Source organism: Flavobacterium sp. (genome assembly GCF_036759525.1).
Lineage (GTDB): Bacteria > Bacteroidota > Bacteroidia > Flavobacteriales > Flavobacteriaceae > Flavobacterium.
On record NZ_DAIOUN010000007.1, the window covers coordinates 4274 to 61944 of the forward strand.

52 protein-coding genes and 2 other RNA genes (1 of these 54 cut by a window edge) are annotated in these 57671 nt (G+C 34.9%); 29 read left to right on the forward strand and 25 right to left on the reverse strand.

What is annotated here, in order from left to right; all coding sequences use genetic code 11:
- Positions 1-860 (reverse strand): glycoside hydrolase family 97 N-terminal domain-containing protein (locus tag V7M80_RS06810; RefSeq protein ID WP_333695123.1); only part of this gene is annotated, 860 nt, incomplete at its 3' end.
- Between the two features lie 119 nt (positions 861-979).
- Between V7M80_RS06810 and V7M80_RS06815 the strand changes: the two genes are divergently transcribed.
- A complete protein-coding gene (locus V7M80_RS06815; RefSeq protein WP_333694970.1) occupies positions 980-1978 on the forward strand; it encodes a hypothetical protein in 999 nt (332 codons plus the stop codon).
- On the opposite strand, the gene V7M80_RS06820 is transcribed toward V7M80_RS06815, so the two are convergent.
- Together V7M80_RS06820 and V7M80_RS06825 are read right to left on the reverse strand one after the other, a co-directional pair.
- Positions 1973-2530 (reverse strand): Smr/MutS family protein, encoded by a 558-nt coding sequence (locus V7M80_RS06820; protein WP_333694972.1) that lies wholly within the window; start codon positions 2528-2530, stop codon positions 1973-1975. The two genes, V7M80_RS06815 and V7M80_RS06820, sit on opposite strands and share 6 nt — an antisense overlap.
- Positions 2517-2699: a hypothetical protein gene (locus tag V7M80_RS06825; protein ID WP_333694973.1), complete on the reverse strand. Its 183-nt coding sequence runs from the start codon at positions 2697-2699 to the stop codon at positions 2517-2519. The genes V7M80_RS06820 and V7M80_RS06825 overlap by 14 nt, the downstream gene beginning before the upstream one ends.
- A gap of 64 nt (positions 2700-2763) precedes the next feature.
- On the opposite strand from V7M80_RS06825, the gene V7M80_RS06830 reads away from it, so the two are divergent.
- The 3 genes from V7M80_RS06830 to V7M80_RS06840 are packed head-to-tail and all read left to right on the forward strand — an operon-like array spanning position 2764 to position 3786.
- The gene (locus V7M80_RS06830) at positions 2764-3084 is read left to right on the forward strand and encodes a DUF2752 domain-containing protein (protein WP_333694975.1); all 321 of its coding nucleotides are present in this window, start codon (positions 2764-2766) and stop codon (positions 3082-3084) included.
- 29 nt (positions 3085-3113) lie between these two features.
- On the forward strand, positions 3114-3380 hold the full coding sequence (locus V7M80_RS06835) for a CD225/dispanin family protein (protein ID WP_333694976.1): 267 nt from the start codon (positions 3114-3116) through the stop codon (positions 3378-3380).
- Positions 3381-3390: 10 nt separating this feature from the next.
- Complete coding sequence (locus V7M80_RS06840; RefSeq protein WP_333694978.1) at positions 3391-3786, forward strand: DUF2752 domain-containing protein; 396 nt, start codon at positions 3391-3393, stop codon at positions 3784-3786.
- On the opposite strand, the gene V7M80_RS06845 is transcribed toward V7M80_RS06840, so the two are convergent.
- On the reverse strand, positions 3769-4992 hold the full coding sequence (locus V7M80_RS06845; RefSeq protein WP_333694979.1) for an NAD(P)-dependent oxidoreductase: 1224 nt from the start codon (positions 4990-4992) through the stop codon (positions 3769-3771). The two genes, V7M80_RS06840 and V7M80_RS06845, sit on opposite strands and share 18 nt — an antisense overlap.
- Before the next feature lie 169 nt (positions 4993-5161).
- Between V7M80_RS06845 and ssrA the strand changes: the two genes are divergently transcribed.
- Positions 5162-5560: a transfer-messenger RNA gene (ssrA, locus tag V7M80_RS06850) on the forward strand.
- A gap of 504 nt (positions 5561-6064) precedes the next feature.
- Entirely contained in the window at positions 6065-6928 is an 864-nt protein-coding gene (locus tag V7M80_RS06855; protein WP_333694980.1) for a hydroxymethylglutaryl-CoA lyase, read from the forward strand.
- 329 nt (positions 6929-7257) lie between these two features.
- Here V7M80_RS06855 and V7M80_RS06860 read toward each other — a convergent pair whose 3' ends face one another.
- Positions 7258-8334: a glutaminyl-peptide cyclotransferase gene (locus tag V7M80_RS06860; protein WP_333694982.1), complete on the reverse strand. Its 1077-nt coding sequence runs from the start codon at positions 8332-8334 to the stop codon at positions 7258-7260.
- 87 nt (positions 8335-8421) lie between these two features.
- On the opposite strand from V7M80_RS06860, the gene ffs reads away from it, so the two are divergent.
- From ffs to fsa, 3 genes are all read left to right on the forward strand, one after another.
- Positions 8422-8520: signal recognition particle sRNA small type (gene ffs, locus V7M80_RS06865), an RNA gene on the forward strand.
- Positions 8521-8657: 137 nt separating this feature from the next.
- Positions 8658-9461 (forward strand): SDR family oxidoreductase, encoded by an 804-nt coding sequence (locus V7M80_RS06870; protein ID WP_333694983.1) that lies wholly within the window; start codon positions 8658-8660, stop codon positions 9459-9461.
- Between the two features lie 200 nt (positions 9462-9661).
- Positions 9662-10318 (forward strand): fructose-6-phosphate aldolase, encoded by a 657-nt coding sequence (gene fsa, locus V7M80_RS06875; RefSeq protein ID WP_333694984.1) that lies wholly within the window; start codon positions 9662-9664, stop codon positions 10316-10318.
- 35 nt (positions 10319-10353) lie between these two features.
- Here the strand turns inward: fsa and V7M80_RS06880 are convergent, their stop codons facing one another.
- Entirely contained in the window at positions 10354-11772 is a 1419-nt protein-coding gene (locus tag V7M80_RS06880) for a TlpA family protein disulfide reductase (RefSeq protein WP_333694985.1), read from the reverse strand.
- A gap of 138 nt (positions 11773-11910) precedes the next feature.
- On the opposite strand from V7M80_RS06880, the gene V7M80_RS06885 reads away from it, so the two are divergent.
- From V7M80_RS06885 to V7M80_RS06930, 10 genes are all read left to right on the forward strand, one after another.
- Positions 11911-13527, forward strand: coding sequence for an ABC-F family ATP-binding cassette domain-containing protein (locus V7M80_RS06885; RefSeq protein WP_333694987.1), 1617 nt, complete (start codon positions 11911-11913; stop codon positions 13525-13527).
- Positions 13528-13615: 88 nt separating this feature from the next.
- Positions 13616-14149: a bifunctional pyr operon transcriptional regulator/uracil phosphoribosyltransferase PyrR gene (gene pyrR / locus V7M80_RS06890; RefSeq protein WP_333694988.1), complete on the forward strand. Its 534-nt coding sequence runs from the start codon at positions 13616-13618 to the stop codon at positions 14147-14149.
- 102 nt (positions 14150-14251) lie between these two features.
- Positions 14252-15178, forward strand: a complete 927-nt coding sequence (locus V7M80_RS06895; protein ID WP_333694990.1) for an aspartate carbamoyltransferase catalytic subunit — start codon at positions 14252-14254, stop codon at positions 15176-15178.
- 51 nt (positions 15179-15229) lie between these two features.
- Positions 15230-15562, forward strand: a complete 333-nt coding sequence (locus V7M80_RS06900) for a ribonuclease Z (RefSeq protein WP_333694991.1) — start codon at positions 15230-15232, stop codon at positions 15560-15562.
- 92 nt (positions 15563-15654) lie between these two features.
- Entirely contained in the window at positions 15655-16560 is a 906-nt protein-coding gene (locus tag V7M80_RS06905; RefSeq protein ID WP_333694993.1) for a ribonuclease Z, read from the forward strand.
- Between the two features lie 231 nt (positions 16561-16791).
- A complete protein-coding gene (gene pdxH / locus V7M80_RS06910) occupies positions 16792-17436 on the forward strand; it encodes a pyridoxamine 5'-phosphate oxidase (protein ID WP_333694995.1) in 645 nt (214 codons plus the stop codon).
- Positions 17437-17605: 169 nt separating this feature from the next.
- Positions 17606-18094, forward strand: a complete 489-nt coding sequence (locus V7M80_RS06915) for a CAP domain-containing protein (protein WP_333694996.1) — start codon at positions 17606-17608, stop codon at positions 18092-18094.
- A 160-nt stretch (positions 18095-18254) separates the two neighbouring features.
- The gene (locus tag V7M80_RS06920; RefSeq protein ID WP_333694997.1) at positions 18255-19136 is read left to right on the forward strand and encodes a PPK2 family polyphosphate kinase; all 882 of its coding nucleotides are present in this window, start codon (positions 18255-18257) and stop codon (positions 19134-19136) included.
- 71 nt (positions 19137-19207) lie between these two features.
- A complete protein-coding gene (locus V7M80_RS06925; RefSeq protein WP_333694999.1) occupies positions 19208-20326 on the forward strand; it encodes a PQQ-dependent sugar dehydrogenase in 1119 nt (372 codons plus the stop codon).
- Positions 20326-20751: a c-type cytochrome gene (locus V7M80_RS06930; RefSeq protein WP_333695000.1), complete on the forward strand. Its 426-nt coding sequence runs from the start codon at positions 20326-20328 to the stop codon at positions 20749-20751. The genes V7M80_RS06925 and V7M80_RS06930 overlap by 1 nt, the downstream gene beginning before the upstream one ends.
- Before the next feature lie 3 nt (positions 20752-20754).
- On the opposite strand, the gene V7M80_RS06935 is transcribed toward V7M80_RS06930, so the two are convergent.
- The gene (locus V7M80_RS06935; RefSeq protein ID WP_333695001.1) at positions 20755-22839 is read right to left on the reverse strand and encodes a TonB-dependent receptor family protein; all 2085 of its coding nucleotides are present in this window, start codon (positions 22837-22839) and stop codon (positions 20755-20757) included.
- Between the two features lie 121 nt (positions 22840-22960).
- Here V7M80_RS06935 and V7M80_RS06940 point away from each other — a divergent pair, with 121 nt between their 5' ends.
- Both V7M80_RS06940 and V7M80_RS06945 read left to right on the forward strand, forming a co-directional pair.
- On the forward strand, positions 22961-24349 hold the full coding sequence (locus tag V7M80_RS06940) for an MATE family efflux transporter (RefSeq protein WP_333695003.1): 1389 nt from the start codon (positions 22961-22963) through the stop codon (positions 24347-24349).
- Positions 24339-24773, forward strand: coding sequence for a hypothetical protein (locus V7M80_RS06945; RefSeq protein WP_333695005.1), 435 nt, complete (start codon positions 24339-24341; stop codon positions 24771-24773). The genes V7M80_RS06940 and V7M80_RS06945 overlap by 11 nt, the downstream gene beginning before the upstream one ends.
- A gap of 43 nt (positions 24774-24816) precedes the next feature.
- On the opposite strand, the gene V7M80_RS06950 is transcribed toward V7M80_RS06945, so the two are convergent.
- From V7M80_RS06950 to pckA, 7 genes are all read right to left on the reverse strand, one after another.
- Entirely contained in the window at positions 24817-25827 is a 1011-nt protein-coding gene (locus V7M80_RS06950) for a peptidylprolyl isomerase (RefSeq protein WP_333695007.1), read from the reverse strand.
- A 5-nt stretch (positions 25828-25832) separates the two neighbouring features.
- A complete protein-coding gene (locus tag V7M80_RS06955; RefSeq protein WP_333695009.1) occupies positions 25833-26960 on the reverse strand; it encodes a peptidylprolyl isomerase in 1128 nt (375 codons plus the stop codon).
- A gap of 1 nt (position 26961) precedes the next feature.
- A complete protein-coding gene (gene gldI / locus V7M80_RS06960) occupies positions 26962-27531 on the reverse strand; it encodes a gliding motility-associated peptidyl-prolyl isomerase GldI (RefSeq protein WP_333695011.1) in 570 nt (189 codons plus the stop codon).
- A gap of 2 nt (positions 27532-27533) precedes the next feature.
- The gene (locus V7M80_RS06965; protein ID WP_333695013.1) at positions 27534-28544 is read right to left on the reverse strand and encodes a DHH family phosphoesterase; all 1011 of its coding nucleotides are present in this window, start codon (positions 28542-28544) and stop codon (positions 27534-27536) included.
- Between the two features lie 127 nt (positions 28545-28671).
- Positions 28672-29724, reverse strand: a complete 1053-nt coding sequence (locus V7M80_RS06970) for an endonuclease (protein WP_333695015.1) — start codon at positions 29722-29724, stop codon at positions 28672-28674.
- 5 nt (positions 29725-29729) lie between these two features.
- On the reverse strand, positions 29730-30944 hold the full coding sequence (locus V7M80_RS06975) for an RsmB/NOP family class I SAM-dependent RNA methyltransferase (protein ID WP_333695017.1): 1215 nt from the start codon (positions 30942-30944) through the stop codon (positions 29730-29732).
- A gap of 123 nt (positions 30945-31067) precedes the next feature.
- A complete protein-coding gene (pckA, locus tag V7M80_RS06980; RefSeq protein WP_333695019.1) occupies positions 31068-32687 on the reverse strand; it encodes a phosphoenolpyruvate carboxykinase (ATP) in 1620 nt (539 codons plus the stop codon).
- A 266-nt stretch (positions 32688-32953) separates the two neighbouring features.
- Between pckA and lpdA the strand changes: the two genes are divergently transcribed.
- The gene (gene lpdA / locus V7M80_RS06985) at positions 32954-34357 is read left to right on the forward strand and encodes a dihydrolipoyl dehydrogenase (protein WP_333695020.1); all 1404 of its coding nucleotides are present in this window, start codon (positions 32954-32956) and stop codon (positions 34355-34357) included.
- 72 nt (positions 34358-34429) lie between these two features.
- On the opposite strand, the gene V7M80_RS06990 is transcribed toward lpdA, so the two are convergent.
- The gene (locus V7M80_RS06990; RefSeq protein WP_333695021.1) at positions 34430-35302 is read right to left on the reverse strand and encodes a tetratricopeptide repeat protein; all 873 of its coding nucleotides are present in this window, start codon (positions 35300-35302) and stop codon (positions 34430-34432) included.
- Positions 35303-35374: 72 nt separating this feature from the next.
- On the opposite strand from V7M80_RS06990, the gene V7M80_RS06995 reads away from it, so the two are divergent.
- The 4 genes from V7M80_RS06995 to V7M80_RS07010 are packed head-to-tail and all read left to right on the forward strand — an operon-like array spanning position 35375 to position 40554.
- On the forward strand, positions 35375-35914 hold the full coding sequence (locus V7M80_RS06995; protein WP_333695023.1) for an NADPH-dependent FMN reductase: 540 nt from the start codon (positions 35375-35377) through the stop codon (positions 35912-35914).
- An 11-nt stretch (positions 35915-35925) separates the two neighbouring features.
- Positions 35926-37218: an anthranilate synthase component I family protein gene (locus tag V7M80_RS07000; RefSeq protein WP_333695025.1), complete on the forward strand. Its 1293-nt coding sequence runs from the start codon at positions 35926-35928 to the stop codon at positions 37216-37218.
- Positions 37219-37255: 37 nt separating this feature from the next.
- Entirely contained in the window at positions 37256-38560 is a 1305-nt protein-coding gene (tilS, locus tag V7M80_RS07005; protein WP_333695027.1) for a tRNA lysidine(34) synthetase TilS, read from the forward strand.
- The gene (locus V7M80_RS07010; RefSeq protein ID WP_333695029.1) at positions 38560-40554 is read left to right on the forward strand and encodes a protein-disulfide reductase DsbD family protein; all 1995 of its coding nucleotides are present in this window, start codon (positions 38560-38562) and stop codon (positions 40552-40554) included. The genes tilS and V7M80_RS07010 overlap by 1 nt, the downstream gene beginning before the upstream one ends.
- Before the next feature lie 54 nt (positions 40555-40608).
- Here the strand turns inward: V7M80_RS07010 and V7M80_RS07015 are convergent, their stop codons facing one another.
- Complete coding sequence (locus V7M80_RS07015; RefSeq protein WP_333695030.1) at positions 40609-41814, reverse strand: GAF domain-containing sensor histidine kinase; 1206 nt, start codon at positions 41812-41814, stop codon at positions 40609-40611.
- 72 nt (positions 41815-41886) lie between these two features.
- Positions 41887-42606, reverse strand: coding sequence for a DUF2490 domain-containing protein (locus V7M80_RS07020; RefSeq protein ID WP_333695032.1), 720 nt, complete (start codon positions 42604-42606; stop codon positions 41887-41889).
- A gap of 78 nt (positions 42607-42684) precedes the next feature.
- Between V7M80_RS07020 and V7M80_RS07025 the strand changes: the two genes are divergently transcribed.
- A complete protein-coding gene (locus V7M80_RS07025) occupies positions 42685-44220 on the forward strand; it encodes a YifB family Mg chelatase-like AAA ATPase (RefSeq protein WP_333695033.1) in 1536 nt (511 codons plus the stop codon).
- A 117-nt stretch (positions 44221-44337) separates the two neighbouring features.
- Positions 44338-44781 carry an IS200/IS605 family transposase gene (gene tnpA / locus V7M80_RS07030; RefSeq protein WP_333695035.1) on the forward strand — a complete coding sequence of 148 codons (444 nt, stop codon included), beginning with the start codon at positions 44338-44340 and terminating at the stop codon, positions 44779-44781.
- Positions 44782-44904: 123 nt separating this feature from the next.
- Here the strand turns inward: tnpA and V7M80_RS07035 are convergent, their stop codons facing one another.
- The 8 genes from V7M80_RS07035 to panB form a co-directional block, all read right to left on the reverse strand.
- Entirely contained in the window at positions 44905-46260 is a 1356-nt protein-coding gene (locus tag V7M80_RS07035; RefSeq protein WP_333695037.1) for a hydroxymethylglutaryl-CoA synthase family protein, read from the reverse strand.
- A gap of 154 nt (positions 46261-46414) precedes the next feature.
- Positions 46415-47263 carry a KPN_02809 family neutral zinc metallopeptidase gene (gene ypfJ / locus V7M80_RS07040; protein WP_333695038.1) on the reverse strand — a complete coding sequence of 283 codons (849 nt, stop codon included), beginning with the start codon at positions 47261-47263 and terminating at the stop codon, positions 46415-46417.
- Between the two features lie 51 nt (positions 47264-47314).
- Positions 47315-51283, reverse strand: coding sequence for a PAS domain S-box protein (locus V7M80_RS07045; protein WP_333695039.1), 3969 nt, complete (start codon positions 51281-51283; stop codon positions 47315-47317).
- A 199-nt stretch (positions 51284-51482) separates the two neighbouring features.
- On the reverse strand, positions 51483-52268 hold the full coding sequence (locus V7M80_RS07050; RefSeq protein ID WP_333695040.1) for a hypothetical protein: 786 nt from the start codon (positions 52266-52268) through the stop codon (positions 51483-51485).
- A gap of 12 nt (positions 52269-52280) precedes the next feature.
- Positions 52281-53609 (reverse strand): aldehyde dehydrogenase, encoded by a 1329-nt coding sequence (locus V7M80_RS07055; protein ID WP_333695042.1) that lies wholly within the window; start codon positions 53607-53609, stop codon positions 52281-52283.
- 38 nt (positions 53610-53647) lie between these two features.
- A complete protein-coding gene (locus V7M80_RS07060; protein WP_333695044.1) occupies positions 53648-55000 on the reverse strand; it encodes a hypothetical protein in 1353 nt (450 codons plus the stop codon).
- Between the two features lie 74 nt (positions 55001-55074).
- Positions 55075-55770, reverse strand: a complete 696-nt coding sequence (locus V7M80_RS07065) for an RluA family pseudouridine synthase (protein ID WP_333695045.1) — start codon at positions 55768-55770, stop codon at positions 55075-55077.
- Between the two features lie 56 nt (positions 55771-55826).
- Complete coding sequence (gene panB, locus V7M80_RS07070) at positions 55827-56645, reverse strand: 3-methyl-2-oxobutanoate hydroxymethyltransferase (protein WP_333695046.1); 819 nt, start codon at positions 56643-56645, stop codon at positions 55827-55829.
- Between the two features lie 131 nt (positions 56646-56776).
- On the opposite strand from panB, the gene nhaD reads away from it, so the two are divergent.
- Positions 56777-57671 carry the 5' portion of a sodium:proton antiporter NhaD gene (gene nhaD, locus V7M80_RS07075; RefSeq protein ID WP_333695047.1) on the forward strand. Its footprint extends 392 nt past the window's final position, so the window shows 895 of its 1287 coding nt (coding positions 1-895); it begins with the start codon at positions 56777-56779; the stop codon falls past the right edge of the window.

Genomic DNA, 57671 nt, shown 5'->3' on the forward strand with positions numbered 1-57671 from the left:
GGTTCATTCAAATTCAAAGTCATTTTTGAAGACAGAATTTTACGGGCATCATCGCTAACCATAATGGTTCTCCAAGGCGTATTAGACGGAGCTTGTAAGTAAGCTTTATCGCCAATAGCATTGGGTACCAAATGCGATTGCATTAAAAAAGTTGACGTATCTACATCCAAATGCATAATCGGGTAATTGACCACGGCAGCTTCAAAAATATTCACATAGATTCCGCTAGGTGATTTTAGCATAACCGGCGATTGGATTCTGGATTTTGCCATTGGGCCTTTCATACCAATTCCGTTATTCATATCGAGTTTGGTTACATCAATCTCAGATAATTGGGTTTCGTTGTAGGCATATTCCTGACTGTCATAATCGCCCGGAATCCAGAAGGCTTTGTAATTTTCCGTTAAGGCAAATTGGGAAACTTCGTCAGAGATTACAAAATAATTTAGCTTTTCTTGTGCCGGAATTTCATAGCGAAATGCCAACCCTTCATCAAACAAGCGAAAAACAATATTCATTTTGCGTTGCGTAGAGGGTTGTATTAAAAAAAGTTTCAATTCATTGTAATGATTTCGTATTTCGCGTACTTCTCCCAAAACCGGCTTCCAAGTTTCGTCTACAGCAAAAGTTTGAACATTGGCAACAGAAAAACCTTCTTTAAGATTTGAAGTTTCTTTCAAAACCAATCCTAAAAAACTTTTTGTAATTACTTTTTTGTTTTGAATATCGAGTTCGTAAAATGGTTCTCCTTTTTCGGAAACTCCGGTTTTTAGAGTGAGTAATTTATTGGGAGATTGTAAAGTTTGGGCTGTTGAACCCAACACGATACAACAAAACAACAGTGCGATACGTTCTTTCATAATTGATTCGAAATTTAGATTTTCAAAGATACTAAATCGATCGAAATGCATCTCATTAAATTTATTTGATGTAAAAGAATTTAAAATCCTATTTTTGTACACACTTTAGCTATTTACAAATGAAATTAATTTTTCGATTATTGGTTGTGCTTGTTTGGTTTTCTTCATGTGATGATGGAGATTTTACCATAGATTCTTTTGATTTTAGTGGAGCAACGGCAAATTCCTGCAATTCGGGTGCTTCCGGTTTTTTTGTATATAAAATCAATGGGAGTGAAGTATTATTGGTTCAATTACCGGAAAACTTATTTGTAAATGAAATTACTCCGCCCAATACTCCCAGAACTCAAACCATTTCATCAAGCAACCGAGTGATTTATCGATTGTATAGTGGGGCTGTGAATACCGGCGTTTTATGCACTAATATTCCGCCTGCCAATCCCAGTGTGGTTAACGAATGGTTAGCCACTGCGGGTACCATAGAAGTAACTACTACAGCAAATCGATCTGTAAATGAGCAAGATAATTCATCAATTATTACCGGATATTCTCATTTAATTGTTTTCAAGAATATAAATTTTGACAAAGGGAATGGAAGTCAACAACTTTTTACCGAATTAAATTTCGGATCTTATGTAACCAATGTAGCTCCTCCGGCAAGTTTTGTAGATTTGAATGTCAATCGTTGTGGCTCGAGTACCGACTTTTTATTTAAAATTTCCGGAACACAAGCTCTAACGTTGCGAACAGCACCCGGATTATTTGAAAATCAAATCACTCAACCGGGAAGTCCTCGAACTGCATTAATAGACACCAACAACTCATTAGCTTTGAGCTATTATAGTGATAACATTAATGCGATTTTTATGTGTTCGCAACCCACACCTTCTATTCCAACTTTAAGTCAATTGTGGCAAGCCGATTTTGGTGTTTCCGGTCAAAGTGGACTAATTGAAGTGGTTACCACCGAAGAGTTTCAAATTCCCACAGATAACCAAAGTCCGTTAATTGGCTACCGCCATACAGTGGTTTTAAAGAATATGACACTTACCCGAAATGGAGTTTCGTTCCAATTAGGAAATGCCTATCCCTTTGGGTCATTTGTTACATCTTTATAATTTTTTTTGGATAAAGTAAATTTCGGTAGCTCCTTGCCCGTATTTTTGATAGTCGGCTTCCTGAATTTGAAGTCCTTCATAACGTTTAAACAAATAATGCAATTCCGATTTTAAAACACCTTCACCTACACCGTGAATAAAAACAACTTTGGGTATTCTTTTTGAAAGTGCAAAATCCAATTGTCTTTGTGCCGTATCCAATTGAATATTTAAAATTTCGTAATTATCCAATCTTTTCCAGTGAGGGATGAGTTTTTCTATATGTAAATCTACCTCCAAAACGACTTCGTTTTTTTTCGTTTTTAAAAGGCCATCCCATTTGGGTTTCTCTTGAGGCTCTTTCTCCAAGTGAGCTTTTTGAATTTGTGCTTTACTTAAAAACGAATGGATTGGGTTTTGTTGTTGATCCAAAACGAGTTCGTCTGCTTCGTAAGTAATTTCAAATCCATCTTCGGTTTCAATAGTTATACCTTGAAGAGAAATGTTTTTTATGGTACCGTTTAAATTGTCATCCAGTACCATAACCCGATCACCAATGTTAAACTTCGTCATCTTCTTTTTGATTTTTAGAGGGGATTTTTTGCATCAATTGCATTATAAAATAAACGATTATGGCCAATGCACCCACTTTACCCAACAACGCTCCTACAGAATTCTTGGGTAAATAGTAGGCCACAAAAGCCAAAATGAGGCAAAGTAAAACTAAAATTATTTGTTTCATATTGATTTGGGTATAAAGGTAGGTTTTCTCTAAAAATGAAAAAACAATTTACATAGTAATGCAAATGAAAGATTTTTTTTGTAAAATTGCGATAGTAAAAAAGCTTTTTGTGGAAAACTACATGATTCCTTGTTTATCCAAGACGTTTTTTGGAATAGAATGTATGGGATGCGGCTTTCAAAGAGCATTGGTTTTGATGTTCGAAGGGAAATTTGCAGCTGCATTTTTGATGTATCCGGCTTTGTACAATTTGCTCTTTTTTGCCGGCGTTTTGCTATTACACAAATGGGACAAAAAACGGAATTATCAAATGCTGTTAATCATCTCAGGAATTATGGCATTTGCCATGATGATAGGTTCATACCTTTATAAAGTATTACATTAACTAATCATAAACCAAACCAATTTTTAATTATGGAAAACAAACCAAACAAACCGGAAAGCTACTTAGTGTGGGGTATTTTAGCAACTATTTTATGTTGTTTGCCTTTTGGAATCGTAAGTATTGTTTATGCGGCCAAAGTAGACGGACTTTACAATTCAGGTGATTTTGAGGGAGCAGAAGCGGCTTCTAAAAAAGCCAAAACTTGGGCTATTGCTGCTGCAGTAACCGGTGTAGTTGTTGGTTTACTTTACTTCCTTTTTGTAGGAGGAATGGTAGCTAGTGGTTTAATGGGTTAATTTGACCAACTTGTTAAAACGCAGAGCAAGCATTGCTATAGGAGTTAGCGGGATTGGAATAGGAGTACTTTACTTTCTATTCAATCCCGCTACTTCTTTTTTCCCAAAATGCCCGGTGTATCAATATACGGGCTTATTGTGTACCGGATGTGGTAGCCAACGCTCGTTTCATCAATTACTCCATTTGGATATATTTGGAGCCCTACGTCAAAATATTTTGGCAACAATAGTTTTTATAGCTATCGCTTTGGATTTGATTTTTTGGGTAATGAAAAAGAACCAATGGCGACCCTACCAACTTTTACACATGCGTTATGCCGAATTGTGGGTGTTAGGGGTAGTGATTGTTTTTACAGTTCTGAGAAATATTCCGCTTTATCCTTTTACTTTATTGGCACCCCATTAAAGATTCTTGTTCGGAAACATAGTCTTCAAGGTAGGCAAAACGCGGAGTTAATTTTCCGTTTTCTGTAATTTTTGCACGTAATAAAATGCCGTCTTGGTCTCCATTAAAAAATGCCGGAATGACCCATTTTGAAAACATTTCACCAAAACCTTCGCTGGCATCTTTGGGCAATTCACAGGGTAGATTGTCTACACTCATAACCAGAATAGACCCCGGATGCATGTAGGGAACTTCTTGGTGTGTAGAGGCTAGGTATCCAAAAAAAGGGTCGGCTATGGTAGAGGCTTTCAATGTACAAGCAATAGGACCGTTAACATCGCAAGAGATATCGGCAACTACTTTAAGTTTGCAATCGGGAGCTTTAAGCATTTCTTGAGTTAAGATATAAGGAGCACCATTTCCATAGAAATGACCCGCCATAAATATATCGGCTACTTTGGTAAACCTCTCAAAATCAGAAATGTATTCGGATGGGTTTTGATAAAAGTCGGAATTATTCAAAACCAAACCGTCTTTTCGTTTATTGTAGTCTAAAACATCTATTTGAACATATACAGGCTCAGAATACGATTTGTTTAAAAAATCGGAAACGCCAACTTGTTTCATTTTTAGGGCATCCAAAATTTCTTTGGCCCCATTTCCAACTTTTCCGTTTCCGGTTAAAACAATTTTAATAGGGGGTAAAAATTGTTTTTTCAATTGGTTTACAAGAGCATCTTTTCCACTCAAATTCTCTGCTTTGGGAAGTTGAAAGAGTTCATACTTAATTCCAAAGCCTCTAAAAGCATTATAAGCTCCCACAATTCCGGCATATCTTCCAAAACCAATTAAGCGTTTGTTTTGTGCATCTACAATGGTTTCATGGTCATATAAATCAATGTTTTTGGCCAAAATAGCTTGCAATAACTTTCGGTTATAAGGTTGTTTTTTTATGGTATGCGAAAAGAAAAAATAGGACTTGTTGGGGATTAATGATGCTACCGGCACTTCTTTAACCCCTATCAAAACATCACAATCTGTCAGATCGGTTGTTACTTCAATTCCTGCTTTGGCATAGGCTTCATCCGGAAACACACGAATATCTGAAGCTTCTACTTTGAATTTAGCGTTTGGATAGTTTTGTTGCAATCGAACCAATTCATCAGGAGTGAAAACAACTCTTCTGTCTGGTGGATTTTTACGTTCTTTGATAATACCAAAAGTCATTTTGTTATAATAATAGGGTTGAAGTGTAATATTTGTTTCAAATGTAACAGTATTGACTTACATGGGCAAGTTTTATTTATAAGAATTTTAATTGTATATTTGTGGACTGGTTTTTGCTGTGAATAACTTAGTTTCCAACAAGGGCAACTGATGACTGAACACAAAAAAAGGGGTCGACCGGTTTTGACAGCAGGTGGAACTGAATAGTAAGCACGTCGAGCATTGAACATTTGGCTCGTAAATATCAAGGTTCACACTTTATAAACGGCGAAAATAATTACGCTTTAGCTGCTTAATCTGAATTACAGTAAGATTGGCCTAGTCTCGTCAAGGACGAGAAGCTAGATTCTCCTCAAAAGCCTTGGTTTGTGGCGTTTGATTCAGGGGAACCGGAAATATAAACCTAGGTTGGGTAAAGCTTTAAATCCCAACCGACACTCATAAAGCTAAGCAAAAGGTGGCTGTCTTTGGCCTTGCTTTTTGTCGAAAACTCAAACAAAGAATAAACGTGTAGAAAGCTCTTGGGTTGCTTGTTTGGACGAGAGTTCGATTCTCTCCGACTCCACAAAAACCTCTGTAAAGTATTGATTTTACAGGGGTTTTTATTTTTAGGGGACGTTTTTGTGGTTCAAAATTTAATTTCAACAGATTTCAATTCCAATTTGTATCAAAAATGGAGTGTTGCTTTATTATTAAATAGGTTGCTACTTTTTTTTACCGATTTACCCCTTAATAGTAATCCAGGAACTTTAGGAATAACTTTATCTATAGTAGTTTTATGATTTTGATTTAAAATTGCCATTACTATACAGTTCTCCCATATAAAATACTCAAAACATTACAATTTAATTAAGTTTAGAAGATAAAGGGAGGATAATGGGAGGATAAAGGGAAGATAAAGGGAAGATAAAGGGATTGTTGAGCGAGGGTAAAACCCATAGAGTAGTTTAAATTGAATTACAGATTACAGATTTGTACCAAAGGGTCTTAAAATCAATTTCTTACAGATTTACCCATAAAATCCGACTGGACTTTAATTTAAATTCAAATTTCTTCCTTATTTTTGAAAACTATGCAACCCATCAAAATAATTGAATGTCCACGTGATGCCATGCAAGGCATCAAAACCTTTATACCCACAGAACGTAAAGTAGCTTATTTGCAATCGCTCTTACGGGTTGGTTTTGATACGTTGGACTTTGGGAGTTTTGTTTCACCCAAAGCTATTCCACAAATGGCGGATACCGCAGAAGTATTGGCTCGATTGGATTTATCGCAAACCCGAAGCAAATTGTTAGCCATTATCGCCAATACCAAAGGGGCAGAACTGGCAGCGGTGCACAAAGAAATTCAGTATTTGGGTTTTCCTTTTTCGATTTCGGAGAATTTTCAAATGCGTAATACGCACAAAACCATTGCCGAGTCTATCATCACCTTACAAGAAATTTTAGAAATTGCAGACCAATCCAATAAAGAAGTGGTGGCCTATTTATCAATGGGTTTCGGTAACCCGTATGGCGACCCATGGAACGTAGAAATCGTAGGGGAGTGGACGGAGAAACTGGCCGGTATGGGAGTGAAAATTTTATCATTATCCGACACTGTGGGAAGTTCAACCCCCGAAGTCATTGATTATTTATTTTCGAACCTGATTACCAAATATCCCGAAATTGAGTTTGGAGCCCATCTGCACACCACACCCAATAAATGGTTTGAAAAAGTAGATGCGGCCTACAAAGCCGGTTGCCGCCGTTTTGACGGAGCCATTCAAGGATTTGGCGGTTGCCCCATGGCAAAAGACGACCTTACCGGAAACATGCCTACCGAAAAATTGCTATCTTACTTTACCACTCAAAAAGAAAATACCAACACCAGCCCCATGAGTTTTGAAAGTGCATACAACGAAGCAACGAAGGTGTTTGGGGAGTTTCATTAAACGGTTGTATGTTGACGGTTGTTTGTTTTGAAGACAGATTAAAAAAGCGGTAATTTAAACAAATGCTCAAATGTTGTATTGCCAAATTGACACATTGCCGAATTACCCCCATTAAAAAAAGAATGAATTGTCTCCTACCATCGAAGGGACATAACTAGGGAAATAAGCAGTTGATATAAGAGAAAATGATAGCACTTATCATCCGTTTACATCCGCTTTCGCAAAGCGAATCCAAAAAAAAATCCGTGTCAATTTTTTAAATCTGCGTCATCCGTGTTCCCATTTACCCATTTCCAATTTTCCCATTTCCGAATTGCCGTATTGACACATTACTCCTCCACCCGAATCTCAAATAGCTTATCCCAATTCTTCCCCGTCACAAAAAGGGTTTTGGTTTTCGGGTTATAAGCAATTCCGTTTAAAACATCAATATCCGGATGTTGGGTGACTAACTTCTTTAAATCCCCTAAATAAATCACTGCTTCTACCGCACCGTTTTTTGGATTGATAATGGCAATGGCATCTTTTTGGTAAATGTTGCCGTAGATTTTACCGTCTATCCATTCCAATTCATTCACCGCTTTAATTTTATAGGATCCGGAATACACATTAATGTTGCCTTCAATTTGTAGGGTTTCCGGATGTAGCATATAAATTTTCTCGGTTCCATCCGATTGATAGAGTTTTTCGCCATCGTTACATAATCCCCAACCCTCAATTCTCTTGGAATAATCAAAACGTCTAATCTCTTTGAAGGTATCTGCATCATAGATAAAACCAATTAAGTTTTGCCAAGATAATTGGTATACTTTGTTGTTCAATACCGTAATACCTTCTCCAAAAATGGCTTCAGGGTATTCCACTTTTTTATAAATTTCTCCGGTTTTATAATTTGTTTTTCGCAAACTCGATACTCCTTTGGTAAGTGTGCCTGCTCCTGTACCGTTTCCGGTTCCTTCATACAACGTATCCCGATGAAATTCTAAACCTTGGGTATAAGCCTTACTATCATGCGGATAAGTGTTTAATAAGGTGTATTTTAAAAGTTTAGGCTCAATATCCGATACCAATTCAATACGATGAGTTGCTGCAGCAGAGTCTTTTTCAAAGTAAACAAGGGCTTTCAAATTTTGATAGCCAAGTTTCACATTAGCCAGAGAAAAAGTAAAGTTTGAACTTCCTGAAACAGAACCTAGTTTTATATCATTACTGTAGTAAACAACGCTATCTATCGTTTTATTTTTGGGATTTGAAATCGTCAATACGGCCGTTTCTTGGGGGGTAAATTGGGCTTTGTTTTGAGAGGTTTGCAATAAAAACCAGTCCGATTTGTCTTTTTCCTTGTCTTCGCAACTTCCAATTAAAATAGCTAATAAAATGAATGAGAATAAGTTATAGTTTTTCATGGTTTCAAACAGTATGTTATGGACAAATATAACAATTTGAACCCAGTATTTTCCTTGTAAAATCATAAAAAGATTGTATATTTGCACCGGCAAGTCCTACACGACCAGCTCCTGCAAACTCCTCCAGGGTGGGAACACAGCAAAGGTATGCGGTTGTAGCGGTGCGATGTAGGTCGCTTGCCATTTTTTTTTGGAAAGTAACGATTTTTTTTCCTCTTCTTTTCGTCCTTTTTTTTAAACTTCGCATTCCATCTTTTTTATTTACGCATTCATTTCTCAAAGAACTAAGGACTAATTAGTATATTTGCTTTTTATACCCAATCATGTCAAAAGTTATTCTCATCACCGGAGGTTCCTCCGGAATTGGTAAATCTATTGGTACCTTTTTGCATCACAAAGGCTATACCGTATATGGAACCAGTAGAAACCCAAGTCAAGTTAAAGAATCCGTTTTTACGTTAGTGCAACTGGATGTTCGTGATGTGAATAGTATAGCCCATGCTGTTTCCGAATTGATTCAAAAGGAAGGCCGTTTGGATGTAGTAATCAATAATGCCGGAGTGGGAATTACGGGACCGCTTGAAGAAATTCCGACGCAAGAAATCAAAAACAATTTTGAAACCAATTTTTTTGGCCCAATTGAAGTAATCAAAGCCGTTTTGCCGCAAATGCGAAACCAAAAATCGGGTTTAATAATCAATATTACTTCTATTGCCGGTTATATGGGGTTGCCTTACAGAAGCGTATATTCGGCTTCAAAAGGAGCTTTAGAACTCATTACAGAAGCCCTACGTATGGAAGTAAAACCGTTTGGAATTCAACTGACAAATGTAGCTCCCGGCGATTTTGCTACAAACATTGCCTCAGGTCGCTATCATGCTCCGTTAAAAGAAGATTCGGCTTATAAAATCCCTTACGGGAATACATTGAAAATGATGGATGAGCATGTAGATTCCGGAAGTAATCCCAATGAAATGGCCTTTGCCATTCACAAAATTATTGAAACCCATCAACCGAATGTACATTACAAAGTAGGTAGTTTTCTTCAACGTTTTTCAATTGTTTTAAAACGAATTTTACCGGATAAGGTTTATGAAAAAATGTTGATGAAGCATTACAAGCTTTAATTTGTGTTTGTCACTTCATAGAACTATTTTTTGTAATGACATTAATCTATCAAAGACATAGAGACGTTAGGTGTGCTTCAAAATTTATGGATTTCTAGTAGATAAATTGAACGTTTTTGTTAAGAAAAACTTGAAACTTGAAACTTGAAACCTGAAACAAAAATAATACCTTTGCAATCGAATTTAAACACAACTTACATATGAAATTTTTTATTGACACGGCCAACTTGGAACAAATTAAAGAAGCACAAGCCCTTGGAGTTTTGGATGGTGTTACTACCAATCCGTCTTTAATGGCCAAAGAAGGCATCAGCGGAAAAAATAATGTTTTAAAACATTATGTTGACATCTGCAATATAGTTGACGGAGATGTTAGTGCCGAAGTAATTGCAACCGATTACGAAGGTATGATTAAAGAAGGAGAAGAGTTATCCGAATTGCATGAACAAATTGTGGTAAAATTACCCATGACCAAAGAAGGTGTGAAAGCCTGTAAATATTTTTCTGATAGAGGAATCAAAACCAATGTAACGCTAGTATTCTCTGCGGGTCAAGCTTTATTAGCTGCCAAAGCCGGAGCCAATTATGTTTCTCCATTTATCGGAAGATTGGATGATGTGTCTACTGATGGATTGGCTTTAATAGAGGAAATCAGAGAAATTTATGATAATTACGGCTATCAAACCGAGATTCTTGCCGCCTCTGTTCGACATACAATGCACATTGTGAATTGTGCCAAAATTGGGGCCGATGTGATGACAGGTCCGTTATCTGCAATATTGGGATTGTTAAAGCACCCGTTAACCGATATCGGATTGGCTCAATTTCTTGCCGATCATGCAAAAGCGAATCAATAATAAATAAAAATCCCGTCCTTGTAGACGGGATTTTTTTATTTTAAATTTTCGGCAAAAGTTGCATCAAAAAGATTTACAAAAGCGTTTTTAATAACTCCGTTTGGTTCTATTATTAAAGTGCGGTGTAGCTTAGTGATTACCCATTTTTCTTTTAAATCTTCAAAGTTTTCAGCTCTAAATTCATTTATTGTTCCAAATGAGTAGTTCTCCAAAGCTTTCCTCCATTTGCCCTGGTCTTCATCAATATTGATGGCTACAAACTGGTAATTGGGATGCAATTTTTGAAAATCTATTGCTTTTTTGTGTACTGCAGAAATGTGAGAAGTAGCATTTTCGGTCCAGAAAAAAACCACGGTTTTACGGTTGAATAAGGATTCGCTTTTAATTTGACTTCCGTTCAAGTCCAATAAAGTGACACTTGGTAAAACATTGCCGGGTTTCAAAGATTGAATCGATTGCCCTATTTTATTAATTTCACTTTCCAATTCTGAGTCATTTGAAAGCTGATTGTATCGGGTTAAGAAAATTTTGTTATTTTCTATGCTTTGATCTTCTAACAAGTAACTAAAGGCAATGTTCTTTAGAATTTTATTTTTTACAGATTCTTGTTTAAACAAAGTGTCTGCTATGTTTAATTTGGTTACACTCATTTGTAAGATCTCATTTTCAGGAGTAGATGGATTTACTTTTTGAAAAGAAATATTACTCATCATGTGTGTTAGATAACGAACAAAAGGCGAGTAGTGAGTGAGTAAATTATTATTGAAGTCAATTTTTTTTCGATGGTCATAATAATTTTGAGGTAAATCTTTACTCACATTAACACCCATTCGCATTTTGTGTGCCACCGGATAAATTTCTTTTTTGGCATAATGATTCAAGTCCAGCATAGTTTTGGCATACAAATCGAAATCATCAGACCAATTGATTTCTGTTTTTTTACGGTTGTAAAATTTTTGTTTGGATTGATAAGACGAATCGCAACTTTTAAGAAATCGGTTTATATCGTAATCAAAAAGTTCAAACATAGATTTACGATCGGCATCATTTTTAAGGAACAATTCCATTAGGAAATTGTTTTTTTCATCTCCTCTACCACAAAATACAACCGATTCATCAAAATCAACCGAGTTAATACGAACCATCAAGCTGTCGTTTTTGTCAAAAAACACATATTGGTACTCCGGTTCGTGTTTAAAAGTATATAAGCCCGGTGCCAGCGAATCAAATTTCTTTAAAAATTGGTTTTTTTGATTTAAATACAAAGTATCTATTACCACATCGTCTTTGAGAAACAAAACGTAATTCGTTGTAGGATTGATTACTTCTCCTCCAAAGTAAGCCGTAAAATTAGAGTCGTTGAACTCTTTTTGACAACTGGTGAAGAGACTTAGTAAACAAACCGTTAGTAATAAAAATAGTATTTTTGTATTATAGGCAATCATTTGTGGCATTAATTTAGACAAATGTATTTTTTCTAAGGTTTCTATCTTGTTAACAGACAGTTAAAATAAACCTATATTTATTCTAAATAGGGGGCTTAAAAGTGCTTTATTTTTCCTAATTTTGCAACGTTTTTAAAAAAAAATTACATGTTAACAGTTTCAAATTTATCGGTTCAATTTGGTAAGAGAGTTTTGTTTGATGAAGTAAATGTTACGTTCACACAAGGCAATTGCTATGGTATTATTGGAGCCAATGGTGCCGGAAAATCTACATTTATGAAAATTATTTCGGGAGAAATGGAGCCTACTTCGGGTAGAGTTATTCTGGAACCCGGAAAACGAATGTCGGTTTTGAACCAAAATCACAATATGTTTGACGAACATACCGTTTTGGAAACGGTATTAATGGGAAATAAAGTATTGTATGCTGTGAAAGCAGAAATGGATGCTTTGTATGCCGATTATAATGATGCCAATGCGGATAGAATTGGAGAATTGCAAGTGCAATTTGAAGAAATGAACGGATGGAATGCCGATTCTGATGCAGCCTCTATGTTGTCTAATTTGGGAATCTCTGCCGATTACCACTATACTCTAATGAGTGAAATGGAAGGAAAACTGAAGGTGCGTGTGCTTTTGGCTCAAGCTCTTTTTGGGAATCCCGATGTGTTGATTATGGATGAGCCTACCAACGATTTGGATTTTGAAACCATTGGTTGGTTGGAGAATTTCTTGGCAAACTATGAGAACACCGTTTTAGTTGTTTCTCACGACCGTCACTTTTTGGATGCGGTTTGTACGCACGTATCCGATATCGATTTTGGAAAAATTACACACTACTCCGGAAACTATACTTTTTGGTATGAAAGTAGCCAGTTAGCAGCCAAGCAAAGGGCTCAACAAAACAAAAAAGCTGAGGAAAAGAAAGCAGAATTGGAGGAATTTATTCGTCGTTTTAGTGCCAACGTAGCTAAGTCAAAGCAAGCTACTTCGCGTAAAAAAATGATTGAAAAATTAAATTTAGACGAGATAAAGCCTTCCAGCAGAAGATATCCGGCCATTATTTTTGACCAAGAACGTGAAGCGGGAGATCAAATTTTAAATGTTGTAGGGTTATCGGCATCACTCGAAGGTGAAGTTCTTTTTAAAAATATTGATTTAAACATGGCAAAAGGCGACAAAATAGTGGTGTTTTCTAAAGATTCACGTGCGACTACTGCTTTTTATGAAGTTTTAAACGGTAATTTAAAAGCCGATTCCGGTACTTTTGATTGGGGAATAACCACCACACAATCCTACTTGCCAGCCGATAATCATTCGTTTTTTGAAAACGATTACACTTTAGTGGATTGGTTACGTCAATGGGCCAAAACTGAAGAAGAAAGAGACGAAGTTTACGTTCGTGGGTTTTTGGGTAAAATGATTTTTTCAGGCGAAGAAGCTCTTAAAACCGGACGGGTTTTATCCGGAGGAGAAAAAGTACGTTGCATGATTTCACGCATGATGATGCTTCGGGCCAACGTGTTAATGCTAGATGAACCAACCAATCACTTGGATTTGGAATCCATTCAAGCTTTTAATAACTCATTAAAGAATTTCAAAGGTTCAGTTTTGTTTACTACACACGATCACGAATTTGCTCAAACCGTTGCCAATCGCGTAGTTGAAATTACGCCAAATGGTGTGATTGACCGCTACATGACCTTTGATGAGTATTTGGAAGATGATAAAATCAAAGAATTGAGAAAAAAAATGTATGCCTAATAAAGAAATCCCGTAACCTTGTTTCGGGATTTTTTTTAGAATGTAAGTCCCAAAAAAAGTATATCTTTACACTCCAAACCACACTACCATGAGTCAAAAAGTATTGCTCACTTCCAAAGAAGTCAATATCATTCTCCATCGTTTGGCCTGTCAATTGATTGAAAAGCACCTTGATTTTTCGGATACAATCCTTATAGGATTACAGCCCAGAGGTTCATTCTTAGCTAAGCGAATTGTTAAATTGTTACAGGAAGAATACCAAATTAAAAATATTCAATTCGGATTGCTAGACATCACTTTTTTTAGAGATGATTTTCGCAGAGGTGACAAACCCTTGGAAGCCAATAAAACCGAAATCGATTTTATTGTAGAAGATAAAAAAGTGATTTTTATAGATGATGTACTTTACACCGGACGGAGCATTCGTTCTGCACTGACTGCCATTCAATCTTTTGGAAGGCCAAGCGAAATTGAGCTTTTGGTACTCATCGACAGACGTTTTAGTCGCCATTTACCCATTCAGCCGGATTATAGAGGTAGACAGGTAGATGCTATTAATAATGAAAAAGTAAAAGTTTGCTGGACCGAAAACGAAGGTGAAGACACCGTATATTTAGTTTAAAAGCATTATTAGATTATCGGGTTTTTAGATTTTAGAAAGTTCGAATAATCCAATAATCGAAAAATCGAAAAATTCAACAATCGAACAATCGAATACTATAGAATGAAAGAATTAAGTGTGAACCATTTATTAGGTATCAAATACCTTCAGCCGGAAGATATTCAACTTATTTTTGAAACTGCCGATCATTTTAAAGAAGTGATTAACAGACCCATAAAAAAGGTTCCTTCCTTGCGTGACATCACCATTGCCAATATCTTTTTTGAGAACAGTACCCGAACCAAATTATCCTTCGAACTCGCTCAAAAAAGACTTTCAGCCGATGTGATTAGTTTTTCTGCTGCACAATCCTCTGTAAAAAAAGGAGAAACTCTTATTGATACCGTTAATAACATCTTGGCCATGAAAGTAGATATGGTGGTTATGCGGCATTCGCATCCCGGAGCCGCTTATTTCTTGTCGCAAAATGTAAAGGCAAGTATTATTAATGCCGGCGATGGTGCCCATGAACATCCTACACAAGCCTTGTTAGATAGTTATTCCATTAGAGAACGATTGGGTGAAGTAGGAGGAAAGAAGGTCGTAATTGTGGGTGATATATTGCATTCTCGTGTAGCTCTTTCCAATATTTTTGCTTTGCAAATGCAAGGGGCAGAAGTTAAAGTGTGCGGACCCAAAACTTTAATTCCCAAACACATTGAAAGTTTGGGTGTTTCTGTTGAACCCAATTTGAGAAAAGCTTTAGAATGGTGCGATGTAGCCAATATGCTCCGTGTACAAAACGAACGAATGGAAGTCAATTATTTTCCTTCTACACGCGAATATGCACAACAATACGGGGTAGATAAAGTACTTTTAGATTCATTGAGCAAAGAAATTGTAATCATGCATCCCGGGCCAATTAATAGAGGTGTTGAAATTACCAGTGATGTTGCCGACTCCAAACAATCTGTCATTTTAGATCAAGTAGAAAACGGAGTTGCAATCAGAATGGCGGTAATTTACCTTTTGGCCTCCAAGATTAAGTAATTTTTCATATCTTAGTAACTCAGCAATTCAGAATCTCAGCAACTAAAAATAATGAAAGTCGATCAAAAAGGACATACTACCATTTTAAAAAACACCCAAGGGGATTGTATAGCTTTTCTTGAAAAAGTCACAACGCAACACAATAGTTTTAAAAATCAGAATTTAATTTTGGATATGTCTATGGACAAATCAGTTGATTTGAAGCAAATTAAGTTGTTTGGCGATTTGTCAAAAACGCATAAAAAAGGAAAAAAATCCTTTGTTATTGTAGCAGATGGAATTGATTTTAATGCCATTCCGGCCAAATTAACTGTTGTTCCCACACTTTTAGAAGCTCATGACATCATTGAAATGGAAGAAATTGAACGCGATTTGGGGTTTTAATTGGAGTTGGGAGTAATAAGTTTGTAGTTGGAAATGTTTAACATAGTTTTTCAAGTTGAAACCTGAAACCTGAAACCTGAAACAAAAAAATAGTGAAACTCACCATCCTCGGCTGTTACGCCGCCACACCTCGCACCATCACCAATCCCACTTCTCAAGTGTTAGAAATTAAAAACCGTATGTTTTTAATAGATTGTGGTGAAGGAACGCAAGTGCAATTGCGGAAGAATAAAATCAAATTCTCCAAAATCAATCACATTTTTATATCGCATTTGCATGGGGATCATTTTTTTGGTTTGGTGGGATTGATTTCAACGTTTATGTTGCTCAATCGAGAAAGTGATTTACACGTCTATGGTCCAAAAGGAATTAAAGAGTTGATTTTGTTACAATTGCGTGCCGGAAACTCCTATACCGGTTACAATCTTTATTTTCATGAATTGGAATCAAAAGAAAGTGAAGTGCTTTTTGAAGATGAAAAAGTAATTGTAAAAACCATTCCACTTAAGCATCGGATTTACACTAACGGATTTTTATTCCAAGAAAAAAATAAAGAGCGAAAACTCAATATAGATAAAATTCAAAATCTTGGAATTGATGTCGTTTATTACCAAAAAATTAAATACGGAGGCGATATTACTTTAGATAACGGAACACTAATACCCAATCACGAAATCACATTTGATCCCGAACCCGAAAAAAGTTATGCGTTTTGTTCGGATACAGTGTATGATGAAGATTTAATTTCACACGTTAAAAATGTTGATGTTTTGTATCATGAGGCTACCTTTTTAGAAAAAGAAGCCCATTTGGCCGAAAAAACAATGCATGCAACTGCCAAACAAGCCGCTACAATTGCGTTTAGAGCTAAAGTTAATAAATTGATACTAGGTCATTATTCAACTCGCTACGCAACCATAGATTTGTTTAAAACTGAAGCAGAGACTATTTTTTCCAATGTGCTTTTAGCCGATGATGGAAAAGAGTTTGAGTTATAAATTTAGTTTCAAGTTTCAAGTTTCAGGTTATGGAGTTACTTATAATCGCAAATCTGGTTGTTGTAAATCCTTTTTCATCCATTTTCGCTAAGCGAATATAAAATCAGTGAAAATCCATTTCATCTCAAAAATCCGTGTGCTATTAAAGCTGAGTTATTAAACAATTCCACTTTTTTCAGCTTTTCCTTTTATTCGTACCTTAGCCACTTAGAACCCTAGCACCTCAAAAAAATGAAAGACCTAAGTAATTATAGAAAATCTTACGAGAAAAGTGAACTATTGGAATCCAATATACCGGAAGATCCAATCAATTTGTTTCACCGCTGGTTTTATGAAACCGAAGAACAAAGTGATATTGAGGAAGTCAATGCCATGACGGTGTCCACCATTGGTTTAGATGGTTTCCCTAAAGCTCGTGTTGTTCTTTTGAAAAAGTTCAACGAAGAAGGATTCATTTTTTACACCAATTATGAATCTGAAAAAGGGAAAGCCATTGAAGCAAATCCCAACGTTTGTTTATCGTTTTTTTGGCATTCTATGGAGCGTCAAGTTATAATTAAAGGTATTGCAGAGAAAACTTCCGCTCAACTTTCAGATAATTATTTTGATTCCCGACCCGACGGGAGTAAGTTAGGTGCCCTTGTTTCAAAACAAAGCAGCGTAATAGAATCCAGATTGTATTTGGAACATAAATTGAAAGAACTTGAAACAGAATTTAAAGACAAAGAGATTCCGAGACCTTCTTTTTGGGGAGGTTTTTTAGTACGTCCTCATGAAGTTGAATTTTGGCAAGGACGCCCCAACCGACTTCATGATAGAATTCGATATGTATTACAAGAAGATTTCAATTGGAAAATAGAAAGATTAGCACCTTAAAATGTAAGAAAAAACATTTGTAAATAAAAAAAAAGCGCATTTCATCGATTTTATTTTGCACTTTAACGATATAGTAGTAATATTGACTAACCAAATCAAACAATACGTTCATTCAATATTAACATACGAGTAGTTGCCCCACATCTACTTTAAAACTTAACCTACTACTATGAAAGCAAAAATGTTTAGAGCATTATTGCCGATTGCAATCGTGTTCACTATGATCTCTTGTTCTTCTGATTCATCTGAAGTTACGGCTCCTATTGTTGAAGAATTTTCATACAGTGATTCTGAAGTTGATTTAATGAATAAAATCAACAATCACAGAGTTAGTCAAGGTTTATCTGAGTTGCAACCTATCAATCATGTGTCTTTCAAATCTGCAGAGCACAATGATTACATGATTAAAAATGATGTGGTAGGTCACCATTTATTTGAGCAAAGAGCCAACAATATCAAACAAGTTTTGGGTGCGGTTCGTGTAAGTGAAAACATAGCATACAACTATCATTCAAATTCAGGTGTATTAAATGCTTGGTTAATGAGTGAAGGTCACAAAGAAAACATTGAAGGAGATTATACACATTTTGGAATCTCCATAAAAATAAATCCGGCTAACGGAAGAAAATACTACACTAACATTTTTATGAAAAGGTAATTTTGCCCCAAATTTTACCAAAACCTAAGAAAGCTACTCCTAAAAGAGTAGTTTTTTTATTTTTAATTGTTTTCATTTTCCGTTTATAGATTTTAATTGTCAACGTCTTATTTGCAAAAGTCAACTGATTAAAGTAAATTTAAGTTTTAAATGTAAAACCATGAAGACCATTAATATCCAAGATTATCGCGTAACTGCTCCGGTTGAGCTATCAAAACTTCCGACTCATTTTACTATTGAAGTTTCAGAAAAAAAGAAAGAAAAAGAGTTGGAAAAAATCCGAGTTAAATTAAGTAAACTTCAGGATAAAATGTATGCCCACAATAAATATGCTGTTCTTATTTGTCTTCAAGGTATGGATACTGCAGGAAAAGACAGTTTGATTCGAGAGGTTTTCAAAGAGATTAATGCTCGTGGCGTTGTAGTTCATAGTTTTAAAACACCTACTTCTTCTGAATTGGAACACGATTATTTGTGGCGTCACTATTTAGCTTTACCCGAGAAAGGGAAATTTGCTGTTTTTAACCGAACTCATTATGAAAATGTATTGGTAACACGTGTTCACCCTGAATACATACTCAATGAAAACATACCCGGAATTCAATCTGTAGATGATATTACCCCTGAGTTTTGGGAAAATCGATTTGAAAGTATTAATGCCTTTGAAAAGCATATAACCAGCAATGGGATATTAATTTTTAAATTTTACCTTCACCTTAGTAAAGAAGAACAAAGACAACGTTTAATTAGAAGACTGGAAACCGAAAAGCACAACTGGAAATTTTCTCCGGGCGATTTAAAAGAGCGAAGTTTGTGGGATGATTACATCAAATATTACGAGGAAGCCATAAATAAAACTTCAAAACCTCACGCTCCATGGTTTGTGGTTCCAGCAGATAATAAAGAAAATGCCCGATATATTGTAGCAAAAACTATTTTGGAAACGTTACAAATGTATACAGATATCAAAGAACCAGAATTGGATGAAAAAATCAAAGAAAATTTGTCTCACTACCGAGAACAATTAAAGAAAGAAGGGTAGTTTTCTTTTTAGCTAAATTTTAGGAATCCCATTTTTAGATAATGAGTATCTTAGGGGCAAATTATTTGCACATGATACGTTATTCTGCTTTAGTATTGTTTTTTGTTTTAATCAGTTGTAAAGCTCAAGTAAAAGAGAAAGATATTACTTTACAACCCGAAAAAATAAGCTACACTTTTGAAACCGTAATATCCGGTATAGATATTCCTTGGGGAATGGCTTGGCTACCAGATGGGAGTATTTTGGTAACCGAAAAGAGCGGTATTTTGTATCAAGTTAAAAATCAGATTAAGACCCCAATTGCAAATGTTCCACAAGTAATAGCACGAGGTCAAGGTGGCTTATTGGATGTTGCTGTTCATCCCAACTATGAAAAAGTAGGTTGGATTTACTTGACTTTTTCATCAGATTCCGGGACAGAAAAAGGAGCACATACCCGATTGATACGAGCAAAAATTGAAAACCAAGCTTTAACAGATATTCAAGAGTTATACAAAGGAGTACCTAATACTACACGCGGACATCATTTTGGTTCCCGAATTGTTTTTGATAAGCAAGGTTTTTTATATTTTACTATTGGTGACAGAGGCAACCATCCGGAAAACCCGCAAGATGTAAATAGAGATGGAGGTAAAGTATACCGATTACATGATGATGGAAAGATTCCATCGGATAATCCTTTTGTTGGAATACCTGGTGCAAAGGAAGCTGTTTTTTCTTTTGGACATAGAAATCCGCAAGGAATGGCTCTACACCCAACTACAGGAAAAATTTGGACTCATGAGCATGGACCTAAAGGTGGTGATGAAATTAATATCATCAAGAAAGGAGCCAATTACGGGTGGCCCATAATTACCTATGGAATTGATTATGACGGCTCTGTAATTTCTAATTTGAAGGAAAAAGAAGGTATGGAACAACCTTTATATTATTGGTTACCTTCTATTGCTCCCAGTGGTATGGCCTTTGTAACAAGTGATTTGTATCCCAATTGGAAAGGACATTTATTGGTAGGCTCATTGAGTTTTCAATATTTAGAGCTTGTTCAATTAGACAATGAAACGGTTGTAGGAAGACAAAAAATAGCAACTGATATAGGTAGAGTAAGAGACGTTCGTCAAGGACCCGATGGCTATATCTATTTGAGTGTAGAAGGAAAAGGAATACTTAAAATTGTACCAAAATTGTAATGGGTAAATCTATTTTTACACTACTTTTCATGTTTTTATTGAACTTCAATTATAAAGCGAGTTCAGCTTATACCTTTTATGACCAAAACAAGGAGTGGCAACAAAGTAAGGCTAGAGGAAAAGAAATTTATACTGATTTTTGTATCCAATGTCATTTAGCAAACGGAAAAGGAACTCCGGGAGTTGTACCCCCTTTAGACAATTCAAATTGGTTGAAGGACAAAAGAAAAGAAAGTATACATGCTGTAAAATACGGTCAAAGTGGTCCGATTCTGGTAAATGGAGTTCGCTACAACGGTACCATGACTGCTATGGGTTTAACCGATGAAGAGGTTGCCGATGTTATGAATTATATTATGAATTCTTGGAGTAATAAACAAAAAACACCAGTAACCCCCGAGGAGGTAAGAAGTATAAAAAAGTAAGTTTTAAAAAGTATAAACCAACTGAACTCCTCCATAATAATTAAAAGGGGTGCCGGGATAAAAATACCTTGGGAGTTGGTTGCCAAAACCTACTGCATTAGGTAATAGGCTTGCGGCATATCTTTCATTTAATAAATTTTGAAATCCGGCATATAATTTTAAATTTAAAACTTCTAATACATTTACGGTATAATCTATTTTACTGTCTACTAGTCGGAACGATTGGGTTGATAAAGTATTGGCATCATTCAAAAACATCGAATCAGTATAACTATATGAGTTTGTAAATTTCAACCTACCCGGTAACGAAATATCCCATCCCAAGTTAAAATGGATTTCCGGAATTCCGGGTAATATTTTACCTGAATAGTCTACATCATTATCCAAAAAATTTACAAATTTGGCTTTTATCCAATGCCAAGATGTAAATGTATTTAGGGTAAGTTTTTCGGTTGAATAAATCCTATAGTTTAGCTGCATTTCCAACCCTATGTGTCTGGTTTTTCCAACATTCCTTCCTACATATTGATCTTCAGCGGTGCGTTGTGCTACCAATAAATTTTGAATATCTGTTTGATACAGGGCCATTTCAAAATACCCTTTTTGGTCTAAAAACTGACTTTTGAATCCCGCTTCATAGTTAATTCCAATTTCCGGAACTAAGGAAGCATTTAAGTTGCCTTCCGGAGTTAAAGTTTCGGCAACAGCCGGCATTGAAAACCCTTTGCTAATAGAAACATATAAACTTGCTTTATCTGTAAGCTTATAAGTTAGTCCCAATCGCGGTAAAAGTAAAGGTTCAAAACTGTATTTTTCAAAGGGTTCTTTTGGGGTATTAAAAGTATTTTGTTGTTTGTATTGGGTGTAGTTTAAAGCCAAACCGGTTTCCATCTGTAATTTTGGTACTATTTGTGCATCAAGTTGAAAAAAATAGTTTGCGTAGTTTCGGTTTTGTTGGGTACTATTAAATTTATCACCTTCAACACTTCCTATTTGCGGATTATTGAGATAAAGGTTTTCAAATAAAGAATTTCGGTACTTTTCTTTCATTAGTTCAGTTCCCAAACTCATTACAAAGGGTATGTTTAATAGTTTTTCAGAATATTTTATTTTACTTCGAATGCCATAGGAGAATAATACATCCTCCAAAATATCAAAGGGTCTGGCCTCATAACCCGATTTAATTGTTGTAAACAAGCTGTTGCTCCATTTCAACTTAGAATGGAGTAAGACTTCATGTGAAATACCTAATATTACTTTGTAGTAAGATTCGTATCCTTTGGCTGCTTTCCAGTTTGAAGCTGCAATTTCCGGATTGTTTTCAAAATCAACTGCATTCAATGAACTCGGTATAAATGCTTTCAAACGTGTAGCTATTCCCAGAAAACTAATTTTGTTTTTTTTACCCAAAGGAGTATCGCCTTTCAAATGAAAAGTTTGTCTCGAATAGGCACTGTTTTCCCGAAATCCGTCACTTTCCAATAGGGTGTAATTGGTGAATAAATTCCATGTATTGCTATTTAAATTTCCCGAGAGGGAATGTTTTTGCAATCCGAAACTTCCAAAAGTGCTATTCCATTTCCCGGCAGAAAGTTCTTTATTTCCTTCATGGCTGTATAAATGGATTACGCCACCCAATCCGGCACCAAAACTGGTTGTATTAGGACCTTTATTAATTTCTATTTTGGCTAATGAAGCAATCTCTATTTCTTCTAAAACCGATTCGCCTTCGGCTGTAGTTAATGGAATTTCATCAAAATAAATTTTAATTTTTGTAGTTCCAAATGGGGTTCGGGCTCCAATTCCCCGAATAGTAATCCGATTGGTATTCAGAGCTCCTTGTTGCATTTGAATTCCCGGAATTCTATTTAAAATTGGGGTTAGTATAACTCCATCTCCATTTTCGAGAGCTTGTGAATTTAAAATAGAAATTGACGAAGCCGACTTAAGAAGCGTGTTTGATGTAGGTGAAGCTGTAATAACAACTTCGGCAAGTGCCGTAGTGTCTTTGAAAACTTGTCCTCGTACCGATTGTTCAGTTCCGATTAGAAATAGTATAAAAACTAGAAGTGAAGTTTTCGTGTACAATGTTCAAAATTTAGGAATTAAAATTACATTTTTTTGAGGTTATTCGGGATTCATTTTTCATAATTTTTTAATAAGCGAATGTTTGCCAAATTGCGTACTTTTGCACTCGAAAATTGCTTGTATGAACCTCTCTATTTACACCAAAGAATTCGGTTACAATCTTAAATTGGCTTATCCAATTATCATAGGAATGCTAGGGCATACCGTGGTAGGAATTGTAGACAATGCCATGGTAGGACAAATTGGTCCTAAAGAATTGGCAGCGGTTTCTTTAGGAAATAGTTTTATATTCATTGCGATGTCATTGGGTATTGGTTTTTCTACAGCAATTACCCCAATAGTTGCCGAGGCCGATGGCGAAAATTCTATCGAGAAGGGGAGAAGTGCTTTCCATAATGGTTTGTTGTTGTGTACCGTATTAGGTGTGCTTTTATTTTTGCTCATTTTTTTAGCCAAACCTATTATAAGCTACATGGGACAATCGGAAGAAGTTGTCAATTTAGCCATTCCCTATTTGGACATCGTTTCTTTTTCATTGATTCCTTTAATCATGTTTCAGGCATACAAACAGTTTGCAGATGGTAAAAGTGAGACTAAATATTCCATGTGGGCCACTATTTTAGGAAATGTTGTAAATGTGGTAATCAATTATTTTTTGATTTTTGGGATTTGGATTTTTCCGGAAATGGGAATTGTAGGTGCTGCTATTGGAACCATAACTTCTCGAATTGTAATGCTCTTATTTATGCATTATGTTATGGTAAAGAAACCTAAATTTCATCCTTATTTTGAAAAATTCAGTTGGGATGAAATTTCAAAAAATACCCTAAAAAAAATAGTCAACCTAGGTACTCCATCAGCTTTGCAAATGTTTTTTGAAGTAGCTCTTTTTACGGGAGCCATTTGGTTGTGCGGAATGATAAGTGCTACGAGTCAAGCAGCCAATCAAATTGCTTTGAGTTTGGCTTCACTTACTTTTATGTTTGCTATGGGATTGAGTGTTACGGCTATGATTCGTATTGGCAATCAAAAAGGGCTTCAAGATTATAAGAAGTTAAGAATTGTAGCTTTGTCTATTTTTTTATTGGCTACTTTGCTTGAGGTTGTTTTTGCAGTTCTCTTTATAGTATTTCATAAAGTATTGCCTCTACCGTTTTTAGATATGGATCAAACCATTCATTTGGTTCAAAATCAAGAGGTGGTTTGGATTGCCTCTCAATTGTTGCTTGTAGCTGCCTTGTTTCAAATTTCTGATGGTTTACAAGTTGTAGTTCTTGGGGCACTTCGAGGACTACAAGATGTAAAAGTTCCAATGTATATTACTTTTATTGCATATTGGATTGTAGGTTTTCCCATTTCGATTTACTTGGGTTTGTATACCAATTTGAAAGCTATTGGGGTTTGGTTAGGACTTTTGGCCGGTCTCACTGCAGCGGCTTTATTTTTATTTTACAGATTTAACCGATTGACAAAAAAATTAATTATTGAAAATTATACAAATGGAAATTAAACCTCAATACGGATTTGATCAGCTTCTTTTTGGTATGAAGAAGCAAGATGTGGAACGCTTGTATGGAAAGCCCGATTTAATATTTGATGATGAAGATGATAATACAATTGTACTATATAATTCGTTAAAATGCCGATTGACTTTTTATGCCGATGAAGATTTTAAACTTGGCTATATTATTGTTTCTAACCCGGAGGCAACCCTTTGGGGGCAAAAAATTTTAGGTTCCCCTTTTTCAGATTGGAAATTTATTTTTGATAAAAAAGGACTTCAAAAATTTGAAACCGAACGATTAGACAGCGTAATTCATTATTTTAATGAAGATTATTGGTTACTTATTCAAGAAGAATTTGCTCAAATTTGTAAAGTCGAAATCGGGGCGATTGTTAAAGATATTGATACCTTTGATTGGAAATTTAAATAAAAAAAAACCCTCAAATTTTTGAGGGTATTTTTTTTGGTTTTATTTATTTAAAGTCAACTAATTCTGTTGTAAAGATTAAAGTAGCTTTGGCTGGAATTACAGGGGGTCTTCCGTTTTCGCCATAGGCCAACCAAAACGGGATAATGAGTTTTGCTTTAGCTCCTTTGTTCAGTAACGCAATACCTTCTTCCCATCCTGGAATTACCCTACCTACACCTAATTTGAAATCTATAGGCTGATTTCGGTCGTAAGAGCTATCAAATTTATCACCATTGGCTAACTCGCCTAAATAATGAACAGATACATCGTTTCCGGCTTTTACATTATCACCCGTTCCCGGTTTTTCAATTATATAGGCTAAACCTGAAGGTAGTATTTTGGCAGTTGGGAATGTTTTTTTTACATAATCTGTAAACTTTGTTTTTTCAGCTTGTAATGCTTCTTCTTTCTTTTTCTTTGCCGCAAGTTCCAATTCCAATCTACTGTTGAAAACTTTGGGAGCATCAAATTGTTTAGCTGCAGTTCCTACCCTAATGATAGTAATTTTATCCATAACGTCATTTTGAGAGATGGCATTAACAATGTCTTGACCGGAGATTACTCTACCAAAAACAGTGTGCTTTCCATCTAAGTGAGGTTGAGGTGCATGGGTAATAAAAAATTGAGAGCCATTTGTAGCTGGTCCGGCATTTGCCATAGATAATATTCCGGCTTTGTCGTGTTTTAAATCGGTTATTTCGTCCATAAAACGGTATCCCGGACCACCACTTCCGGTGCCTGTAGGATCTCCGCCTTGAATCATGAAATTTGAAATAACACGATGAAATTTTAAACCGTTGAAAAAAGGTTTTCCTTTAAATTCATCGGAAACAGAGGGATTGGTACCTTCTGCCAATGAGATAAAGTTTGCTACAGTGATTGGAGTTTTTTCATATTCTAATTTTAATAGAATTTTTCCTTTTAGAGTCGAAATTTCAGCATAGATTCCATTCTCTGTTTGAGCTTGTAAGCCAAAAGATAGTAGTAGAATCAAACTTAAATATACTTTTTTCATGGTTGTTATTTTTGTGTTGGTGTTTCTAATAATTCTAATTCAAAAATCAAATTGGTGTTTGGCGGAATTACATTTCCGGCACCGGCTTCTCCATATCCTAAATGTGAAGGTATAAATAATAAAGCTTTATCACCAATATTCATTTTTTCTAAACCTTCCAAAAATCCCGGTATTAATCCGGTTTTATTTCCATATTGAAACGGGAAAGGGCTATAACCTTGTGCATCTGCTCTACGTTGGTCAAATTTACCAAATGCTTTTGATACACTTTCATGGCTACTATCAAAAAGTTCGCCATTTTCAAAATATCCGGAGTAATTCACATAAATGGTTGATCCTGTTTCCGGTTTTTTAGATGTTCCTTTTTGGTATATAGTATACAACAATCCGCTTGAAGTTTTTTGAGCATTCTTTTTATAGGTTTCAAAAAATGCAATTTTTTCATCTAAAACATCTTTAAATTGAGCTAAAAATGCTTCTTTTTCGGCTTTTTCTTTGGCTTCTTGAATTTTTCGATTTTCAGATTCAATTTTAAGTCGGTCTCCAAATACTTTTACCGCATCAAATTTTTTGGCATTTTCTCCATTTCGTACGATAATTATTTTTTCAATTATATCATTTTGTACAATTGCATTTACCACATCTTGGCCTTCCTTTACTTTTCCAAATACAGTATGAAGTCCATCTAAATGTGGTGTTTCAACATGAGTGATAAAAAATTGAGAACCATTAGTGCCCGGTCCGGCATTGGCCATAGATAAAATTCCGGGTTCGGAATGTTTCAAATCAGTAATTTCATCCATAAAACTATACCCTGGATTTCCGGAACCATCTCCATTAGGATCCCCCCCCTGAATCATAAAATTCGGTATAACTCTATGAAATTTTAATCCATCGTAAAATGGAATTCCTTTTCGAGAGGCATCGGTTACAAAAGTATTTGTTCCTTCGGCCAATGTGATAAAGTTAGCAACAGTTATAGGTGTTTTTTCATATTCCAATGAAACAATGATTTCTCCTTTTGAAGTGGTAATTACACCAAAAATTCCGTCGCCTAAATGATCGTAATTGTTTCCGCAAGATTGACATAATAGTGCGATTAGGAAGAGTCCTAGTAAAGTTATTTTTCTCATTTTATTGTTTTTGTGTTTTTCTAAATTCTTCTTCTTTTACAAAATCGGTTAAAGTTACCGTACACGAAATTGGAATGTTTGGACCAATTCTGTTTTTGTCTCCCAAGTATCCGTAGGCTATATGCGAAGGAAACAAAAAAGTAACTTTTTCATTTTTTCGCATGAGTTTTATACCATCCCGTAACCCCATCATGATTTCTTGTTTGTCTACTAAATATTTTTGAGGTCTGAGTTCTAAGGCCGTATAAATTACATTTCCATACAAATCATTGATTTCATATTCATAAAATGCTACGTCGCCTCTTTTGGGTCTGAGTGTATCATTCTGATTTTGAATTTCATACGTATACCAATACCCTTTTTTTGAAGCCAAAAAGGTTTTGTCTGGGTTGTTTTGAATGATTGAATCTATAATCTTTTCTTCTGAGGCAATTAGTTTTTTATTACGAATAATAGATTCTTTCATAAAAGTTCCCGAACTTCTAGATACCGGTCTCCGGGGTTGTTCGTCTTGACAACTTCCTAAAAAAATCATAGAAAATAGTAGAACTAGTTTTAAATAAATTTTCATATTTATTTTAATTCAGGTTGTTCACGGATTATTTTTTCAAAATAAGCTACAGTTTCACTTAAAGATTGAGTTGATTTTCCACCCGCTGCATTTTTGTGTCCCCCACCATTGAAATAAGTTCTTGCGAGTTGGTTAACATCAAAATCTCCAATTGACCGTAATGATATTTTTATCAAGCCTTCTTCTTTATTTTCAATAAAAATTGCCGTAAAAATAATATCTTTTAGAGATAAACCATAATTCACTATGCCTTCTGTATCCCCTTTTTTATAATTAAAATTATCCAATTCTTCTTGTGATAGGGTAATGTATGAGGTTTTGTACTCGTAAAAGACCTTTAAGTTTTGCAATGCTTTGCCCAGCAATTGAAGGCTGCTGTAACTATTGGTGTTGAAAAGCTGGTTATGAATTGTGGTGTTTTCTATTCCTAATTCAAGCAAATGTGCTACAGTTTGATGGGTTTTACCGGTTGTTTTTGGAAATTTAAAAGATCCCGAATCGGTAACAATGCCAGTATAAATGCAAGTGGCTGAAGTTTTGTCCAAATTTTTTTCTATTCCTAATTGAAAACAAAAATCATACACCATTTCGCAAGTTGAACCATAATTTACATCGGAAAAAGCAATTTGAGCATATGAATCCGGTAATTCATGATGATCAATCATTACAAAGGGAGCTTTGAGATTTTGAAGCACCATTTCCATTTCGCCAGTGCGGTGTAAGGCATTAAAGTCTAAGGTGAAAAGGATTTCAGCATCATTTAAAATCCGTGTTGTATTTTCTCTATCTTTCTCAAAAATACGAACGGTTTCCGCTCCGGGTAGCCAAGCTAAAAAATCCGGAAATTCATTTGGGGCAATTACTGTTGTATAATGTCCCAATTTATTTAGAATATGGGCTAGTGCCAATGTTGACCCCATGGCATCTCCATCTGGATTACGATGTGGTATGATGACAACTTTTTGGGGTGTAGCCAATAATTTTTTAAGTTCTCCTATTTGATTTTCATTCATGGCTTCGAAATTACATATTTTTAGTCTACAATTTTAAGTTTCTTCACGATTTATGAGTAAGTAACATAATTTAGAATGTTGTATTTTAAATTAAAAAAACCTTCCGGTAAAAGAAGGTTTTTTAATTTTAATTTACAACCACTTTCTTTGTAACAGATTGTTGTTGTGATGTTATGGTCATGAAATAAAAACCGGTAGGAATATTTTCCAGAGTGTATGTTTTATTTGAAGGGGTAGGCTTCTGAATTACTTGAATTACTTGACCATTGATATTAACCAATTGTATCGTGTCAATTTGAGATTCGCTGTCAATATTTATTTTTTGATTCGAACTAGGGTTAGGGTAAACACTAAAATCATATACAAATGAGGTGTTAGTAGACAAGGTGCCCCATGTATCTTGAGCCGCAACTCCACCCCAAATTTTTGTGGCTAGGTAAGGATTGTCAATAAACGGATTTCTATTGCCTTGACCCCAATTGTTATTAATATTTCCTAAATAGGTATTTCGGTTTATTTCAATTTGTGAAACCGGATCTTCTGCATTCCAAGTTAAAAATAAAGTAATCATATCGTCTCCTGCACCTGCATTTGGACCATCACCCATATTTGAAGGTAAACATTGATTGCCATATCGCAAATACATATACATAATGATTCGGGCTACATCTCCTTTCCATTCATCACCCGGATACCAATGAATACCCACATTTCCTGAATTTCCAGAGCCTGCTGCAAATTTTCGGTTACCTCTGGAATTATTTCTTTGTACATCACATGAACGAAGCATGTGGGCATCTGCACCCGGGCCAGATTGACCTAAATCAGGAGTACCTACAGATTGAGCATAAACGTGTTCTCTGTTCCACTGTCCGTTGTTTCCGCCGTTATTATCTTTGTCTCTGGCTCTATCATTTGTAACATCACTGTCAGATCCATTTTCCCACCCATATATAAGTAAAACTTGATTTGAATTTGTAGGATTTAAGTCGGTTATACGTAATGCACTCCAAACTTCACTGTAAGAGAGTTGATAGTTATGAGTGTCAGAGATTAATTGGGCCAATTGATTTTTTAAGGCTTGTCCGTTTAAATTAAAATTGATATTGTTGTAATAAGCTTGTTGCGAAAAAGAAATTGCAGCAACAAATAGTAAAAAGAATGAATATATTTTTTTCATAGTAATTATAATTTTCGTTCCAATAAGGCCATATAAAACCCATCAAAACCTGATTCTGAGGCTAAAATTTTGTGATCTTTTACAAAAGTAAAGTTTTTTCCGTTTTCCGTGGTTAAAAAACGTTTTACTTGTTCCTGATTTTCAGAAGGTAAAACCGAACAAGTGGCATAAACTAACTTTCCGCCGGGCTTTACAATTCTGGAATAATTTTCTAAAACTTCGGCTTGTACTTTACGAATATTGTCAATAAATTCGGGTTGCAATTTCCATTTGCTATCCGGATTTCTTTTCAAAACACCCAATCCGCTACAAGGAGCATCAATTAAAACTCTGTCTGCTTTGTCGTATAATTTTTTGATGACTTTTGTCGAATCAATAATTCTGTATTCGATATTGAAAGCTCCATTTCGTTTGGCACGAAGTTTTAATTGTTTTAATTTACTTTCGTATAAATCCATGGCAATTAGCTGACCTTTGTTTTGCATCAAAGAAGCCATATGCAAGGTTTTTCCTCCGGCTCCGGCACATGTATCAACCACTCTCATACCGGGTTGCACATCTAGAAAGGCAGCAACCAGCTGAGAACTGGCATCTTGAACTTCAAATAAACCTTCTTTAAAGGCATCGGTTAAGAAAACATTGGCTCTTTCTTTCAATACTAAAGCATCGGGTTGGTCTTTTAAAAAATCCGTAGCAATGTCTAAATCCATTAGAATGGCACGTAATTTTTCTTTTGTAGTTTTTAAGGTATTTACACGAAGAATTACTTGAGCTTGCTGATTTTGAGCCGCAATTTCTTTGGTCCAAAGTTCTTCGCCCAATTCTTTTACACCCAACTCGTCCATCCAATCCGGAATCGATTCACGGTATTTTCTGATTTTTGATAATTCATCAAAACGCCCTTTGATTTTGCGTTGTGGGGTTCCTTCCAATTGTCTCCAATCCGGGATTGGATATCCTCTTAGCACAGCCCAAACGGCAAACATTCGCCATAAATCATCGCGATCATACGGTTCTCTTACTTCGGCAATTTCAGCGTATAAACGTTTCCATCTCACAATTTCGTAGATGGTTTCTGCAACAAACTTTCTGTCGGAACTTCCCCAACGTTTGTCCTTTTTTAAAGCTCTTGCTACCACTTTATCGGCATATTCGCCTTCGTTGAATATGGCATGCAACGAATCAATGGTAGTGTAAACTAAATTTCTATGTAATCTCATTTCAATAAAATAGCCCGCAAAGGTACTACATATTCTGAGTCAAGAGAATATTTATCGTTAAAAAAATCAAATCCTGACAGAAAAACTATCAGGATTTGAAAAAGTTACGTTTGTTAAATTAAGTTAGGCTAAAACCGTTTCTAGTGTTGGTCCGGCATACACCAATTTTTTACCTTCTTCCGTATTGGTGTATTGCTCAAAGTTTTTAATGTATCGAGCGGCTAAATCTTTGGCTTTTGCTTCCCATTCTTCTTCTGTTTTATACGTATCTCTTGGGTCTAAAATGCCTTTATCAACATTTGGCAATTCAACCGGAATAGTTAAATTTAAAAACGGAATATGTTTGGTTTCCATTTGATCAATTTCACCACTGATGATGGCATCGATTATGGCACGCGTGTTTTTCAATGAAATTCGTTTTCCGGTTCCGTTCCATCCTGTGTTTACTAAATAGGCTTTGGCTCCGTGTTCTTTCATTTTTCCAATTAAGGTTTTAGAATACATGGTTGGGTGTAAGGTTAAAAATGCTTCACCAAAGGCAGGAGAGAAGGAAGGTTGTGGCTCGGTAATTCCTCGTTCGGTTCCGGCTAGTTTGGATGTATAACCACACAAGAAATGGTATTGTGCTTGGTCGTCATCTAATATGGAAACCGGAGGCAACACGCCAAATGCATCGGCTGATAAGTAAATAATTTTCTTCGCGTGACCGGCTTTGGAAGGAAGAACGATTTTGTTGATGTGATAAATGGGATAAGAAACTCTTGAATTTTCGGTGATAGAATGATCGTAATAATCCACTTCGCCATATTCATTTACCACCACATTTTCTAGCAAAGCATCACGTTTGATGGCTCTCCAAATATCGGGTTCGTTTTCTTCACTTAAATCGATAACTTTGGCATAACATCCCCCTTCATAATTAAAAACGCCATTAGTATCCCAGCCATGTTCATCATCACCAATTAGATAACGTTTTGGGTCGGCAGATAAGGTAGTTTTTCCTGTTCCTGATAATCCAAAGAATAAAGTAACATCGCCTTCTTCACCCACATTGGCAGAGCAGTGCATGGAAGCCATCCCTTTAAGTGGAAGATAATAATTCATCATGGCAAACATTCCTTTTTTCATTTCGCCACCATACCAAGTTCCACCAATAATTTGAATTTTTTCTGTTAAGTTGAACACCACAAAATTCTCAGAATTTAAACCGTGTGCTGCCCAATTTGGATTGGTGGTTTTAGAACCATTCATCACAATAAAATCGGGTTTACCAAAATTTTCTAGTTCATAAATAGAAGGTCTAATGAACATATTGGTCACAAAATGAGCTTGCCAAGCTACTTCCATTACAAAACGCACTTTCAAACGGGTGTCTGGATTGGTTCCGCAAAAAGCATCGACCACATATAATTTTTTGGAAGTAGAAAGCTGTTTTAAAACCAATGATTTTAATTCACTGTACACTTCTTGTGAGGTTGGAAAGTTTACTTTGTCATCCCAATAAATGGTATCTTTTGTGATTTCATCTTTTACAATATATCGGTCTTTGGGAGAACGTCCTGTGAAAATTCCGGTTTTAACGGCCACTGCTCCTGTATCGGTTAAAGCTCCTTTTTCAAATCCTTTTCGCATGTGAGAGGTTTCGGCTTGAAACAATTCTTCATAAGAAGGATTGTACACTACTTCATGATATCCGGTAATGCCTAAATCGTGAAGCTCCTGAATGACTTTAATGTTTTTCATACTATTGATTGTTAAGGTTGTGATTTCTATTTTACTTGTATCAAATTTCCGATTTAAGTACCAAAATAAACCTGATAAATATCATTTTTAGAAGAAATCTACGAAAACGTTTTCATTGTTATGTGTTGATTATCAATTGTTTATTTTGTGTTTTGGGTAACTATAGTAAATTAGCTAAAGTTTCACAATTCAATCTATAGAAGTCCCAAAAAACATTCGTAATTTTGCAATCGTTTAACTGATTTTCAACTACTAAATAAAACTATATGAGTCAATTTGATGTGGCCATTATTGGTTCGGGACCCGGTGGATATGTTGCCGCCATCCGTTGTGCACAATTAGGATTTAAAACGGCTATTATCGAAAAATATTCGGTTTTGGGCGGAACTTGTCTAAATGTAGGCTGTATTCCTTCTAAAGCGTTACTTTCTTCTTCTCATCATTATCACGATGCAGTAGCTCATTTTGAAGAGCACGGTATTGAGGTGGGTAAGGTAAAAGTAAATCTGGAGAAAATGATTGCCCGCAAACAAGCGGTTGTAGATCAAACTACAGGTGGAATTAAGTTTTTGATGGATAAAAATAAAATTACCGTTTTTGAAGGAGTTGGTTCCTTTGAAGATGCTACCCACGTTAAAATAACCAAAAATGATGGTTCTTCTGAAACGATTGAAGCCAAATATTCCATTATTGCAACGGGTTCTAAACCGTCGAATCTACCATTTATTACCTTAGATAAAGAACGTGTAATCACTTCTACGGAAGCCTTGAAATTAAAAGAAGTTCCGAAACATTTAGTCATCATTGGTGGTGGTGTAATAGGAATTGAATTGGGTCAAGTGTATCTTCGTCTAGGAGCAGAAGTATCTGTGGTGGAATTTATGGACAGAATTATTCCGGGAATGGATGCATCATTATCCAAAGAATTGACCAAAGTGTTGAAAAAACAAGGTATGAAATTCTATACTTCTCATAAAGTTAAATCAGTAACCAGAAAAGGTAAAGCTGTTACAGTGGAAGCCGAAACGCCAAAAGGAGAAATCTTATCTTTAGAAGGTGATTATTGCCTGGTTTCTGTGGGAAGAAGACCTTATACCGATGGATTGAATGCCGAAAAAGCCGGTGTAAAAGTTACCGATAGAGGTCAGATTGAAGTGAACGATCATTTGCAAACATCAGCCTCAAACATTTATGCCATTGGCGATGTGGTTCGTGGAGCTATGTTAGCTCACAAAGCAGAAGAAGAAGGCGTGATGGTTGCCGAAATTTTAGCCGGACAAAAACCGCATATCGATTACAATTTGATTCCGGGTGTGGTTTATACTTGGCCTGAGGTTGCAGCTGTTGGAAAAACAGAAGAGCAATTAAAAGAAGAGGGCGTAACTTTCAAATCTGGGAGTTTTCCATTCAAAGCCTTAGGAAGAGCTAGAGCCGGTGGCGATACGGACGGATTTGTGAAAATCTTAGCCGATGCCAAAACCGATGAAGTTTTAGGGGTTCACATGATTGGACCGCGTTGTGCCGATTTAATTGCCGAAGCAGTTACCGCTATGGAATTTAGAGCCAGTGCCGAAGATATTTCTAGAATGAGTCATGCTCATCCCACTTTTGCAGAAGCAATCAAAGAAGCAGCTTTAGCGGCTACGGATAATAGAGCTTTGCATGTGTAAGGAATTGAAATTAATTATAGAAAAACCCCGAAGAGATAGCTTTTCGGGGTTTTTATTTTTAAAGATTTTATATTATCTAGAACTATCCCATTCTTTTTCAAACATATCAATGTATTGTGCATATTGAGAATTTGGTTTGGCATATTGTCTTGTTATTTTGGCCCATTCATCAAATTTTTTTCTGTCTTTTAATTTAAAATAACCTTGAGCCATATTTAACGCCATTTCACTTTTTTCAAAATCATTGTCTGACATTTTTATTCCTTTTTGATACGTTTTTTCTGCTAATGAAATTTTGTTTTGCTTTACATACGCAAATCCTAACTCTCTAAAGAAATAATAGTTTTTCGGATTATTAGAAATAGCTTTATCTAAAACCGGAATAGCTTTTTCGTATTGTCCTAAATGATTATACGCATAAGCTAATTCAAATTCCAAACCATCAAAATGGGGATTTATTTTATAGGCTTTTTCTAAAAAAGTTAAAGCTTTTTCACATGCTCCAACATGATTGTAATGATAGCCATAATCCTTTAATGTTTGTATACTTTCAGGGTTTGATGGTTGGTAAATAGTTAACCATTCGGGTTTAATTTGGAGTTCAAAATTTTCGACTATTTTATCAGGAATAATAAAAACTGATGCAGTTTTATATGGTTCTAATCTTACCTTGGTAAATCCTTCGTTACTTTTGTTATAAAGTTTAAATTTACCATTGTTGTCAATTTGAACACTCCCTTCATAATTAAATGTAAATCCTGCTTGAAGATCTAGATATATAAAACCAAAAGGATGAATACTATCTGTAGCTTTTTTTGGAAAAATTACCCATTTATCTTTAGCATCATAATATTTTACATTAAAAGCAGATTTATCATTTGAAGATTGAGAAAAACAAATTTGAATTGTAGAAAATAGAAAGAGAAGTAAAATATTTTTTTTCATGCTTTTCATGTTTATTTATCAAATATACTAATTTTCTTTCGCTAATTTTGTGATGAATTAAATTTGAAATAAATGTCAACCATCCTTGCCTTTGCCGGAAGTAATTCTTCCACCTCAATAAACCATCAATTGGTTACTTATTTGACTACGCAACTTAAAAATACTTCGTTTGAATTATTCAAATTATCCGATATGGATTTGGTAATTTATAGTGAGGATGAACAACGCGAAAACGGATTTCCATCCTCAATCAATCAAATATATAAACACATTCAGGCTTCAAAAGGTATCATTATTTCTGTAAACGAACACAATAGTAACCCTTCTGCCTTTTTTAAAAATGTGTTGGATTGGTTATCCCGATTAGACAGAAAGTTTTTAGAAGGTAAAAAAATATTTTTATTAAGTACTTCAAATGGAGCTCGTGGCGGAATGAGTTCACTAGAAGTGGTTAAAAATATGCTTCCTCGATTTGGTGCTGAAATTATAGATACGTATGCTTTAGCGTCATTTAATGAAAATTTTTCAATTGAGGATAAAAAAATATCCAACCCTACGATTAATAAAGAAGTAATTGAAAAATTACATCAATTTGAGGCCGGATTGCAGTAATTCCTTACCTAATGTTGAGAGCTTCAAAAGTTTTTACTATCGAAAATCCGCAAGAATTCAAAATGAAGTTGTTGCATTGGAGTGAGCAATTTCGTGAAGTTGTTTTCTTGGATTCGAATCAGTACCATCAAAAGTATTCCAATTATGAGGTAGTTTTGGCTGTGGATGCTTTTACATCCATCAAAACCGATTATTACAATGCTTTTGAAGACTTACATCAATACCAAAGTAAAACGCAAGATTGGCTATTCGGTTATTTGTCGTATGATTTAAAAAACGATACCGAAGCTTTGACCTCTAAAAATTTTGACGGGTTAGCATTCCCGGATTTGTTTTTCTTTCAACCGAAGAAATTGTTTTTTTTGAAAGAAAATCAAGTGGAACTCCAATATTTGAATTTGTGTGATGATGAATTAGAGGAAGATTTCTTAGCAATCTCTAATACGAATTCAATTTGCGATTTTGTGACTTTGCGAGAAATTAAAATCCAGCAACGCATTTCAAAAGAAGCTTATCTTCAAAAAGTGTCCAAAATGTTGGAATACATTCATCACGGCGACATTTACGAAGCCAATTTTTGCATGGAATTTTATGCTGAGAATGCAGCTATTAATCCTTTGGAAATTTATCAAAAGCTTAATGCTATTTCACAACCACCTTTTGCGGTTTATTTTAAAAATAATCATCAGTATTTATTATCGGCTTCGCCTGAAAGGTATTTAAAAAAGGAAGGTGCAAAAGTAATTTCCCAACCCATAAAAGGTACTGCCAGAAGAAATTCAGACCCCATTTTAGATGAGCAATCTAAAGCTGAATTAGAAAATAATCCAAAAGAGCGTGCCGAAAATATTATGATTGTTGATTTGGTTCGTAATGATTTATCTCGAACTGCTACAAAAGGCTCGGTTGAGGTGGAAGAATTATGTGGAATTTATACCTTTAAACAAGTCCATCAAATGATTTCTACAGTTGTATCTCAAGTAGATATCACTACTTCACCGGTTGAAATTATCAAAACGACTTTCCCGATGGGAAGCATGACCGGTGCTCCCAAAATTTCGGCGATGAAAATCATTGAAGAATTGGAAGAAACCAAACGCGGACTTTATAGTGGTGCAGTTGGCTATTTTACGCCCCATGGCGATTTTGATTTTAATGTTGTCATTCGTAGCATTTTATATAATGTTAAAAATCAATATGTATCTTTTTCCGTGGGTAGTGCTATTACATCCGAAGCCACTCCCGAAGGCGAGTATGAAGAATGTATGTTAAAAGCGAAGGCCCTGTTTGAGGTGTTGAAATAGGTTAATTTCATTCCCATAAAATTCCTTACTTTTGAGCATGTTTTCAAAATTCCAAAATCACCTTTCAGCTCATTTTCCTTTTCTGCAAAAGGCAAAATTACTCATTGCAGTTAGTGGCGGATTGGATAGTATGGTTTTATTGGATTTAATTTCAAAAACAAATATAGATTTTGCGGTGGCTCATTGCAATTTTCAACTTAGGGGAGTTGAAAGTGATGAAGATGAAAATTTTGTACAATCTTATTGTAAAGAAAATTCCATTCAGGGATTTTTTCAAAAGTTTGATACCCAGCAATTTGCTAAAGATGAAAAAGTATCCATTCAAGTCGCTGCTCGGAAGTTACGTTACGAATGGTTTTATGAATTATTAGCAACTGAGAATTTCGATTTTGTGGCAACTGCTCATCATTTAGATGATCAATTGGAAACTTTTTTAATTCATTTTTCTCGTGGAACCGGTTTGGATGGATTATGCGGAATTCCATCTCAAAATGATAAAATTATTCGACCGCTTTTAATTTTTTCCAGAGCAGAATTTGAAACATTTGCCAACGAAAATTATCTACAATGGCGGGAAGATTCCAGTAATGCTTCAGATAAATATGTGCGAAATAAAATTCGTCATCATGTGGTTCCCCTTTTAAAAGAATTAAATCCGAGTTTTTTAGATTCGTTTCAAAATACCATTCAAAATCTCAAACAAGCTCAAAGTTTAGTGGATGATGCTTCGCGAATTGTGTATCGAAAAGTAGTGCAAGATCTTGCTAATCAAAAACTAATTAATTTGAACGAGCTACTTCAATTACCTAATTATCAGGCGTATTTGTATCAATGGTTGATGCCTTTTGGATTTTCGGCGTGGCAAGATATTTATGATTTAGTGTATGCTCAATCCGGGAAACAAATTTTTTCTGAACATTTCAGATTGCTGAAAGATAGAGAGCAACTCATTGTAGAACCCAAAACAATTCAAATTTCAGGAGATTTTTATATTGATCAAAATCAATATGAACTTAATTTTCCCTTAAAATTGAAGTTCTGTAACGTAAGTAGCGTTTTAATTTCAGATGCAAAAACTATCTTTGTGGATGCAGATACGTTAAAGTTTCCTTTAAAACTTCGCAAATGGCAAGAGGGTGACTATTTTTACCCTTTTGGAATGAACAGTAAAAAGAAACTAAGTAAATTTTTTAAAGATGAAAAATTTTCACTTGTAGATAAAGAAAATACTTGGCTTTTATGTTCTGATAATCAAATTGTTTGGCTCGTTGGGAAACGAATGGACAATCGTTTTAAAGTAACCGAAAACACAAAAACTATTTTAAAAATAGCAGTATTATAATGAGAAATTTAATTTTTACACTCTTTACATTTTTTGCTTTTACTTTTTCACAAGCTCAAATTTTAGATCCTGTAAAATGGAAAACCTCCATTGAACAAAAATCGGATACCGAATTTGTATTGAAATTTGATGCTACCATTCAAAAAGATTGGCATATTTTTTCTCAGTTTACACCGGAAGGTGGATCATTGCCCAGTGTTTTTATTTATGAAAATGCAAAAGGGAATTACCAATTGATTGGAAAAACCACAGAAAGTAAATACAAAGTAAAATTTGAGGAAGCATTTGGGGTTGATGAATATATTTTTGAAGGATCTGCCCAGTTTTCGCAAAAAATTAAAGTGATCAATCCCAACTTAAAGTCAATTAAAGTTGAAATTGAATACCAAGCGTGTTTGGAGCAATGTATACAGCAATTTAAAGTTTTTGAATTTCAATTACCCGCGAGAGAAAGTGCTAGTAATACATTACAAAAAGAAGATACTCTAACTGTTGTTAAAGAGGATATTCAAGTAAAATTAGAGAATAAATTAAGTAAATCCCAAAGTGATCAGGTAGAGAAAAAAGAAGAACAAAAAGGACTTTGGACAATTTTTATAATTGCCTTTTTCTCTGGTTTTGCAGCATTGTTAACACCTTGTGTGTTTCCAATGATACCCATGACCGTGAGTTTCTTTACCAAACAAAGTAAAGACAGAGCCAAAGGAATTAAAAATGCTATTATTTATGGTATTTCAATCATTGTAATTTATGTGGCTTTAGGTTCTGCCATTACAGCAATTTTTGGTGCTGATTCTTTGAACGAATTATCTACAAGTGTTGCCTTTAATGTCATTTTCTTTGGTTTGTTGATTTTTTTCGCAGCATCATTTTTAGGTGCGTTTGAAATTGTTTTACCCAATTCATGGGCCAATAAAGTAGACCGACAAGCCGACAGAGGAGGCATCATTGGTATCTTTTTTATGGCATTAGCGTTAGCCATCGTGTCATTTTCATGTACCGGACCCATTGTGGGAACCTTAATTGTGGAAGCTGCTTCCAAAGGCGGAATTGCTCCAATTGTGGGAATGTTAGGTTTTTCTTCGGCCATTGCTTTACCATTTATGTTATTTGCTCTATTCCCGGGTTGGATGAATTCGTTACCCAAATCGGGCGGATGGTTAAATACCGTAAAAGTTTCACTGGGATTTTTAGAATTGGCTTTTGCGTTTAAATTTTTATCCAATGCCGATTTGGTTTTGCAATTGCATTGGTTTGAACGAGAAACCTTTTTAGCCATTTGGATTGCCGTTTTTGGGGCTTGGGCATTGTATTTATTCGGAAAAATAACATTACCTCATGATAGTCCGTTAACACATATTTCTGTGGGAAGATTATTTATGGGACTGTTTGTGTTGAGTTTTACTATTTATATGATTCCCGGACTTTGGGGAGCCCCTTTAAAAATTATATCAGGTTTTCCACCACCATTACACTACAGCGAAAGTCCAAATGGAATAGGAGGCAGTAATTCAGCAGATTTGCAGGTTTTGCCAAAAGGAGCTCACTCAGGTCCACATGGTATTATGGCATTTCACGATTACAAATACGGTTTGGCTTATGCTAAAGAAATTAATAAGCCTATTTTACTCGACTTTACGGGTTATGCTTGTGTGAATTGTCGTAAAATGGAAGATTATGTATGGTCTGACAAAAAGATACTTTCAATTTTAAAAAATGAAGTTGTACTGATTTCTTTGTATGTAGATGATAAAAAAGAATTAGCTGAAAATGAAAAATACGTTTCAAAAGAAACCGGTAAAAAAGTCAGAACCATTGGAAACAAATGGAGTGATTTTCAAATTACGAAATACAAAGCCAATGCTCAGCCATATTATTTAATTTTGGATACAGAGGGGAATACCCTTTCTGATGAACCGGCCAGCTATGATCCGGATATTTCAAGATATGAAAAGTGGTTGCGAAGCGGAATAGACAAATTTGGTAAAAAATAAAACAAGCCACTCTTTTTGGAGTGGCTTGTTTGTTAATACTTAAACCCAGTTGCTTTATTTTTTTAAAAATATTTTAAAAGTTGAACCGTATCCCATTTCAGATTCAAGTTCTATTCTTCCATTCAATTTGGTTACTAACTTCTGAACGGTTGAAAGTCCGATTCCTGTACCCAAATTATCAAAACGGTCTTTTTTTCCTAAAGTGGTGAAAAATGTGAAAATTTTTTCAAAGTCGGCTTTGGCTATACCTATTCCATTATCTTTGATGGATAATTCCATTTCCGAAGTTAAATTTTGAACTTCAATTTCCACTTCAATTTTCTTTTTATCGTTGTATTTGATACTGTTACTAATCAAGTTGGAAACAATTTGTTCCAAAGCTATTTTATTCGAATAAAAAGGTTCGTTACTTTTTACATTAAATTTAATGTCATATTCATTTTTTGAATCCAACAATGCAATTGATTTCTTAAACAGTTGTTCCCAATTTATTTCTTGTCTTTCTTGTGTATTTATGGTATCGCTTTTATAATAAATTAGAATGGCATCTACAAAGTTTTTTAATTCCAATGAAGATTTTGAAATGTAATCTAAGTATTCATTTCCTTCAGAATCTATTACTTTTCCATATTCTTCTTGAAAGAGATGGGTTAAAGAAATAATGTTATTTAGCGGCGATTTGATATCGTGTGAAACTACTTGAGCAAATTGTTCTAACTCGTGATACTTGGCCAAAAGATTCGAATTGTTTTCTTCCAATTGTGAATTTTTCTTTCTGAGTTTTAAGAGTTGAATTACTTGATTGGCCAGTTTTTTTAAAGCATTAAATTGAAAATCGGAAAGTTTTTTGGGTTGTAAATCATATACACACAAACTTCCTAAAGTATAACCATCAGGATCTATCAAAAGGACTCCTGCATAAAAGGCCAATTTGGGATTACCCGAGACATAAGGGTTTTTGGATAAATAAGGGTGTTCAATCATGTTTTCTACATGAATGGAGTCAATGTTCTCATTCATCATAAAATTACAAAATGATTCTTCTCGGGGAATTTCCGATTTGTCAATTCCGATTCTGGATTTGAACCATTGTCTATCTTTATCCATTATTGCAATAGATGAGATAGGAACTTCACATATTTGTGACGCCAATTCTGCAATATCATCAAAATCTTTTTCCGGTTTTGTGTCCAAAACCGCATAACTATTTAAGGCGTTAAGCCTTAGCTTTTCGTCGGTAGTATTAACATTTTGGGGCATTGTTTTGCGTATTTAAGGTTTATTGGTTTTACCAAATACGAAAATTTTGAAGCTATGGTTTTATTTTTAAAATTATTTATTTCTCCAATCGAAATTTTGAAAGATAAGAAGTTGCAAATTGTGATTCATTTTAAATGTATTGGATACATTTGATTCTATCATTTGATTCATGTAGGCAATTTGAAAAGTACTTTTCTTGTAATGTAAACCGGTTCCCAATGAAATTCTGTTTTGGTCTAATCTAAAATGATTTTTCACATCATTACCGGCATTGCACAATATTTCATTAGAGAACATTAAAAACCATTTCTTATTCAATTTTGAATTGGGGTAAAAACGGGTTTGAAATAAATATCTTAATCTATGATTAAAATTGAATTCATTTTGTAGATGGTCATCAATAATCAGGCCACGAAGTCGGGCTTCATATCTAAATCTGTGAAAGTACGAAAAGCGTGTGTTTTTATGAGTCAATGTAATTTGACCCCAAGGCCTGTGCTCAGGTCTAAAAGTGTTTTGATTTTCAGGAGGATAACTCATAGCAAATGCATATCCTGCGGTAATAGTGGTTTTCAAACTATCGGACAGATGAAAAGTAAAACCGGTTCTACCTAAAACAAAACTTCCGGGTACCCAATGAAAATCATTCCATATACTGTGCGTATTACTTACCTTAGATTGTGTAATGTAACCCAACCAAATTTGTTGTTCTTGATTTGTAATGACTTGTGTAAATCCCCAAAAAGGAGTGAATAAAATGAGTAAAGTAGAAATTAATTGCTTTTTTTTCATAATGCATGAAATTAGTGTCAAATTTACTTCTTTTAAAAAAATCTATTTGTGATATTTGTCACATTAAATGTATACGCCATGTTAGTTAAAGTATTTGGAAGTGCCGTTTTCGGTGTGGAAGCCACCACAATTACAGTTGAAGTAAATATTGACAAAGGAGTGGGCTACCACTTGGTCGGATTGCCTGACAATGCCATCAAAGAGAGCAGTTACCGCATTGCTGCCGCTCTCAAAAATAACAACTATTCTTTACCGGTAAAAAAAATCACCATAAACATGGCTCCGGCTGATATGCGGAAAGAAGGTTCGGCTTACGACCTTACGATTGCCATTGGTATTTTGGTTGCTACAGGGCAAATTCAAGCGGAAGAATTAGATCGGTACATCATTATGGGTGAACTTTCATTGGATGGGGGTTTGCAACCCATAAAAGGAGCATTATCCATTGCTATTAAAGCCAAAGAAGAAGGTTATAAAGGTTTTATTCTCCCAATTCAAAACGTAAAAGAAGCCGCCATAGTGGAGGGTCTTGATGTTTATGGCGTAGAAAATGTACTTCAAGTAATTGATTTTTTTGAAGGGAAAGGCGATTTACAACCTACGATTATTGATACACAAACGGAGTTTTCTAAAACCTTAGATTTTCCTGAATTTGATTTTTCGGATGTGAAAGGGCAGGAGGGAATCAAACGTTGCATGGAAATTGCAGCTGCCGGAGGTCATAATATTATTTTAATTGGCCCACCCGGATCAGGAAAAACGATGTTGGCCAAACGAATGCCAAGTATTTTACCTCCCATGACCATGAAAGAAGCTTTAGAAACTACCAAAATTCATTCCGTTGCCGGAAAAATTAAAGATGCCGGTTTGATGAGTCAACGGCCGTTTAGAAGTCCACATCATACGGCTTCTTCGGTTTCCTTAGTAGGAGGTGGAAGCTATCCACAACCTGGGGAAATCTCGTTGGCCCATAACGGTGTTTTGTTCTTAGATGAATTACCGGAGTTCAAGCGTGAAGTGTTGGAAGTCATGCGGCAACCTTTGGAGGACAGAGAAGTAACCATTTCCAGAGCAAAATTTACGATTACATACCCTTCTTCTTTTATGTTGGTAGCGAGTATGAATCCGAGCCCGGGTGGCTATTTTAACGACCCTGATGCTCCGGTCAGTACTTCTCCTGCAGAAATGCAACGGTATTTGAGTAAAATATCGGGTCCGCTTTTAGATAGAATTGATATTCATATTGAAGTAAATCCGGTTCCATTTGAAAAATTAACCGAAACCCGTAAGGCAGAAAGTAGTGCTGAAATCAGAAAACGGGTAACACAAGCCAGACAAATTCAATCCCAACGATTTGAAGCCTTTGAAAATTTACACTACAATGCCCAAATGGGAAGCAAATACATTCGACAGTTTTGTGAGTTGGATGATACTTCTTTACAATTATTAAAAACCGCTATGGAGCGTTTGAATTTATCTGCTCGAGCGTATGACCGAATTTTGAAAGTAGCCCGAACCATTGCCGATTTGGAAGCTTCAGAAAATATAAAGCCAAATCATATTGCAGAGGCAATTCAATATCGGAGTTTGGATAGAGAGGGTTGGTTGGGTTAAACAATGTCAAAAAACAATATCAAAATTTAATAATCAATATTCCCTGTGCTTTAGCACTAAATTGCCTCCGACTTCAGTCGGAGGAATAAAAAAAGTATAATCCAAAATCATTATTACATGCCCTATTTAAAAATATATATTCATTTTGTCTGGAGTACAAAAAACAGACATCCCTATTTAAACACATTTGAATCAAGACAACTAGTATGGAATCATATCAAAGAAAATGCAAAGCAAAAAGGAATTCATGTTGATTTTGTTAATGGATATGAAGATCATTGTCATTGTTTAATTTCATTAGGAATTAATCAAAGTGTTGAAAAAGTCATGCAATTGATAAAAGGTGAATCGTCGTATTGGATTAATAAAAACATCGATTTATTTCCGAATTTGAAAGGGGAAAAATTTGAATGGCAAAGTGAATATTTTGCATTGTCAGTATCTGAATCTATATTAAAGCGAGTTCGAAATTATATCAAAAACCAAGAGAATCATCATCGTAAAAAATCTTTTGGTGAAGAGTATGATAAGATTAAGGGGATTTTTACTTCATCCGACTGAAGTCGGACGGAATTTAGTGGGAGAATCATCCGACTGAAGTCGGACGGAATTTAGTGCTACGCACAGGGGAATAAATATCCGACTGAAGTCTGACGGAATTTAATAATGTCGTTCTGAGTGGAGTTAAAACACAAACTCATAATACCTCGCACCCACCAAAACCGGATTATCTTTTTCGATAGAAGTTAGAGTAAACTCGCCTTTAGGTGAAAGAACTGATTCGGTGATTTCTTTTTTATGAAGCTTTTCATACGTTTCAAAATCGATCGATTGATTGTTTTCTAACGTTTCAAAAAGTTGAATTTTACTGATAACTGATTTCCAATTTTCGCAAACTGCGGCTTCAAAAACCTTTGATTTGGAACCGCTACCATAGGCTATAAAACCTACTTTTTGGTTTTCTAAATGGGTGTTTTGTTTTGCGTGGTAGCATAAGGCTGAAAGTAGCCCAAGAAAAATAGAACCGGTATATATATTTCCTACTTGACCTGAAGCAATTTCAGAGGGATAAATTTTTTCGTTGATGAGAGCTAAATACTCCGGACTTTTAGTCAAAGCTTTTAGTTTATCTTTTTGGGTATCGCCAATTTGATTTTCGAGTAAATCTGGATTTTCATTGGCAAAAATTTCGATAAAGGTACGTCTTCCTTGAAAACAATAAGGAAGGTGCATCAAAATAGAAGCCCAATTTTCATAGACTTTACCGGTTTGTTGGCTTTCTCTTTTAAAATGTTGGTAAGCTTCCGTAATTCGGTTGATGTAACATTGATTAGAGTATTGTCCGTCAAAGACAGGCTGTTCTTTGTAAATAGAAACTTCATTTTCTAACACACCAAACCATTCCGGATTATCTGCGGAATTGGTTATTTCAGATTTAGCAAAACTTCTTCTCGGCTTGAAAAAATCAAAAACTCCTTCCGTAGAAACACCAACTTCATTGGAAAAGCTTAAAATCCTGGGGTTTGAAGTAATCAGCATGGCAATGGCACCCGCACCTTGTGTATATTCGCCACTGGATTCTAAATCATATTTGGCATTATCGGATGCAATTACGATAGCTTTTTTGGTTGGATTTAAACGAATATAATCCATGCAATTTTGCAAAGCATCGACTCCGCCAATACAAGCAAAAGTGAGATCAACTACATCACAGTTTCGAAATGAAGCAGTTCCTAATTTACTTTCTAATAAAGATAAAATGTAGGAGGCGATTGGTTTTGAACTATCTACACCACTTTCTGAACCCACATAAATTCGAGCAATTTCAGCTGGATTAATATTTTCTTGTTCAATCAATTTTAAAGTCGCATTAGCGGCAAATGTAACCACATCTTGGTGTTTGTCAGGAAAACTCATTTTGTGTAAGCCTAAGCCTTTAACAAGTTTGTCCGGTTCAATATTTCTATGATTTGCTAAGGTAGAAATCGGTAAATAGATTTTAGGGATGTCAAAGGAAATGCTATCAATGCCAACGTTCATTTTTCTTACTTTTAGGTAGCAAATTTATGAAAGTGCTCTTCAATACGGATTGAACATTTCATAAAAAAATCCCTATTATAAAACGATTTGCGAATGTTTTAAAAAAGGGAACATTTATTTTCTAAAAAAGTAAAAAAAAGTGCAAAAATTGATATTAATTTAATGCAGCAAAAGTGTCGCCTTGCTTGATATCGCCGGTTTTAAAACCTTTACCAAACCACTTAACGCGTTGTTCTGAAGTCCCGTGTGTAAAGGAGTCGGGTACCACATGACCTTGCATTTTCTTTTGAATAGCATCATCGCCTACGGCATGAGCTGCACTTAAGGCTTCTTCAATATCACCTTCCTCTAAATATTTCTGGTTGTAATGGGTCCATAAACCGGCATAAAAATCGGCTTGTAGTTCTAAAGAAACGGATAATTTGTTCCCTTCAGCTTTGCTTAATTTTTGTTGCAATTGTCTCACTTTACCTGAAGTTCCTAACAACGTTTGCACGTGATGACCCACTTCATGAGCAATAACATAGGCTATGGCATAATCACCACCTTTGGCACCAAATCGGGTTTGTAATTCATCAAAGAAATCCAAATCCATGTAGATTTTTTGATCGGCTGGGCAATAAAAGGGACCGGAAGCCGATGTAGCTCCACCGCATGCAGATTGTACCGAGCTGCGAAATAATACCATACCCGGTTCTTTATAAGTCAAACCGTTTTCTTGAAAAATTCTGTGCCAAACATCTTCTGTATCTGCTAAAACAGTAGCTACAAATTCGCCCATTTTTTGATCTTCAGTGCTCAAGGGTTGAGCAGGCGTTTCTGAGGTTTGTTGTTGCAATTGTTCTAAAATGGGTGCAAGATTTTGGGCACTTTCACCCCCAAATAAATTAATTAAAAGCAAAATTATGCCTATAAGTCCACCTCCGGCAACCACTTTGCCGGTGCTACTCATTCCTCTACGGTCTTCAACATTTTTGCTTTGTCTTCTGCCTTCCCATTTCATGTGATTTCATTTTAATTGGATTATACTCAATAAATGTAAGAAAAAAAGAAGTTATTTAATCCATTTGGAAATAATTTCTTCTAAGCTACCTTTAATTATGGGTTTGGAAACATAATCATTCATTCCCATTTCTAGGCATTTTTCTTTTTCACCTATTACGGTTCCGGCGGTTAAAGCAATGATTGGAGTTGTTTTATAATTTGAAAGTTTTCTAATTTCTTGTGTAGCTTCATAGCCGTTCATCACCGGCATTTGAATATCCATAAAAAGAATATCAAAATTATCGGTTTCACATTTTTCGATGGCTTCTTTACCGTTATTTACTGTAGTTATTTTTGCCTTTGGTAAAATTTTAGACAAGAGTGTTTTGGCTAATAAAGAATTGATATTGTTGTCTTCAACAATCAAAACATTTACTTTTGACAAATTTTCATACACAAATTCCTCATCAACAACAACAGAAGAATTAAGTGGCACTCTATCTTTACTGGAAGACTGAACATCTATTTCAAAATAGAATGTACTTCCGCTATTGGGTTCGCTTTCCAATTCGAGTTTACTATTCATTAAACCCAATAGTTTATTGGATATGCTTAAGCCTAGTCCGGTGCCACCATATTGACGAGTAGTTGAATTGTCTTCTTGTGAAAAGGCTTCAAAGATTTTGTTTTGATTTTCACGTTTTATACCAATTCCGGTATCAATAACCGAAAATCTTAAACGGGTTTGGTGAGTTGCAATTTGGTTTACAACCTCAACGGTTAATTTGATTTTACCTTTTGATGTGAACTTGACTGCATTACCCAATAAATTGATTAAAATTTGTTTCAATCGAATAGGGTCTATCCAAATGGTTACCGGAACATCATGGTTTATATGTACGTCTACGTCTAATTTTTTCTGAATAGCATCGTATCTTATGGTGTCAATTACTTCTTTGGCAACATCAACAATTTTAGTTTCTTCAACCACCAATTCAAGATTTCCGGATTCGATTTTAGAAAAATCAAGAATATCATTAATTACACTCATTAATGATTTTGCAGATTGATGCACCGTTTTCATGTATTTCAATTGCGATTTTTCCAAGTTGGATCGCATCAATAAATCGGTAAAACCAATGATACCATTTAACGGGGTTCGGATTTCATGACTCATATTGGCCAAAAATTCAGATTTGGCTTTGTTTGCGGCAACTGCCATTTCTTTTTCTTTTACCGCAGCTTCTTGAATTTTTCTTTCGGTAATGTCTATGAAAATTCCTTCAATGAATTCAATTTTATTATCTTTAAGAATTACATCGCCAAATTCTTCAACCCAAACCACTCTATCCGATTTGTGTATAATTCGGTAAATAAAATGAATTTTTTGTCCGTTTTCTAGGGCGTATTTTTGGTCTTTTACAACCCTTTCTCTATCATCCGGATGAACTAAATCTAAGAAGTAAATTTCTTTATTTAAAAACATTTCTTTAGAATAGCCCGTTAGTTTTTCTATCTCATTGTTGAGGTATATTTTGGTAAACTTTTCATCATAACGCGACAGATAAATGGTGCCGGGAATGTTATCGGCTAAGAGTCTAAAACGTTCTTCACTATTATGAATGATTTGTTCGTTGAGGTTTCGTTCTATAGATGACGAAATATTATTGACTAAGGATTGCAAAATATTAATTTCATCATCTGTCCATGTTCTTTCAATTGTGCAATCGTCAAAACCGATACAGCCCACCAATTTGTCTTTAACTAAAACGGGAATAAAAAGTACAGATAATATATTTTGCGATTTCATGAGTTCTTTATAATCGCTTTCAAATATATCTTTCACTTTTTTATGGTAAATCTTTTTTGATTTTAAAGGAATTACTATATCTAAGAATGTTTCATACGGCACATCTTGCAAATCGTCATTATCAATTTGAGATTCAATGTTGGGTGCAGACCATTCGTATTTTTGTGAAACGAGACGTTTTTCTTCATTGGCTTCAAAATAATACACCCGATCTGCCTTGGTTACAATTCCAAGCGATTCTAGAATTTCATTCATAATTTGAAAAACATCCTTGTGAAAAAGAATTTTTTCTGCAATTTGAGTCACGGTAGTTAAAATTTCACTTTTATATTGCAAATTGGATTCAATTTCTTTTCGTTTTAAGGTTTCGATACCCAGTGAAATAATTTCAGAGACAGAGCGAGTGAAATTTATATCTTCATTGTCCCAATATCTTATTTGTTCTGTAGCTTCAAAACAAATGATGCCATACAATTTGCCGTTAATAAATACCGGATAATCTAGTAAAGATTTTATGTTGTTGATGTTAAAGTAGCCCGACATGAACTCTGAAGTTTCTCTTTTTTGAGTTACATCTGAAGCAATAATAATTTGTTCTCTCTCAATAGATTCAAAATAGATGGGCATATCTTTTTTGTAAATCTCACTATGATTTGAGTGCTCATTTGTTTTCAAATTGTATAAGTTTATACAACTTATTTTTTCGGGGGCATAATTCCAATAACTTATGCGTTGAATTCCGGTAGCTTTGGCAACTTGTTCAAAAATGAGCTTCAAAATAGGCTCGATTTCGTTGTAGGGAGAAAAATTGGTAGTTGATAGTTTTGAAAGTGCGTTGTTGTATTTTTTTATTTTATCTTGTCTTTGATTTTTTTCAACTTCAAGTTTTCGAATCAATGTTATATCCCTGGAAATTCCGGAATAACCAATGATTTCTCCTTGTTCATCTTTTTTGAAAGTAACTTTTTGAGATATCCATATTTCTTCCCCATTACTTTTCAATATAGGAAATTCTAAAACCGAAAATTCATCAAGTTTATACACATCTTCGGTATAAAAAGCTACTACTTGTTCACGGTAATCTTCACGAATAAGTTCTCCAAAATATTTTTGTTTCAATTCTTTTAAATCGTACTTCAAAAGTTGACATGCAAACGAATTGATGTAAGTAAATTTTCCGCTGTAATCGGTTTCAAAAATGATATCAGAGGCGTTTTCAATTAGATTTTGATAGCGGTGTTCAATCTGAATTTGTTCGGTTACATCATTTCCAATACCCACAAATAAATCATCTCCAAATTGTTTATCTACCCATTGTATGTATTTGAAGCTTCCGTCTTTACATTTTAATTTACGGGTGTACATTCGATCTCTTACAAAGTCGTCATGGTATGCTTCGCCAATAAATTCCGGATCTTCGGTATGAATCCAAAATCCCATTCCTTTTACTTCATCTTGTGTATAACCCAGAATGTATTTGATATTTTCACTACAGTAGGTGACTTCTCCATTTTTGCGAGTTGCCAATACCAATGAACTTCCTTTATTGATAATTTCGTTGGCAAACAAAAACTTATCTCTTGTATTTAGAATTGCAATGTGTCTAATGAAATTTAGAATCGTAATTAAAAGTAAACTAATAATAGCAATTACCCCAACTTTAAATTCGACTGCTTTTGTAATAAGCATGAGTAATAAAACAACAAATAGGGAAATTATAAATGCCCAATATTCTTTACTTTTTTTGAAAACGTTGTACGAAAAGAACATTAATGTTAATAACCCTGCAAAGGTTATGAGTTCAAAGGGTTCGTATAAAATCAGATTTCTCAATATAGTTGCCAGATAAGCCAAATAGCAAAACATGAAAATACGATGCAAATAATTGGCAACTAAGGTGTTTTTTTTACTTAGAATATAAATCCCCATAAAAAGGAGTCCGTAAAAAAAATTGTGAACCAACAAGGGCTGGTTTCGGATATTAAATATGTACAATACCAATTCTATGGAAGGTATCAATATGGCTAAAAAGAAAAAATACTTTTGATACTCTTCTTTTGAGAAATCCGTTTCAGAGAAATCTTTGACAAATGATTTGTTATAATGGGTTTGTCTCTGAAAAATAGAATAGGTAAGAGTTACTAAAAATGAAACAAATACAATAACAAACAACCAGTCTCTTAAAAAGTTGTCTGTGTTTAAATCGGGAATAATTTTAAGGTTTAACAACCAATGTGTATTTGGTGTGTGAGTGAAGTTTAAATAGAATACCATCAGTAATTTAGGGCAATAAACAAGGGGCATTTTCTAAGTTTGTTAATTGGGTTAAGAGAGCGTATAAATGTAAAAATAAAAATGAATTTATTACTATTATTTTCTCTTTTTTCAGAATGAAAAAAAACTCCAACTTTAGTTGGAGTTTATATATTTATTCTGTTTCTGATGAACCTATATCGTCAATTTCACTTTTCACGACTGTGGGTAAAATCGAATTGTAAGTAGTAAATAATACCGAATACCAAAATGGCATGGTAAATAAAACGCCTATACACAAAGCAATCAATCCAACCATAGAACCCAAACCGGCTACTATGGCTAGTCCTATAATTGGAAATGCCTGTTTTAATACCAATTGACTACTTACACTAATTGCTTCAAATGCATTCAGGTGGGTAAACATAATCAAAGGAATTGTAAAAAAGGTAAAAAATGATATTACATAGGTTATTAGGTTTCCTACAATTAAAATTCCATATAATTCAATTCCGGTTGATATACCAATAGATACCAATGAAATTAAGGAGGTGGCAATAAAAAGGTCTTTAAACTTAGAAGATTTATAATAGTCAAAAATTGTACTCACAGAAAATTCTTCATTAACATAGGCGGAATGTGCCATTTTTAGTAATCCGGCTCCAATGGGGCTAAATAGACCGCTCACAAATGCTACACCAACGATGTAAATGAGTATACCCACTGTTGAAAACTGAGTAATGTTAAAATCGGCCATGTCTTCAGTAAAAGAAACAGCACCCATAAATAAAGCTGCAACCCCTATGGCAATTGCAATTACAAAAACCATAATCAGTAAAAAAGCTAAACCTGCTGTTACAGCAATTTTTTTGTAGTTTTCAAAACTATCTTCAATGATTTTTCCAAAATCCAGATGGTAACCTCTTTGGGTAACTTCGTCAATTCTCTTTTGTTGTTCCATGTGTTTATTATTTTAAAGCCAAGATAAAACTTTTTTTACAATATTCAACTTCTTTTTATATGGGGCATATCTGATGGGATTATCTCCCCAATTGGGTTTTTTTAAAATTGGTTTTTTGTGTGAAAAGGTATCAAATCCAAATTTACCATGATAAGCCCCGATACCGCTTTGACCAACTCCTCCAAAGGGTAGTTTTTTATTGGCAAAATGAATCATGCAATCGTTTATGCAACCGCCACCAAATGAAAAACTTGTGACTATTTTTTCGGCAAATTTTTTATTTTTTGTAAAAACATACAAGGCCAAAGGTTTTTCATAGCGAATTAAAATTTTAGATAATTCTTTTTCATCATGGTATGAAATAATGGGTAAAATTGGGCCAAAAATTTCATCTTGCATGATAGGACTATTCAAGTTTGGTTCATCCAAAAGAGTTGGACTTATATACTTTTCATTTTCATTGCAAATACCTCCGGTAAGAACTATTGAAGAGTCGATTAAATCGTGTAATCTCTTCCAGTTTTTTGAATTGATAATTCTGGGATAATCTTGAGATTCTTGAGGATTTTCTCCATATGCCTTTTGTATTTCTTTTTTGACAAGCTCAATAAAGTCATATTTCTCTTTGGCTTGAATTACAATGAAGTCTGGAGCGATGCAAGTTTGACCCGCATTTAAAAACTTACCCCATACAATTCGTTTGGCTGCCATTTCCAAATCAGCTCCTTCATCAATAATACAGGGATTTTTACCTCCCAATTCTAGAGTTACAGGTGTTAGATTTTTGGCTGCAGCTTGTGCAATAATTTTTCCTACAGGTACACTTCCGGTAAAGAAAATATAATCCCATTTTTGTTCCAAAAGCGATTGGGTGAATTCCGGACCACCATGCACTACGACCGCTTGTTTGACATCGAAAACTTCTTCTACAATTTGGGTAATAATTTGAGCCGTTTGAAAAGCAAGTTCAGAAGGTTTCAAAACAACCGTATTGCCAGCTGCAATAGCAGCTATCAAGGGACTAAATGCCAATTGAAATGGATAGTTCCAAGGAGCTATAATTAAAACTCTTCCGTAGGGTTCTGAGTAAATAAAGTCAGAAGAAGGAAATGTCATAATTGAAGGCCAAACCCGTTTGGGTTTTGCCCATTTATCTACATTGGAAATCGTATGCTTTAAATCAGATAAGACATAATTGAACTCAGTCAAATAGGTTTCAAAAGCAGATTTTTTAAAATCTTTATACAAGGCAAGCTCAACTTCTTTTTCGTATTTTTTGATTGTAATCAAAAGTTTTTTTAGTAGAAGTTTTCTTTGATTTACGGGAATAGTTGAATTCATTTTACCAAATTGAATGAATTCAAATGTAGTGAGAAAATTTAACTTTTTCCTATACCCAATCGAAATCCTAAATAAAAATCGGCGTGTTTACTATCATTAATCAATGATGTAATCAAAGAGCCTGAACCTACAAAAAAACCACCGGCTCTAAAACCAATACCACCATTAAGACCGGATATTTCATTTTGCGTCCACGGAGAAAAAACTTCAAAATGCTTTAATGAAAAACGTGGGGTTAAGGTTAATGTGTTTTGTGCTGTAATTTGATCATTTTGATTGTCATCGTTTATTTTTTGTTGCCAAAAAACCGAAAGATAAAAACTTGGAACTAGGCGAAAATCACTGTAAATATTAATTACGGTTGGTAATTTCACTTTAAAGTCGCGATTTGAGGAAACAGCTGTAAGAAAGCCGCTATCCAGAAGAATTTGTTCAATTTCCTGTAAGCTTTCTACATCGTCAAACTGACTCAAATTTAAGCTTTCATTTCCCTGAATTACCAAAGAATAATCGGTTGATGAATTGTTTGCATCTGTAAATTTCATGCTTCCAATATTACGAACAGAAATACCCGAATTAATTTTATAGCCTTTACTTTTATCCGTGTCTTTTAGGGTGAATTGAGCTCCAATATCTAATCCGAGTCCATTTAAATTTCCAAAAACTGAATTTCTGTAGTCTTCAAAATCTGAAAAACTATTCGCCAAACTACCCGAATAGGCAATGTTTAGGGTTGCATTTGTATTGGTTAAAAAAGAGTTCCCGGCTACTGTAGTAACAGTACCGTTTAGTTGGTTTGCTCCAAAGTTTGCATACGAACCCGGAAATAATAGTTTTACAGTTGCTCCAGCATTGAAGTTGTATTTTTCATTTTCCCATATATTTCGTGCCACCGATAAGCCTAATTCACCATAGGTTGTACCATTTAATCTCTGATTGTTATTCCCAATTAATGCGGTTGAATTGAAAATTGAATTGATTCCATTATTACTAATCGCATCACCAATGTTTACGTCAATATCTACTAAGTTAAGTTTTCCGAATGCTTTTGAGCTTACTCCAAATCCCCATTTTTTGTATTTAAATGCCAAACTGGGACCAAAAATTTCTACATCCAATCTCAAATTTACGGGTTCCGACCCCGTAAATAGAATTTCTTCTAGATCGGTATCGCTCGTTAAATCATTAAATCCTAATTTATTATTGGCAACATTTGTACTAAGTGAAAACAAATGAATCTCAACTTTAGAATTCAAGCTGGCTAGTTCTGCCGGATTGAATGTTCCATTTAGAATTCCTGTTCTTTTGGATGTACTTATTCCTGAATAGTGGTCTTGAGCGATACTCAATAGACTCAAGTTAAGACAAATTAATGCAACTATTTTTTTCATACGATTAGGTTTTTAAGAGAAACAAATTGCGATTCGTTTACCCTACTAAATAAATAAACGAAAAAAAATGGGATTTAGTTTTCTATGGCATTCCAAATCACATCATTTGGAATGGGAGCTACGATAGTTAATGATTCTTTTGAAACCGGGTGCACAAAACTAAGTTTTCGGGCATGAAGATGTATGCCACCATCCGAATTGCTTCGGTCAAAACCGTATTTTAAATCCCCTTTTATCGAACAACCTATGGCTTGCAATTGGGCTCTAATTTGATGATGTCTACCCGTGTGTAATTCTATTTCCAGTACAATGTAATGGTCTAATGTTGCCATTACTTTGTAATGTAGACTTGCTTTTTTGCTTCCTGGAACTTCCTTGATATGAGCTTTTGAAGTATTATTTTTTGGATTTCGTTTAATGAAATGAACTATAGTATCTTCTTCTTTTGGGGGTTTATTTTTGACCACTGCCCAATACGTTTTTTGGGTTTCCCTAGAACTGAATAATTCATTCATACGGGTCAATGCTTTACTTGTTTTGGCAAACACAACAATTCCGGTTGTGGGTCGATCTAGCCGATGTACTACTCCTAAAAAAACATCACCGGGTTTGTTGTATTTTTCTTTTAGGTATTCTTTTACGATGTCGGGTAGGGGTTTGTCGCCTGAATTGTCGCCTTGAGCTATATCGCCCACTCTTTTGTTAATTACAATCAAATGATTGTCTTCATGAAGAATTTGTAAATTATCTTTGGTTGTAACTATTTTCATCCGCAAACTATCTCATTGACCTCATTGACCTATTACCTCATTGACACATTGCCAAATTAATATTGTTCATTCGCATTAGGAAAATCCAATGCTTTAACATCCGTAACATATTGTCCAATAGCTTTGGTCATGTCTTCATATAAATTCATGTATCTTCGGAGGAATCGCGGACTAAATTCATGTGTCATCCCAATCATATCGTGAAGCACTAACACTTGACCGTCCACACCACTTCCTGCACCAATTCCAATAACGGGTATCGAAATACTTTCGGCCACTTTTTGAGCTAACTTAGCCGGAATTTTTTCCAAAACCAAAGCAAAACAACCAATACGTTCCAACAACTTGGCATCTTCCACTAATTTTTCAGCTTCGGCTTCTTCTTTGGCTCGAACAGTATAAGTACCAAACTTATAAATGGATTGAGGTGTTAACCCTAAATGTCCCATCACCGGGATTCCGGCATTCAATATTTTTTTTATAGAATCTTTAATTTCACTTCCTCCCTCTAATTTTACGGCATGTCCGCCACTTTCTTTCATAATTCGAATGGCAGAACGCAAGGCTTCTTTTGGGTCAGATTGATAAGTTCCGAAAGGTAAATCAACCACAACCAAAGCCCTTTCGCACGCACGCACTACACTACTCGCATGATAAATCATTTGGTCTAAAGTAATAGGTAAAGTAGTTTCGTGACCTGCCATCACGTTACTGGCAGAATCGCCAACCAAAATTACGTCAACACCAGCGGCATCTACAATTTTAGCCATCGTAAAATCATATGCCGTAAGCATGGAGATTTTCTCGCCATTGGCTTTCATATCAAAAAGGGATTTGGTTGTAATGCGTTTGTAATCTTTTTTTGCTGTTGACATTTTTTGAAAAGTTTAAGGAACGAAATACAAATGTAAGGAATGTTTGGTAGTGTCTTAAAATATTTTTACGAAACCTTATTTTGGATGCGAAAACTAAGTACTTTAGCTCTGTTTTTCTAAATCAATTTAAGATGATTTCTATATTATTAGGTTTGGCTGTTTTGGGTTATTTGGCCATTGTTTTTGAAGCTCCAATTCGGATAAACAAAACCATTACTTCCATCCTTACGGGTTCGCTATGTTGGGTTATTTATGCCTTAATGTACCAAGGGAATAAAAATGAAGTAGCCGAAAAACTAATTCAACATTTTGGAGAAATTTCGGGATTATTGATTTTTCTATTAGGTGCTATGACCATTGTTGAATTGATTGATATTCACAAAGGGTTTTCCGTTATCACGAACCGAATACGAACCCGATCGGTTTTAAAGTTGTTATGGATTGTTGGTGGAATTACTTTTTTCATGTCGGCGTTGTTAGACAATTTGGCAACAGCCATTATCATGATTACTTTACTCAAAAAGTTGATGCCCAAAAGTGAAACCCGTATGATTTTGGCTGGTATAGTTGTTATTGCTGCTAATGCAGGAGGAGCCTTTAGTCCAATAGGTGATATTACCACTACTTTACTTTGGATTGGAGGTCAAGTGAGTGCTTTGGGAATAGTTAAAACTTTGTTATTGCCATCAATTATGTGTTTGTTAATTCCTTTGTTATTAGCTAGTTACCGAATGAATGGCTTCACGATGCTACGTGTCCAACTTTCTATGGCAGAAGTAATTAAAGAAGAAAAGATGCGTGGAAGTTTAAGCGTATTCCTTGCTGGAGTTTTTGGATTAGTAATGGTGCCGATTATTAAATCAATAACAGGTTTGCCACCGTTTATTGGAGTATTAATGGCTTTGGCATTGGTTTCAATGGTTTCTATAGTTTACCATCGTAATAAAACACAAGAGGAAAAAGAGAAATATTCGGTTGCCTATGCCTTATCAAAAGTTGATGTGAGTTCCATACTTTATTTTATGG

Coding starts and splice junctions, on each gene's coding strand:
- V7M80_RS06815 (WP_333694970.1), top strand. CDS start 980: ATGAAATTAATTTTTCGATTATTGGTTGTGCTTGTTTGGTTTTCTTCA.
- V7M80_RS06820 (WP_333694972.1), bottom strand. CDS start 2,530: ATGACGAAGTTTAACATTGGTGATCGGGTTATGGTACTGGATGACAAT.
- V7M80_RS06825 (WP_333694973.1), bottom strand. CDS start 2,699: ATGAAACAAATAATTTTAGTTTTACTTTGCCTCATTTTGGCTTTTGTG.
- V7M80_RS06830 (WP_333694975.1), top strand. CDS start 2,764: ATGAAAGATTTTTTTTGTAAAATTGCGATAGTAAAAAAGCTTTTTGTG.
- V7M80_RS06835 (WP_333694976.1), top strand. CDS start 3,114: ATGGAAAACAAACCAAACAAACCGGAAAGCTACTTAGTGTGGGGTATT.
- V7M80_RS06845 (WP_333694979.1), bottom strand. CDS start 4,992: ATGACTTTTGGTATTATCAAAGAACGTAAAAATCCACCAGACAGAAGA.
- V7M80_RS06855 (WP_333694980.1), top strand. CDS start 6,065: ATGCAACCCATCAAAATAATTGAATGTCCACGTGATGCCATGCAAGGC.
- V7M80_RS06860 (WP_333694982.1), bottom strand. CDS start 8,334: ATGAAAAACTATAACTTATTCTCATTCATTTTATTAGCTATTTTAATT.
- V7M80_RS06870 (WP_333694983.1), top strand. CDS start 8,658: ATGTCAAAAGTTATTCTCATCACCGGAGGTTCCTCCGGAATTGGTAAA.
- fsa (WP_333694984.1), top strand. CDS start 9,662: ATGAAATTTTTTATTGACACGGCCAACTTGGAACAAATTAAAGAAGCA.
- V7M80_RS06880 (WP_333694985.1), bottom strand. CDS start 11,772: ATGCCACAAATGATTGCCTATAATACAAAAATACTATTTTTATTACTA.
- V7M80_RS06885 (WP_333694987.1), top strand. CDS start 11,911: ATGTTAACAGTTTCAAATTTATCGGTTCAATTTGGTAAGAGAGTTTTG.
- pyrR (WP_333694988.1), top strand. CDS start 13,616: ATGAGTCAAAAAGTATTGCTCACTTCCAAAGAAGTCAATATCATTCTC.
- V7M80_RS06895 (WP_333694990.1), top strand. CDS start 14,252: ATGAAAGAATTAAGTGTGAACCATTTATTAGGTATCAAATACCTTCAG.
- V7M80_RS06900 (WP_333694991.1), top strand. CDS start 15,230: ATGAAAGTCGATCAAAAAGGACATACTACCATTTTAAAAAACACCCAA.
- pdxH (WP_333694995.1), top strand. CDS start 16,792: ATGAAAGACCTAAGTAATTATAGAAAATCTTACGAGAAAAGTGAACTA.
- V7M80_RS06915 (WP_333694996.1), top strand. CDS start 17,606: ATGAAAGCAAAAATGTTTAGAGCATTATTGCCGATTGCAATCGTGTTC.
- V7M80_RS06920 (WP_333694997.1), top strand. CDS start 18,255: ATGAAGACCATTAATATCCAAGATTATCGCGTAACTGCTCCGGTTGAG.
- V7M80_RS06925 (WP_333694999.1), top strand. CDS start 19,208: ATGATACGTTATTCTGCTTTAGTATTGTTTTTTGTTTTAATCAGTTGT.
- V7M80_RS06930 (WP_333695000.1), top strand. CDS start 20,326: ATGGGTAAATCTATTTTTACACTACTTTTCATGTTTTTATTGAACTTC.
- V7M80_RS06940 (WP_333695003.1), top strand. CDS start 22,961: ATGAACCTCTCTATTTACACCAAAGAATTCGGTTACAATCTTAAATTG.
- V7M80_RS06945 (WP_333695005.1), top strand. CDS start 24,339: ATGGAAATTAAACCTCAATACGGATTTGATCAGCTTCTTTTTGGTATG.
- V7M80_RS06950 (WP_333695007.1), bottom strand. CDS start 25,827: ATGAAAAAAGTATATTTAAGTTTGATTCTACTACTATCTTTTGGCTTA.
- V7M80_RS06955 (WP_333695009.1), bottom strand. CDS start 26,960: ATGAGAAAAATAACTTTACTAGGACTCTTCCTAATCGCACTATTATGT.
- gldI (WP_333695011.1), bottom strand. CDS start 27,531: ATGAAAATTTATTTAAAACTAGTTCTACTATTTTCTATGATTTTTTTA.
- V7M80_RS06965 (WP_333695013.1), bottom strand. CDS start 28,544: ATGAATGAAAATCAAATAGGAGAACTTAAAAAATTATTGGCTACACCC.
- V7M80_RS06970 (WP_333695015.1), bottom strand. CDS start 29,724: ATGAAAAAAATATATTCATTCTTTTTACTATTTGTTGCTGCAATTTCT.
- V7M80_RS06975 (WP_333695017.1), bottom strand. CDS start 30,944: ATGAGATTACATAGAAATTTAGTTTACACTACCATTGATTCGTTGCAT.
- pckA (WP_333695019.1), bottom strand. CDS start 32,687: ATGAAAAACATTAAAGTCATTCAGGAGCTTCACGATTTAGGCATTACC.
- lpdA (WP_333695020.1), top strand. CDS start 32,954: ATGAGTCAATTTGATGTGGCCATTATTGGTTCGGGACCCGGTGGATAT.
- V7M80_RS06990 (WP_333695021.1), bottom strand. CDS start 35,302: ATGAAAAAAAATATTTTACTTCTCTTTCTATTTTCTACAATTCAAATT.
- V7M80_RS06995 (WP_333695023.1), top strand. CDS start 35,375: ATGTCAACCATCCTTGCCTTTGCCGGAAGTAATTCTTCCACCTCAATA.
- V7M80_RS07000 (WP_333695025.1), top strand. CDS start 35,926: ATGTTGAGAGCTTCAAAAGTTTTTACTATCGAAAATCCGCAAGAATTC.
- tilS (WP_333695027.1), top strand. CDS start 37,256: ATGTTTTCAAAATTCCAAAATCACCTTTCAGCTCATTTTCCTTTTCTG.
- V7M80_RS07010 (WP_333695029.1), top strand. CDS start 38,560: ATGAGAAATTTAATTTTTACACTCTTTACATTTTTTGCTTTTACTTTT.
- V7M80_RS07015 (WP_333695030.1), bottom strand. CDS start 41,814: ATGCCCCAAAATGTTAATACTACCGACGAAAAGCTAAGGCTTAACGCC.
- V7M80_RS07020 (WP_333695032.1), bottom strand. CDS start 42,606: ATGAAAAAAAAGCAATTAATTTCTACTTTACTCATTTTATTCACTCCT.
- V7M80_RS07025 (WP_333695033.1), top strand. CDS start 42,685: ATGTTAGTTAAAGTATTTGGAAGTGCCGTTTTCGGTGTGGAAGCCACC.
- tnpA (WP_333695035.1), top strand. CDS start 44,338: ATGCCCTATTTAAAAATATATATTCATTTTGTCTGGAGTACAAAAAAC.
- V7M80_RS07035 (WP_333695037.1), bottom strand. CDS start 46,260: ATGAACGTTGGCATTGATAGCATTTCCTTTGACATCCCTAAAATCTAT.
- ypfJ (WP_333695038.1), bottom strand. CDS start 47,263: ATGAAATGGGAAGGCAGAAGACAAAGCAAAAATGTTGAAGACCGTAGA.
- V7M80_RS07050 (WP_333695040.1), bottom strand. CDS start 52,268: ATGGAACAACAAAAGAGAATTGACGAAGTTACCCAAAGAGGTTACCAT.
- V7M80_RS07055 (WP_333695042.1), bottom strand. CDS start 53,609: ATGAATTCAACTATTCCCGTAAATCAAAGAAAACTTCTACTAAAAAAA.
- V7M80_RS07060 (WP_333695044.1), bottom strand. CDS start 55,000: ATGAAAAAAATAGTTGCATTAATTTGTCTTAACTTGAGTCTATTGAGT.
- V7M80_RS07065 (WP_333695045.1), bottom strand. CDS start 55,770: ATGAAAATAGTTACAACCAAAGATAATTTACAAATTCTTCATGAAGAC.
- panB (WP_333695046.1), bottom strand. CDS start 56,645: ATGTCAACAGCAAAAAAAGATTACAAACGCATTACAACCAAATCCCTT.